The 44,276-nt window shown below is 71.1% G+C and carries 45 protein-coding genes, 1 other RNA gene and 1 pseudogene; 21 read left to right on the forward strand and 26 right to left on the reverse strand.

Features of this window, described 5'->3' with window-relative positions; translation table 11 throughout:
• Window positions 1–95 precede the first annotated feature (95 nt).
• The 4 genes from ACFQ7F_RS25970 to ACFQ7F_RS25985 all read right to left on the reverse strand — a co-directional run bounded on the left by ACFQ7F_RS25970 (window position 96) and on the right by ACFQ7F_RS25985 (window position 3,641).
• Window positions 96–701, reverse strand: a complete 606-nt coding sequence (locus tag ACFQ7F_RS25970) for a response regulator (RefSeq protein WP_383274600.1) — start codon at window positions 699–701, stop codon at window positions 96–98.
• On the reverse strand, window positions 698–1,849 hold the full coding sequence (locus ACFQ7F_RS25975; RefSeq protein WP_383274712.1) for a sensor histidine kinase: 1,152 nt from the start codon (window positions 1,847–1,849) through the stop codon (window positions 698–700). Before ACFQ7F_RS25975 ends, ACFQ7F_RS25970 begins: the two co-directional genes overlap by 4 nt.
• Before the next feature lie 131 nt (window positions 1,850–1,980).
• Window positions 1,981–2,703 (reverse strand): ABC transporter permease, encoded by a 723-nt coding sequence (locus ACFQ7F_RS25980; protein WP_383274603.1) that lies wholly within the window; start codon window positions 2,701–2,703, stop codon window positions 1,981–1,983.
• Window positions 2,703–3,641, reverse strand: a complete 939-nt coding sequence (locus tag ACFQ7F_RS25985; RefSeq protein ID WP_383274606.1) for an ABC transporter ATP-binding protein — start codon at window positions 3,639–3,641, stop codon at window positions 2,703–2,705. Before ACFQ7F_RS25985 ends, ACFQ7F_RS25980 begins: the two co-directional genes overlap by 1 nt.
• 266 nt (window positions 3,642–3,907) lie before the next feature.
• Between ACFQ7F_RS25985 and ACFQ7F_RS25990 the strand changes: the two genes are divergently transcribed.
• From ACFQ7F_RS25990 to ACFQ7F_RS26000, 3 genes are all read left to right on the forward strand, one after another.
• Window positions 3,908–4,762: a MaoC/PaaZ C-terminal domain-containing protein gene (locus tag ACFQ7F_RS25990; RefSeq protein WP_383274609.1), complete on the forward strand. Its 855-nt coding sequence runs from the start codon at window positions 3,908–3,910 to the stop codon at window positions 4,760–4,762.
• Window positions 4,763–4,841: 79 nt separating this feature from the next.
• Entirely contained in the window at window positions 4,842–5,918 is a 1,077-nt protein-coding gene (locus tag ACFQ7F_RS25995) for a Zn-dependent alcohol dehydrogenase (RefSeq protein WP_383274612.1), read from the forward strand.
• Between the two features lie 17 nt (window positions 5,919–5,935).
• The gene (locus ACFQ7F_RS26000) at window positions 5,936–6,889 is read left to right on the forward strand and encodes a 3-oxoacyl-ACP reductase (protein ID WP_383274614.1); all 954 of its coding nucleotides are present in this window, start codon (window positions 5,936–5,938) and stop codon (window positions 6,887–6,889) included.
• 155 nt (window positions 6,890–7,044) lie between these two features.
• Here the strand turns inward: ACFQ7F_RS26000 and ACFQ7F_RS26005 are convergent, their stop codons facing one another.
• Window positions 7,045–7,212 carry a hypothetical protein gene (locus ACFQ7F_RS26005; protein WP_383274617.1) on the reverse strand — a complete coding sequence of 56 codons (168 nt, stop codon included), beginning with the start codon at window positions 7,210–7,212 and terminating at the stop codon, window positions 7,045–7,047.
• Window positions 7,213–7,255: 43 nt separating this feature from the next.
• Window positions 7,256–8,356 carry a hypothetical protein gene (locus tag ACFQ7F_RS26010; RefSeq protein ID WP_383274620.1) on the reverse strand — a complete coding sequence of 367 codons (1,101 nt, stop codon included), beginning with the start codon at window positions 8,354–8,356 and terminating at the stop codon, window positions 7,256–7,258.
• A 269-nt stretch (window positions 8,357–8,625) separates the two neighbouring features.
• Between ACFQ7F_RS26010 and ACFQ7F_RS26015 the strand changes: the two genes are divergently transcribed.
• From ACFQ7F_RS26015 to ACFQ7F_RS26030, 4 genes are all read left to right on the forward strand, one after another.
• Window positions 8,626–9,663 (forward strand): ABC transporter substrate-binding protein, encoded by a 1,038-nt coding sequence (locus ACFQ7F_RS26015; protein ID WP_383274714.1) that lies wholly within the window; start codon window positions 8,626–8,628, stop codon window positions 9,661–9,663.
• Window positions 9,664–9,752: 89 nt separating this feature from the next.
• Entirely contained in the window at window positions 9,753–10,604 is an 852-nt protein-coding gene (locus ACFQ7F_RS26020; RefSeq protein WP_383274623.1) for a Nif3-like dinuclear metal center hexameric protein, read from the forward strand.
• Window positions 10,601–11,344, forward strand: a complete 744-nt coding sequence (locus ACFQ7F_RS26025) for a zinc ribbon domain-containing protein (protein ID WP_383274717.1) — start codon at window positions 10,601–10,603, stop codon at window positions 11,342–11,344. Before ACFQ7F_RS26020 ends, ACFQ7F_RS26025 begins: the two co-directional genes overlap by 4 nt.
• Window positions 11,345–11,356: 12 nt before the next feature.
• Window positions 11,357–12,523, forward strand: a complete 1,167-nt coding sequence (locus ACFQ7F_RS26030) for a bifunctional RNase H/acid phosphatase (protein ID WP_383274626.1) — start codon at window positions 11,357–11,359, stop codon at window positions 12,521–12,523.
• A gap of 89 nt (window positions 12,524–12,612) precedes the next feature.
• On the opposite strand, the gene eda is transcribed toward ACFQ7F_RS26030, so the two are convergent.
• On the reverse strand, window positions 12,613–13,257 hold the full coding sequence (gene eda, locus ACFQ7F_RS26035; protein WP_383274629.1) for a bifunctional 4-hydroxy-2-oxoglutarate aldolase/2-dehydro-3-deoxy-phosphogluconate aldolase: 645 nt from the start codon (window positions 13,255–13,257) through the stop codon (window positions 12,613–12,615).
• 73 nt (window positions 13,258–13,330) lie between these two features.
• Entirely contained in the window at window positions 13,331–14,131 is an 801-nt protein-coding gene (yaaA, locus tag ACFQ7F_RS26040; RefSeq protein ID WP_383274632.1) for a peroxide stress protein YaaA, read from the reverse strand.
• Between the two features lie 681 nt (window positions 14,132–14,812).
• Between yaaA and ACFQ7F_RS26045 the strand changes: the two genes are divergently transcribed.
• Entirely contained in the window at window positions 14,813–16,264 is a 1,452-nt protein-coding gene (locus ACFQ7F_RS26045) for an RNB domain-containing ribonuclease (RefSeq protein WP_383274635.1), read from the forward strand.
• Here the strand turns inward: ACFQ7F_RS26045 and ACFQ7F_RS26050 are convergent.
• The gene (locus ACFQ7F_RS26050; RefSeq protein WP_383274638.1) at window positions 16,215–17,075 is read right to left on the reverse strand and encodes a hypothetical protein; all 861 of its coding nucleotides are present in this window, start codon (window positions 17,073–17,075) and stop codon (window positions 16,215–16,217) included. The genes ACFQ7F_RS26045 and ACFQ7F_RS26050 overlap by 50 nt on opposite strands.
• Window positions 17,076–17,083: 8 nt before the next feature.
• Entirely contained in the window at window positions 17,084–17,911 is an 828-nt protein-coding gene (locus ACFQ7F_RS26055; RefSeq protein WP_383274720.1) for a MerR family transcriptional regulator, read from the reverse strand.
• Between the two features lie 130 nt (window positions 17,912–18,041).
• Between ACFQ7F_RS26055 and ACFQ7F_RS26060 the strand changes: the two genes are divergently transcribed.
• Window positions 18,042–18,959, forward strand: a complete 918-nt coding sequence (locus ACFQ7F_RS26060) for a helix-turn-helix domain-containing protein (RefSeq protein WP_383274641.1) — start codon at window positions 18,042–18,044, stop codon at window positions 18,957–18,959.
• Between the two features lie 73 nt (window positions 18,960–19,032).
• Window positions 19,033–19,749, forward strand: a pseudogene (locus ACFQ7F_RS26065) (DMT family transporter); the annotation flags it as partial.
• On the opposite strand, the gene ACFQ7F_RS26070 reads toward ACFQ7F_RS26065, so the two are convergent.
• Window positions 19,698–19,859 carry a hypothetical protein gene (locus tag ACFQ7F_RS26070; protein WP_383274644.1) on the reverse strand — a complete coding sequence of 54 codons (162 nt, stop codon included), beginning with the start codon at window positions 19,857–19,859 and terminating at the stop codon, window positions 19,698–19,700. The pseudogene ACFQ7F_RS26065 and the gene ACFQ7F_RS26070 sit on opposite strands and share 52 nt — an antisense overlap.
• Before the next feature lie 29 nt (window positions 19,860–19,888).
• Between ACFQ7F_RS26070 and rnpB the strand changes: the two genes are divergently transcribed.
• An RNA gene (rnpB, locus tag ACFQ7F_RS26075) (RNase P RNA component class A) lies at window positions 19,889–20,298 on the forward strand.
• A gap of 103 nt (window positions 20,299–20,401) precedes the next feature.
• On the opposite strand, the gene ACFQ7F_RS26080 is transcribed toward rnpB, so the two are convergent.
• Window positions 20,402–21,343, reverse strand: a complete 942-nt coding sequence (locus tag ACFQ7F_RS26080; protein ID WP_383274647.1) for a glutaminase — start codon at window positions 21,341–21,343, stop codon at window positions 20,402–20,404.
• A 445-nt stretch (window positions 21,344–21,788) separates the two neighbouring features.
• On the opposite strand from ACFQ7F_RS26080, the gene ACFQ7F_RS26085 reads away from it, so the two are divergent.
• Window positions 21,789–22,193: a hypothetical protein gene (locus ACFQ7F_RS26085; RefSeq protein ID WP_383274723.1), complete on the forward strand. Its 405-nt coding sequence runs from the start codon at window positions 21,789–21,791 to the stop codon at window positions 22,191–22,193.
• 34 nt (window positions 22,194–22,227) lie between these two features.
• Here the strand turns inward: ACFQ7F_RS26085 and ACFQ7F_RS26090 are convergent, their stop codons facing one another.
• Window positions 22,228–22,980 carry a hypothetical protein gene (locus tag ACFQ7F_RS26090; protein WP_383274650.1) on the reverse strand — a complete coding sequence of 251 codons (753 nt, stop codon included), beginning with the start codon at window positions 22,978–22,980 and terminating at the stop codon, window positions 22,228–22,230.
• Between the two features lie 137 nt (window positions 22,981–23,117).
• On the opposite strand from ACFQ7F_RS26090, the gene ACFQ7F_RS26095 reads away from it, so the two are divergent.
• Window positions 23,118–24,107 carry a phosphotransferase family protein gene (locus ACFQ7F_RS26095; RefSeq protein ID WP_383274653.1) on the forward strand — a complete coding sequence of 330 codons (990 nt, stop codon included), beginning with the start codon at window positions 23,118–23,120 and terminating at the stop codon, window positions 24,105–24,107.
• On the opposite strand, the gene ACFQ7F_RS26100 is transcribed toward ACFQ7F_RS26095, so the two are convergent.
• Genes ACFQ7F_RS26100 through ACFQ7F_RS26110 form a run of 3 tightly spaced genes read right to left on the reverse strand, consistent with a single transcriptional unit; the run spans window position 24,080 to window position 25,994 of the window.
• A complete protein-coding gene (locus tag ACFQ7F_RS26100) occupies window positions 24,080–24,865 on the reverse strand; it encodes an SAM-dependent methyltransferase (RefSeq protein WP_383274656.1) in 786 nt (261 codons plus the stop codon). The genes ACFQ7F_RS26095 and ACFQ7F_RS26100 overlap by 28 nt on opposite strands.
• 19 nt (window positions 24,866–24,884) lie before the next feature.
• Window positions 24,885–25,412: an AAA family ATPase gene (locus tag ACFQ7F_RS26105; RefSeq protein WP_383274659.1), complete on the reverse strand. Its 528-nt coding sequence runs from the start codon at window positions 25,410–25,412 to the stop codon at window positions 24,885–24,887.
• A 36-nt stretch (window positions 25,413–25,448) separates the two neighbouring features.
• Window positions 25,449–25,994 (reverse strand): DoxX family protein, encoded by a 546-nt coding sequence (locus ACFQ7F_RS26110; RefSeq protein ID WP_383274662.1) that lies wholly within the window; start codon window positions 25,992–25,994, stop codon window positions 25,449–25,451.
• Window positions 25,995–26,192: 198 nt separating this feature from the next.
• On the opposite strand from ACFQ7F_RS26110, the gene ACFQ7F_RS26115 reads away from it, so the two are divergent.
• Together ACFQ7F_RS26115 and ACFQ7F_RS26120 are read left to right on the forward strand one after the other, a co-directional pair.
• Window positions 26,193–26,516 carry a nuclear transport factor 2 family protein gene (locus tag ACFQ7F_RS26115; protein WP_383274665.1) on the forward strand — a complete coding sequence of 108 codons (324 nt, stop codon included), beginning with the start codon at window positions 26,193–26,195 and terminating at the stop codon, window positions 26,514–26,516.
• Between the two features lie 115 nt (window positions 26,517–26,631).
• Entirely contained in the window at window positions 26,632–27,645 is a 1,014-nt protein-coding gene (locus ACFQ7F_RS26120) for an aldo/keto reductase (protein WP_383274668.1), read from the forward strand.
• A gap of 203 nt (window positions 27,646–27,848) precedes the next feature.
• Here ACFQ7F_RS26120 and ACFQ7F_RS26125 read toward each other — a convergent pair whose 3' ends face one another.
• Window positions 27,849–28,322, reverse strand: coding sequence for a lamin tail domain-containing protein (locus ACFQ7F_RS26125; protein ID WP_383274671.1), 474 nt, complete (start codon window positions 28,320–28,322; stop codon window positions 27,849–27,851).
• A 173-nt stretch (window positions 28,323–28,495) separates the two neighbouring features.
• Complete coding sequence (locus ACFQ7F_RS26130; protein WP_383274674.1) at window positions 28,496–29,347, reverse strand: SDR family oxidoreductase; 852 nt, start codon at window positions 29,345–29,347, stop codon at window positions 28,496–28,498.
• 133 nt (window positions 29,348–29,480) lie between these two features.
• Between ACFQ7F_RS26130 and ACFQ7F_RS26135 the strand changes: the two genes are divergently transcribed.
• A complete protein-coding gene (locus ACFQ7F_RS26135) occupies window positions 29,481–31,115 on the forward strand; it encodes an alkaline phosphatase D family protein (protein ID WP_383274677.1) in 1,635 nt (544 codons plus the stop codon).
• Between the two features lie 40 nt (window positions 31,116–31,155).
• Here ACFQ7F_RS26135 and ACFQ7F_RS26140 read toward each other — a convergent pair whose 3' ends face one another.
• On the reverse strand, window positions 31,156–32,160 hold the full coding sequence (locus tag ACFQ7F_RS26140; RefSeq protein ID WP_383274680.1) for a Gfo/Idh/MocA family protein: 1,005 nt from the start codon (window positions 32,158–32,160) through the stop codon (window positions 31,156–31,158).
• A gap of 93 nt (window positions 32,161–32,253) precedes the next feature.
• Here ACFQ7F_RS26140 and ACFQ7F_RS26145 point away from each other — a divergent pair, with 93 nt between their 5' ends.
• From ACFQ7F_RS26145 to ACFQ7F_RS26155, 3 genes are all read left to right on the forward strand, one after another.
• On the forward strand, window positions 32,254–33,612 hold the full coding sequence (locus ACFQ7F_RS26145; RefSeq protein WP_383274682.1) for a Bcr/CflA family multidrug efflux MFS transporter: 1,359 nt from the start codon (window positions 32,254–32,256) through the stop codon (window positions 33,610–33,612).
• A gap of 59 nt (window positions 33,613–33,671) precedes the next feature.
• Window positions 33,672–34,739, forward strand: a complete 1,068-nt coding sequence (locus tag ACFQ7F_RS26150; protein ID WP_383274726.1) for a serine hydrolase domain-containing protein — start codon at window positions 33,672–33,674, stop codon at window positions 34,737–34,739.
• 125 nt (window positions 34,740–34,864) lie between these two features.
• On the forward strand, window positions 34,865–35,878 hold the full coding sequence (locus ACFQ7F_RS26155) for a small ribosomal subunit Rsm22 family protein (RefSeq protein WP_383274685.1): 1,014 nt from the start codon (window positions 34,865–34,867) through the stop codon (window positions 35,876–35,878).
• A 4-nt stretch (window positions 35,879–35,882) separates the two neighbouring features.
• Here the strand turns inward: ACFQ7F_RS26155 and ddaH are convergent, their stop codons facing one another.
• Window positions 35,883–36,716, reverse strand: coding sequence for a dimethylargininase (gene ddaH / locus ACFQ7F_RS26160; protein WP_383274688.1), 834 nt, complete (start codon window positions 36,714–36,716; stop codon window positions 35,883–35,885).
• 162 nt (window positions 36,717–36,878) lie between these two features.
• A complete protein-coding gene (locus ACFQ7F_RS26165; protein WP_383274691.1) occupies window positions 36,879–37,061 on the reverse strand; it encodes a DUF6243 family protein in 183 nt (60 codons plus the stop codon).
• A 145-nt stretch (window positions 37,062–37,206) separates the two neighbouring features.
• On the opposite strand from ACFQ7F_RS26165, the gene ACFQ7F_RS26170 reads away from it, so the two are divergent.
• Entirely contained in the window at window positions 37,207–37,836 is a 630-nt protein-coding gene (locus ACFQ7F_RS26170) for a TetR/AcrR family transcriptional regulator (RefSeq protein WP_383274694.1), read from the forward strand.
• On the opposite strand, the gene ACFQ7F_RS26175 is transcribed toward ACFQ7F_RS26170, so the two are convergent.
• Window positions 37,837–38,706, reverse strand: coding sequence for a glycerophosphodiester phosphodiesterase (locus ACFQ7F_RS26175; protein ID WP_383274697.1), 870 nt, complete (start codon window positions 38,704–38,706; stop codon window positions 37,837–37,839).
• A 209-nt stretch (window positions 38,707–38,915) separates the two neighbouring features.
• Here ACFQ7F_RS26175 and ACFQ7F_RS26180 point away from each other — a divergent pair, with 209 nt between their 5' ends.
• Entirely contained in the window at window positions 38,916–39,659 is a 744-nt protein-coding gene (locus ACFQ7F_RS26180; protein WP_383274700.1) for a bifunctional DNA primase/polymerase, read from the forward strand.
• 24 nt (window positions 39,660–39,683) lie between these two features.
• Here ACFQ7F_RS26180 and ACFQ7F_RS26185 read toward each other — a convergent pair whose 3' ends face one another.
• Genes ACFQ7F_RS26185 through efeO form a run of 4 tightly spaced genes read right to left on the reverse strand, consistent with a single transcriptional unit; the run spans window position 39,684 to window position 44,033 of the window.
• Window positions 39,684–40,622: a hypothetical protein gene (locus ACFQ7F_RS26185; protein WP_383274729.1), complete on the reverse strand. Its 939-nt coding sequence runs from the start codon at window positions 40,620–40,622 to the stop codon at window positions 39,684–39,686.
• Window positions 40,525–41,523: an iron uptake transporter permease EfeU gene (gene efeU / locus ACFQ7F_RS26190; RefSeq protein ID WP_383274703.1), complete on the reverse strand. Its 999-nt coding sequence runs from the start codon at window positions 41,521–41,523 to the stop codon at window positions 40,525–40,527. The genes ACFQ7F_RS26185 and efeU overlap by 98 nt, the downstream gene beginning before the upstream one ends.
• Window positions 41,524–41,538: 15 nt before the next feature.
• On the reverse strand, window positions 41,539–42,837 hold the full coding sequence (gene efeB / locus ACFQ7F_RS26195) for an iron uptake transporter deferrochelatase/peroxidase subunit (protein ID WP_383274706.1): 1,299 nt from the start codon (window positions 42,835–42,837) through the stop codon (window positions 41,539–41,541).
• A gap of 32 nt (window positions 42,838–42,869) precedes the next feature.
• The gene (gene efeO / locus ACFQ7F_RS26200) at window positions 42,870–44,033 is read right to left on the reverse strand and encodes an iron uptake system protein EfeO (protein WP_383274709.1); all 1,164 of its coding nucleotides are present in this window, start codon (window positions 44,031–44,033) and stop codon (window positions 42,870–42,872) included.
• Window positions 44,034–44,276 lie beyond the last annotated feature (243 nt).

Consider the following 44,276-nt stretch of genomic DNA (forward strand, 5'->3'; position numbering starts at 1 on the left):
CCCGACAAGATGGCCTCAAACGCCGGCCGGGCTGAAAGTATCCAGCCCGTCCGGCGCTTGAGGACGAACTCGGCGAAGCCGGTGATCGAGCCCGCTCAAAGCCAACCCCGCTGCCGCGCTTCCCGCACCGCCTCCATCCGGTTCCGCGTCCCCGTCTTCCCGATCGCCCCCGAGAGATAGTTCCGCACCGTCGACTCCGACAGATGCAGCCTTTCGGCGATGTCGGAGACCGTCGCCCCGTCCACGGACGCACGCAGGACATCGGCCTCCCTGGCCGTCAGTGGACTGGGCCCCGCGCTCAAGGCGGCCGCCGCCAACGCGGGGTCGATCACCGTCTCGCCCCGCAGCGCCTGGCGGATCGCCTCCGCGAGGTCCTCCACCGGGCCGTCCTTGACCAGGAAGCCCACCGCGCCCGCCTCCATGGCCCGGCGCAGATAGCCGGGCCTGCCGAAGGTCGTGAGGATGAGGACCCGGCACTCGGGGCACTCGTCGCGCAGGTCCGCCGCCGCGTCGAGCCCGCTGCGGCCCGGCAGTTCGATGTCGAGGAGCGCCACGTCGGGGCGGGAGTTCAGCGCCGCGTCCACGATCTCGTCGCCCGCGCCGACCTGCGCGACGACCTCGATGTCCTCCTCCATGCCGAGCAGCAGCGCGAGCGCGCCCCGCATCATGCCCTGATCCTCGGCGAGCAGGACTCTGATCATGGGGTGCGCTCCTCCACAACGGGGCCGGTACTGAGCTCGGTGACCGGCAGCTCCGCCGTGACCCGGAAGCCGCCGCGCGGTGCGGGGCCGGACTCCAGGGAGCCGCCCGCCGCCGCGAGGCGTTCGGCCAGGCCCTTCAGCCCGCTGCCGGGCGCTGTCGAGCCTACGCCGCGGCCGTCGTCGGTGATCAGTAGCCGAGTCCGTTCGGCGGTGCCCGCCACCTCGATCTCGCAGCGGGTGGCCTTGGAGTGGCGTACGACATTCGTGGCGGACTCCCGGACCACCCAGCCGAGCAGCGCCGCCGTCTGCGGGGCGAGGGGCGGCCCCGACTGGCGTACGACCGCCTCGATGCCCGCCGCGTCCAGGAGATCGCGGGCCCGGTCGAGCTCCGTGGCGAGGCTGCCCTCGCGGTAGCCGGTGACCGCCTCGCGGATCTCCGTCAGGGCCTGGCGGCCGACGGACTCGATGTCGGCGACCTGGCCGAGCGCCGCGTCCAGGTCGCGGGGGGCGAGACGGCGCGTGGCCTCCGCCTTGACCACGATCACCGAGAGCGTGTGGCCGAGCAGGTCGTGCAGGTCCCGGGAGAAGCGCAGACGTTCCTTCTCGACGGCGCTGCGGGCCAACTCCTCGCGGGTGGTGCGCAGTTCCTTGACCGTCTCGGAGAGGGCAAGGATCGCGGCCGTCACCATGACGGAGATGAACGTGCCGTACGCGATGCCCGCGGCGTCCCAGCCGTCCTTCATCCCGCCCACCACCGCCGCGGAGATGCTCAGGGCGAAGCCCGCGGGAGCCAGCTGCTTGCCCCGCAGGACCGAGCCGGTGGCCAGGCCGAGGAGCGGGAAGAACATCAGCCAGCTGCCGCCGTAGCCGATGGCGAGGGCGAAGGTGACCGCGGTGAGGCCGAGCAGCGAGTACTTGGTGGCGCGCGCCTCCCTGGCCTGCTTGGTGAAGGCGCGGAACACCACGCTGATGTAGAGGGAGTTGAAGGTCAGCAGGCCGATGCCGGCGAGCCAGGGGTTGCCCGCCTTGCCCTGGAGGAGGTTGGAGAAGGACCCCATGCCCATCAGGAGCCAGGGCAGCATCGCGAAGCCGTTGGGCGGGCCCAGGTCCTCCGGCTTGCTCCGGCCGGACTTCTCGTGCGCCCGCATCTCGGCGAGCTGCGCCTTGCTGCTGTGTTTCCATCCCGCGAGACGTGTGTGCCTCTGCCAGAAGTTCTTCACCGGCACTGCCTCTCCGACATTGCTTCTCCTGTCGCGCCCTTGGTGTGTCGTCGGCGTCGTCATACGGTCCGCGCAGCCCGGCGGTACGAGGTGACAGCGTACGAACCGAAGACGAGCAGCCAGGCGGTAAGGACCGCGACCGTGCCGAGACCGATGCCGCCGCCGTCCGTCACTGACGTGCCGAGCTGTGCGAAGCGGTGCGTGGGTGTGTAGTCGGACAGGGCGCGCAGCCAGCCGGGGAACAGGTCGACGGGGAACCAGAGGCCGCCGAGCACTGCGAGCCCCAGATTGCAGGCCGTGTTCACCACGCCTGTGGTCTGCGCGGTCAGGCGGTAGCCGTTGCCGAGCCCCAGCATCGTGAAGGGCAGCGAGCCGAGCCAGAGCAGCACCGCGGCCGCCGCCCACTGCCAGGCATCCAGGCGTACGCCGTTGACCAGGGCGCCCGCGGCGAACACCGCCACGATCGCCGGGAGCACGGTCACCGTACCGGTAAGGGCCCGGCCGGCCACGACCTCGCGCGGCGTCATCGGTGTGACCCGCAGCTGCCGCAGCCAGCCGATCGTCTTGTCCTCGGCGACACCGGTACCGGTGTTCAGGGCGGCGATCATGGACCCGTAAGCGGCCATGCCGATCATCGACGTCGTCTTCCACCCGTCGTGGTCCGAGCCGCCGCCGATGTTGGTGAACAGCAGATACATGAGGACCGGGAGCCCGATGCCGCCGATCATGAAGCCGGGGTCGCGGAGCGTCCTGCGCACTTCGAGCCTGAGGTAGGCGAACATCACACGGCCTTAGGGGTGAGAGAAACGGGAGCGGTCAGGGTCAGGAACGCCTCGTCGAGCGAGGCCGCCGCGACCTCGAGGCCACGGATCGCGCCGAGCTCCGCGAGTGCGATCACGGTCGCGTCGGAGTCCGTCGTACGCAGCCGGGCCCGGTCCCCGTGCACCTCGACGGAGACCACGCCGGGCAGCAGCGTCAGGCCCTCACTGCCGCGCCCGGCCAGGTCGAAGGAGACGGTGCTGCCGCCCGCGGACCGCTTGACCTGCTCCCCGCTGCCGTCGGCGACGATCCGGCCGTGGTCCATGACGACGATCCGGTCGGCGTGCCGGTCCGCCTCCTCCAGGTAGTGGGTGGAGAACAGGACGGTGTTGCCGCGGCGCGCGTAGGCCCGCATCGACGCCCAGAACACCTGCCGGGCCTCCACGTCGAGAGCGGCGGTCGGCTCGTCGAGGACGATCAGCGAGGGGTTCCCGGCAAGCGCGACCGCGAACCGCACCCGCTGCGTCTGACCCCCGGACAGCTTGTCGACGCGCCGCCCGGCAAGATCCTCGATCCCGGCGAGCGCGAGGGCCTCGCCGACGGGCAGCGGCGCCGGATAGCGCCCGGCCACGAAGGAGACCAGCTCGCGCACGGTGACACGCGGGACCAGGCGGCCCTCCTGGAGCATGGCGCCCACGTGCCCGGCGCGCACGGCGTCCTCGGGCGGGCCGCCGAAGAGCTCGACGCGGCCCGTGTCGGGGTCGTCGAGGCCGAGCAGGAGGGAGATCGTCGTGGACTTGCCCGCGCCGTTGCGGCCGAGCAGGGCGACGGTCTCGCCGCGGTGGATCTCCAGGTCGACGCCGTCGACGGCGTGGAGCGGGCCGAAGGCCTTGACCACGCCGGTGAACGCCACGGCCCGCTCTGCGGGCTCTGAGAGCTCTGCGGGAACTGTCTTCGTCATGCCCCTGACGTTACGAATCCGGGGTGGTGCGGCGGCAGATGCGGTTGTACGGACTCGGCCGGTACAAATGTCACACGCTTGATCAGCGGCGTATCTGACGTGACGTCAGGAGGCTTCACAACTACCGGACGCTCAGCTATACATGGGATCGCCGGACTGGAACGCGTTCTAGAACGGGCTCCTCCGGCCCTGTTGCGACCTCGGTGCGACCGACGGTGCGGACGGTCGCACCGAGGTCTTCAGACCGGCCAAGGAGCTGCCACCACATGCCCATCGATGCCGCGAAAGCACTGGCCGCGGAGCCCAGGTCGGCCGAGATCACCTGGGATCACAAGGACATCCAGCTCTACCACCTGGGCCTGGGAGCGGGCGTCCCCGCCACCGACCCCGACGAACTGCGCTACACCCTGGAGTCGAAGCTGCACGTCCTGCCCAGCTTCGCGACCGTCGCGGGCGCGGGCATGGGTGTCGTCGGCGGGCTCTCGTCACCCGGCATCGAGGTGAACCTGGCCGCGGTCCTGCACGGCGGCCAGAGCATCACGCTGCACCGCCCGATCCCGGTCAAGGGCAAGGCCACCACCACGTCCAAGGTGGCCGCCGTGTACGACAAGGGCAAGGCCGCGATCCTCGTCCTGCGCACCGAAGTGGCCGACGCCGAAGGTCCGTTGTGGACGAGCGACGCCCAGATCTTCGTACGCGGCGAAGGCGGATTCGGCGGCGAACGCGGCCCCTCCACCCGCCTCCCGGCCCCCGACGGAGAGCCCGACAAGGTCGTCGAGCGCGCCGTCCGCCAGGAGCAGGCGCTGCTCTACCGCCTCTCAGGGGACTGGAACCCTCTGCACGCCGACCCCGAGTTCGCCGAGCTCGCGGGCTTCGACCGGCCGATCCTGCACGGCCTGTGCACCTACGGGATGACGCTCAAGGCCGTCGTCGACACGGTCCTGGGCGGCGATGTGTCGAGGGTGCGCGGCTACAGCACGCGCTTCACCGGGATCGTCTTCCCCGGCGAGACCCTGCGGATCCGGATGTGGCGCTCCGAGGGCCGCGTCCAAGTGGCGGTGACGGCGGTCGAGCGGGACGACGCGCCGGTCCTCGCCGACACGATCGTCGAACACGTCTGAAACGACGGACACATCTGAAGCTACGGACACGCCTGAAGCCACGGACACGCCTGAATCTTCGTACGAGAGGAGCCGCACCATGCGCGCAGCCGTACTGCACGAGATAGGCCAGGACAAGCTCGAGGTCCTCGACGACGTCGAGACGGTGGGTTTCGGCCCCGGCAAGGTGAAGATCCGGGTGCGGGCCACCGGCCTGTGCCACTCCGACGTCTCCGCGATGAACGGCGTACTGCCGCAGCCAGGGCCGTTCATCCCCGGCCACGAGGGCGCCGGCGAGATCCTCGACGTCGGTGACGGGGTCAGCGGGATCAGCCAGGGGGACAGGGTCCTGGTGTGCTGGCTGCCCGCCTGCGGCCAGTGTCCGGCGTGCAAGCGCGGCCAGAGCCAGCTGTGTCTTGCCGGGTTCATGAACGCGGGCACGCCCAACTTCAAGCGCCCGAGCGGTGACGTCTTCGGCTTCGCGGGCACGGGGACCTTCACCGAGGAGGTCGTGGTCGACGCGGGCTGCGCCGTGCCGATCCCGGACGACGTGCCCTTCGACATCGCGGCCCTCATCGGCTGCGGAGTGACGACGGGGCTCGGCGCCGCCATCAACACCGCTGATGTGAAAGCCGGTTCGTCGGTCGCCGTCATCGGCTGCGGCGGCGTCGGCATCTCCGCCATCCAGGGCGCGCGGCTCAAGGGCGCGGCGCAGATCATCGCCGTCGACCCCGTCCAGTCGCGGCGCGAGGCGGCGCTGCGGTTCGGCGCGACGGAGGCGGTCGCACCGGACGCGTTTGAGGACGCCAAGCAGCGGGTGACCGGGGGCGAGGGCTTCGACTACGTCTTCGAGGTCGTGGGCAAGTCCGCCACCGCCCGCACCGCGTACGAGAAGACGCGTCGCGGCGGCACGCTCGTCATCGTCGGCGCGGGCGCCATGGACGACAACCTTCAGCTGAACATGTTCGAGCTGTTCTTCGACGAGAAGAAGATCCTGCCGTCCATGTACGGCGGCGGCGACGTCCTGCAGTCCTACGAGCGGGCCATCGCGCTGTGGCGCGCGGGCCGGATCGACCTGGAGAGCATGATCACCCACCGGGTGCCGCTCTCCGAGATCAACGAAGCGCTTGACCAGATGCGTACGGGCGTCGCGCTGCGTACGTGCATCGAGATCTGAGAGGACTTCGATCCCTGATGGCACAGCCATTGCCACGGCCACTCGAGGGTTTGGCCGCGATCGTGACAGGAGCGGGCCGGGGCCTCGGTCGTGCGGAGGCCCTGGAGCTCGCCCGGCTCGGCGCGAGCGTCGTCGTCAACGACTTCGGGAAGACCGGCCGCGACGGTTCGGGCGAGGCGTCGGCGACGCCCGCCGAGGAGGTCGCGGCCGAGATCCGGGCGGCGGGCGGGCAGGCGGTCGCGCACCTGGGCGATGTCGCGGATTACGAACAGGCGCGCGGGCTCGTCCAGTTGGCGATCGACACGTACGGCAAGCTCGACATCCTGGTCAACAACGCCGGGATCCTGCGGGACCGGATGATCTTCTCGATGAGCGAGAGCGAGTGGGACTCGGTCATCCACGTCCACCTCAAGGGCCACTTCAACACGACGCACTTCGCGTCCGTGCACTGGCGCGAGCGCTCCAAGGCGGCGGGGGAGCCGGTGTACGGCCGGATCGTCAACACGTCGTCGGAGGCGTTCCTCGCGGGTTCGGCGGGCCAGCCGAACTACGCGGCGGCGAAGGGCGGCATCGTCGGCCTGACGACGTCGAGCGCGCTGGCGCTCGGCAAGTACGGCGTGACGGCGAACGTCATCTGCCCACGCGCGCGCACGCGGATGACGGAGGACGTCTTCGCGGGCTTCCAGGAGCCCGGCGCCGACGAGCTCGACGCGCTCGCTCCCGAGCATGTGGCGCCGCTGGTCGGCTACTTGGCGTCGCCCGCGGCCGGCGGGGTCAACGGGCAGTTGCTCGTGGTCCACGGCGGAATGGTCGCCGTGGTCGAGCGGCCCAAGGTGGCGGCGAAGTTCGACACGGCGAAGGACGCCTTCTCGTACGAGGAGCTGGACGAGGTCCTGTCGCCCTACTACGCCGGGCGGCCGGTGGGGGAGACGTTCGCGGCGGCCGAGGTGCTCGGGCTGAAGCGGGGATGATCTGTCCCCCACCCCGCCCCTTCCCGGCTGTATCAATTTGCGGCTCCGCCGCGTGGCGTGCCTGCGCCCCGGACCTACCTGGGGCTCCGCCCCAGACCCCGGTCCTCAAACGCCGGACGGCTGAATCTTTCAGCCGTCCGGCGTTGGGGAAAGAATCAGTTCTCGTTGCCCTGGCGGCGATGCCGCCCCCGCGGCGCCCCCGCCTCGTCACGCTCGGCCACAGGCCCCCGGTGCCTACCGGCGCCGGAACTGCCCGCCGCCTCCCGCGGCTCGGGATTCCGCTCGGATTCCGTACTGATCTCGGCCATCATCAACACACTCACCCCGTAAAACGGTAAAGAAGATCGTTCGTGCAGCCGGGCGAGTCTAACGAACGCCCGTACGCCCCGTGAGGGGCGCCTGCTGCAACGGAACGGGCCGCGCGGCGACCGGCGCGGGCGCCGCCGCCGGAGGGGCCGGTTCCGCCTCCGCGACCCCGCACGGCACCGCCTCCGTCGCATACGGAAGGCGCAGCGCTCCCTCTCGTGTCCACCACCCCGCACCGGCCAACCACCCTGCCGGTGCCGCCAGTTGGTGCAGGCGTCGATCGGCGGGGCGCCATATGCCGAGCCAGCTGCCCGCCGCCCCGTCGATCCGCAGCGCCACCGCACAGCCCTCCGGCATCAGCGTCTGACCGGGCTGGATGGCGAACGGCGTCACCGCGAGGTCGGGCAGCCGCAGGCACTCGGGGAAGCGCACCGGGCGCGTACCGCCGAGGATTCCCCAGCCGATCCTGTCGTGACCCGGCGCGTCCGAGCGGATCAGGAGCAGCCCGCTCTCGGCGTCCGCGAGCAGCACCCGGTCATTGCTCTCGTCGGCGATCTGGAGGAGGGGCGACACCTCGCCGCCCCGCCCCAGGTCCACCGCCACCGCCTTGACCCGGCCGCCCAACTCCCGGTCAAGGGCGAGCATCCGGCCCTCTCCGTCAAGCCAGGCCCCGCCCGAACAGCGCCCCGGGATCTCGGCGACGTGCTCGGGCCCGAAAGCGCCGCCCGCCACCAGCCACAGGGCCGTCGATCCCGCGCCCACCGCGAGAGCGTAGGCGTGGCCGCCGACCGGTGACGGCGGCAGCAGCGTGAGCCGGGACTCGCCGCACTCCACGGCGCCGAGCGGTACCTCGCCGGTCTCCGGGCCCGTCGGGTACAGGAGCGCGAAGGTGTGCCGTCCGTCGATGACGCGGTGGATCAGGACCCGCCCGTCCGTCATCGGGAGCACCTCCGTGCCGGGCTCCTCCGGTTGGCTGCCGGGCAGCGGCACCGCGTACGGCTCGGGGGAGTCCAGGGTCCAGCGCTCGGGGAACCAGGAGCCGCCTTCATGGGTGAGGCGAGCGGCGTACGTGCCGTCGGTGGTGATGACTGGGGGTGTCGCGGGCGCTGGGCGGGACGTCGGCACGGTCATGGGCTCGGGCTCAAGAGTGGGCGCTGTCATGGGGGGTACCTCCGGGCCACGAAGCTAGTTTTCGCACGCACTGCCGTGGCACCTGTGGTCGCCCGCTTCACACAGAAGGGTGGCGATGTGCCGATTCGCCTGAGGGGGCGGGGGTGGTTGTGCTGGGCGGGGAGGGCGCGCTTAAAGTAAGGCGAACCTAAGTGGTTGAAGGGTGGTCCAAGCAGCACTTCGGCTCGGGCGGCAGATCAACCAGCACACCCCCTGGAGCACCGATGTCCCCGTCTGTACGGTCCCTGCCCGCACGGTCCATGCGACCGCGCCGCCACCGCGCCACCGCCGCCATCGCCCTCGCCGTGGCCGGCGCGCTCTCCCTCGCGGCCTGCGGGTCCGGTGACAGCTCCGGCAAGTCCGACGACGGCAGCGGCAGCAAGGCCGTCGCCCAGGGCGGTGACGACTTCTCCAAGGCCGCCGAGCAGACCGCGAAGATGGGCACCACGGCGAAGCCGGGCAAGTTCCCGCGCACCATCACGCACGCACGCGGCAAGACCGAGCTCAAGGCGCAGCCGAAGCGGGTCGTGGTCCTGGACGTCGGCGAGCTCGACAACGTCGTATCGCTCGGCATCAAGCCCGTCGGCTACGCCCCCACCGAGGGCGACGACGGCATCCCCGGCTACCTGAAGAAGGACGCGGGCAACCCCAAGGACGTCGGCACGATCAACGCCCTCAACCTCGAAGCGATCGCGAACCTCGAGCCGGACCTGATCATCGGCAGCGAACTGCGCGCGGCCAAGCTCTACCCGCAGCTCTCCAAGATCGCCCCGACCGTCTTCTCCATCCGCCCCGGCTTCACGTGGAAGGAGAACTACCTCCTGAACGCGGCCGCGCTCGACAAGACGGCCAAGGCGAAGGAGGAGCTCGGCGCGTACGAGAAGAAGGCCACGGCCCTGGGCAAGGAGATCGGCGACGGCGGAAAGAAGCCGACGATCACGATGCTCCGCTACATGCCGGACCGCGTCCGCCTCTACGCGAAGGCGTCCTTCATCGGCACGATCCTCGACGACACAGGCCTGCCCCGCCCCAAGAACCAGCAGGTCAACGACCTCGCCACGGAGATCAGCACGGAGAAGATCGACGACGCCGACGCGGACTGGATCTTCACCGGCGTCTACGGCGACGCGAAGAAGACGGGCCGCACCGAGGCCGAGAAGAACCCGCTGTGGAAGAAGCTCGACGCGGTCAAGGCCGGTCAGGCCAAGGACGTCCCGGACGAGACCTGGTACCTGGGTCTTGGCGTGACGGCGGCGAACGAGGTCCTCGGCGACCTCAAGGGCTTCCTCGTCAAGTAGTACGCGGCTGAGCCACGCCACCGGTACGCGGCCGGTAGCAGTACGTAAGCCATGGCCAGTGGGGCACGGAGGGAAGGTAGCCTTTCCCCGTGCCCCGTCTGTCTGAAGTCATCGCCGCCCTCGACGCCCTGTGGCCCGCCGAACTGGCCGAGAGCTGGGACGCGGTCGGCACGGTCTGCGGCGACCCCGACGCGGAGGTCTCCCGGGTCCTCTTCGCCGTCGACCCCGTCCAGGACATCGTCGACGAAGCGGTGAAGCTGGGCGCCCAGCTCCTCATCACGCACCACCCGCTCTATCTGCGCGGCACGACCACGGTCTCGGCCTCCACCTTCAAGGGCCGCGTCGTCCACGACCTGATCAAGAACGACGTCGCGCTGCACGTCGCGCACACCAACGCGGACCGCGCTGATCCGGGCGTCTCCGACGCCCTCGCGGGCGCGCTCGACCTGCGGATCGTGCGTCCCCTCGTACCGGACCCCGCCGACGCGCAAGGGCGCCGCGGCCTCGGCCGGATCTGCGAGCTCGAACACCCCCTGACGCTCCGAGAGCTCGCCGCCCGCGCGGCCGAGCGGCTGCCCGCCACCGCGCAGGGCATCCGGGTCGCGGGCGACCCGGAGCAGCTCATCCGCACCCTCGCGGTCAGCGGCGGCTCCGGCGACAGCCTCTTCGACGACGTACGCGCGTCCGGCGTGGACGCCTTCCTCACCGCGGACCTGCGCCACCACCCGGTGTCGGAGGCCCGCGCACAGACTCCGCTCGCGCTGCTCGACGCCGCGCACTGGGCCACCGAGTGGCCGTGGTGCGAACTGGCGGCGGCGCAGCTCGATCAGATCTCCGACCGTCACGGATGGGGACTTCGCGTCCACGTCTCCAAGACGGTCACCGACCCCTGGACCGCCCACGCGGCCTCGAATACCCACACCACAGGAGCCCCCAACTGAACGCCGCGCCCGCCGACCAGATCCGACTCCTCGACATCCAGGCATTCGACGTACGCCTCCAGCAGCTGGCGCACAAGAAGAAGTCCCTGCCCGAGCACGCCGAGATCGAGTCGCTCAACAAGGACCTCACGCAGCTGCGCGACCTGCTCGTCGCCTCGACGACCGAGGAGAGCGACTGCTCCCGCGAGCAGACCAAGGCGGAGCAGGACGTCGACCAGGTACGCCAGCGCGCGAACCGGGACCAGCAGCGCCTCGACTCGGGCGCCGTGACGTCCCCCAAGGACCTGGAGAACCTCCAGCGCGAGATCGCCTCGCTCGCCAAGCGCCAGGGTGACCTGGAGGACGTGGTCCTCGAGGTCATGGAGCGCCGCGAGGCCGCCCAGGAGCGGGTCGCCGAGCTGACGGAACGTGTCTCCTCGGTCCAGTCGAAGATCGACGACGCGACGGCACGGCGTGACGCGGCGTCCGAGGGGATCGACGGCGAGGCCGCCACCGCATCCAAGGAGCGCGAGGTCGTGGCGGGTTCGATCCCGGCCGACCTCCTCAAGCTCTACGACAAGCTCCGCGTCAAGGAGGGCGGCGTCGGCGCGGCCAAGCTCTACCAGCGGCGCTGCGAGGGCTGCCGTATCGAGCTGGACATCACCGGGGTCAACGAGGTGAAGGCGGCGTCCCCCGACACGGTCGTGCGGTGCGAGAACTGCAGCCGCATCCTGGTCCGCACGTCCGAGTCGGGTCTGTAAGCCACTGTGGCCGTGCGGGAGTTCATCGTCGAGGCCGACGGCGGGTCACGGGGCAACCCGGGGCCCGCGGGCTACGGCTCGGTCGTCATCGACGCGACCACGGGGGAGACCCTGCGGGAAGTCGCCGAGTACATCGGCGTCGCGACGAACAACGTGGCCGAGTACAAGGGGCTCGTGGCCGGTCTGAAGGTGGCACACGACCTCGACCCGACCGCCTCGGTCCACGTCCGCATGGACTCCAAGCTCGTCGTCGAGCAGATGTCGGGCCGCTGGAAGATCAAGCACCCGGACATGAAGCCGCTCGCCGCAGAGGCCGCGCGGATCTACCCGGCGTCCCAGGTGACGTACGAGTGGATCCCGCGCGAGAAGAACAAGCACGCCGACCGCCTTGCCAACGAGGCGATGGACGCGGGCAAGCGGGGCGAGCAGTGGGAGCCGTCGGATTCGACGGCGGAGCTCGACGCGAGGGCCGTTTCCGGCCCAGGGGCGGACGTCCGTGCCGCGGGCAACGTGGCCGCGCAGGCCCCGCCCGTCGGCTGGGCCGCCCCCGCCGACCTCGGCGCCCCCGCGACCTTCGTGCTGCTGCGGCACGGCGAGACCGCGCTGACCCCTCAGAAGCGGTTCTCCGGCAGCGGCGGTACCGACCCGTCCCTTTCCGACGTGGGCCGTGAGCAGGCCGAGCGCGCGGCGGCGGCGTTCGCCGCGCGGGGCACGATCCAGGCGATCGTCTCCTCGCCGCTGAAGCGCTGCCAGGAGACCGCGCAGGCCGTCGCCGCCCGCATCGGTCTCGACGTACGCGTCGAGGACGGACTGCGCGAAACGGACTTCGGGGCCTGGGAGGGCCTCACCTTCGGCGAGGTGCGTGAGCGTCAGCCCGAGGAGCTGAACGCGTGGCTGGCCTCGCCCGACGCGGCGCCGCCCGGCGGCGAGTCCTTCGCCGCGGTGGCCCACCGGGTGTCGGAGGCGCGGGACCGTCTGGCCGCCGAGTACGCGGGCCGCACGGTCCTCCTGGTCACGCACGTCACGCCGATCAAGACGCTGGTGCGCCTTGCGCTGGGCGCGCCGCCGGAGTCCCTGTTCCGGATGGAGCTCTCGGCGGCGTCCGTCTCGGCGGTGGCGTACTACGGCGACGGAAACGCGTCGGTACGGCTGCTCAACGACACGTCTCACCTGCGGTAGGGCTTGCTTGTCCGCGGGTCGGTGGGGGCTGGCCGCGCAGCCACGACGTACCCGCGGATACGCACTCGCGCCCGGCCGTTACGGCGGTTTCAGCGAAGGGCAGCGGCCTCGCGGGCCAGGGCCTCGACGCGGCCCCAGTCCTTCGCCGAGACCGCGTCAGCAGGCAGCATCCAACTGCCGCCCACGCAGCCGACGTTCGGCAGGGCGAGGTACGACGGCGCGGACGCGAGGCCGATGCCGCCCGTCGGGCAGAAGCGGGCCTGCGGGAGCGGTCCGCCGAGCGACTTGAGGTAGGCGGTCCCGCCTGCGGCCTCCGCCGGGAAGAACTTCATCTCGTGCACGCCGCGCTCGATCAGCGCCACGACCTCGGACGTCGTCGAGACGCCCGGCAGGAACGGCACCCCGGACGCCTTCATCGCGGCGAGCAGCGTGTCCGTCCAGCCCGGGCTGACCAGGAAGCGGGCCCCGGCGTCGACGGAGTCCGCGACGTTCCGGGGCGAGATGAGGGTGCCCGCGCCGACCACCGCGTCCGGCACCTCCGCGGCGATGGCCCGGATCGAGTCGAGCGCGGCGGGCGTCCGCAGCGTCACCTCGATCGCGGGAAGGCCGCCCGCGACCAGAGCGCGGGCCAGCGGCACGGCGTCGGCGACGTCCTCCACGACGACAACGGGGACGACGGGGGCCAGATCGAGCACAGAGGCGGAGGCGGAGGCCGCGGCGGAGGGGGAAGTCATGGGTGCATCCTGCCCCGGTGCATGCAGCATGCGCAAAGGGCGTTGCGCATGCTGCAACCGAAGGCCGGGCGGGTCAGTGGATCTCCCGGACCACCACGTCCAGGGCCCACGCCTTGCCCGCCTTCGTGGGTGCCTCGCCCTCCACCACGTGCCCGAGGTCCCGCAGCGCCTCGACCAGTTCGGCCGGGTCCTTCGGCTGGGTGCCGGTCTCGAGCAGGGAGCGGACGATCCGGCCCTTCGTCGCCTTGTTGAAGTGCGAGACGACGGAACGCTTCTCGACCCCGTCGACCATCTGCGCGTGCAGCACCCGCACCGTCGCCGTCCGGTCAGCGACCTCGCCCTTCGGCTTCCACGCGGCCGTGTACGCCGATGAACGCAGGTCGAGTACGAGCCCGTCGCCCGCCGCGTCGGGCATCGCCGAGGCCATCGGCGTACGCCAGTAGGCGCCCAGTGCGCCGAGGCCGGGCAGCTTCACGCCCATCGAGCAGCGGTAGGAAGGGATGCGGTCGGTGATGCCGACGGCGCCCCACAGCCCTGAGAAGACAAGCAGCGAGCGGGCCGCGCGGCGCTTGGCGGCGGCATCCAGCGTGGCGAGGTCAAGGGCGTCGTACAGGACGCCGGTGTAGATCTCCCCCGCGGGGCGCGCGCCCGCCGTGCGCAGCTCGGTGTTCTTCGCGACCTCGCCCCGCAGGCCCTCGCTGAGCCCGAGTACGACACGGGCCTTCTCCTCGTCCGCCACGCAGAGGTCGACCAGCTCGTCGAGCACTGCCTGCCTCGCGTCCGCGAGCGCCGGCAGGGAGAGCGACTCCGGCTTCAGGGGGGCACCGCGGCCGGAGGGCGCCTTGCCTTCGGAGGGCGGCAGCAGGACGAGCATGGGTCTCCTTCGGAGGGCAACGGGGTGGGGGTGCGGCCCTGCGCCAGGGTAATCGCCCCGGCAGCCCGAGCCCGCACACAAGCCTCGCGTCCCCGCCCCCCACGCTCCCGCAGCCGCGCGACGCACGTGAGGGGACGTGCCGGTATGTCCGCCCGGAGCACGGCTCGCAGGACTCCGGCGCCGAAGTATCGCTGCGCCCACAGGCGGATGGCGAGGACGGACATACCGGTGCGGCCCCGCCCCGGAACAACGAGGCGCTCCACAGCGGCGAGGCGGCCGGGCCGGAAGCGGCGAGGTGACCGGGCCAGGAGCGGCGAGGTGACCGGGCCAGGACCGGCGAGGTGGCCGGGCCAGAAGTGCCGAAAGAGCCGAGCCAGAAGCGGCACCCCGGCCACGAACCCACGCCCAAGGCCCACAGGAACCCACGCCCAAGGCCAGGAGCGGCGAGGTGACCGGGCCGGAAGCGCCGAAAGGGCCGAGCCAGAAGCGGCGAAGCGACCAAGCCAGAAGCGCCGAAGCGACCAAGCCAGAAGCGCCGAAGCGACCAAGCCAGAAGCGCCGAAGCGACCGAGCCAGACAAGGCACCCTGGCCAGGAACCTACGCCCAAGGCCCGCAGGACCCCACGCCCAAGGCCAGGGGCCCGCCGCGCCGCCCCGCCCCACCGCGCCTACGCTCGTCCCATGCCCCGTCGCCATCTCCGTGTGACCGGCGCAGCCGAGGCTCCGTTGCGGGGCGCGCTGCGTGAGCTGCGTACGAAGCTGGATGTTCCCGAGGGCTTTCCCGCGGACGTCCTCGCCGACGCGGAGCAGGCTGTTTCCGCTCCGCGCCTCCCCGCGCACGACGCGACCGACATCCCCCTCTTCACCATCGATCCGCCCACCTCCGTCGACCTCGACCAGGCGATGCACCTGTCCCGGCGGCAGGCCGGCGGCTTCCGGGTGCGGTACGCCATCGCCGACGTCGCCGCGTACGTCACACCGGGCGCGCCGCTCGACGCAGAGGCCCACCGGCGCGTCACCACCCTCTACTTCCCCGACGAGAAGGTGCCGCTGCACCCCACCTCGCTGAGCGAGGGCGCGGCCAGTCTCCTGCCGGGCCAGGACTGTCCCGCCGTCCTGTGGACGATCGACCTCGACGCGGAGGGGCGCGCCGTATCCACCGAGGTGCGCCGCGCTCTCGTACGCAGCCGCGCCAAGCTCGACTACGAAGGTGTGCAGCGGGCCATCGACGACGGCACCGCGGAGGAGGCACTCGCGCTGCTCGGCGACATCGGGCGGCTCCGCGAGCAGTTGGAGGTCGAGAGGGGAGGCATCTCCCTCAACGTGCCCGAGCAGGAGATCGTCGAGCGGAACGGCGCGTACGAACTCGAATACCGCGCCACGCTCCCCGCCGACGGGTGGAACGCCCAGATCTCCCTCCTCACCGGCATGGCCGCAGCCGAGCTGATGATCCAGTCCGGCGCCGGAGTCCTGCGCACCCTGCCCACCGCCCCGGACGGCGCCGTCGGCCGCCTGCGCCGCACCGCGAAGGCCCTGCGGGTCGACTGGCCGCACCACGTCCCGTACGCCGAGCTCGTCCGCTCCCTCGACCCGCACGAGCCCCACCACGCCGCGTTCCTCCAGGAGTGCACCACGCTCCTGCGCGGCGCCGGCTACACCGTGTTCAGCGGCGGCGACGTCCCCTCCCTCACCACGCACGCCGCCGTCGCCGCCCCCTACGCCCACTGCACGGCCCCGCTCCGCCGTCTCGTCGACCGCTACGCCGCCGAACTGTGCCTGGCGGCGGCCGCCGGGGACGAGCCCCCACAGTGGGTGCTCGCCGCGCTGCCCGACCTGCCCAAGGAGATGGCGGACGGGACGCGGCGCGGCAACACCGTGGAGCGAGAGTGCGTGGACCTCGTCGAGGCCGCCCTGCTCAAGGACCGGGTCGGCGAGCTCTTCGACGCGGTGGTGGTGGACGTACAGGAGCGTGAACCGTCCGTCGGGACCGTCCAGTTGACCGACCCCGCGATCGTCGCCCGCATCGAGGGCGGCGCGGGCGGCACCGACGGTCTTCCGCTGGGGGAGCGACTGCGGGTGCGGCTCACGCAGGCCGACCCCGGTGCGGCGAAGGTGCAGTTCGCGCCTGCGTGAGTCCCACGGCCCGCGTGAGTTCCAGGGCCTGCTTGAGCGCGGCCCGCAGCTCCGCCGGCTCGTCGGAGTGCAGCCTCACCGTCGTCACCGGCTGACGCCCGCCGAGGAACCCCACCGCCGTGACGGGCTCCGTCAGCTCCAGCGTGAGGGAGGTCTGCGCGGCGACGGGAATGTTGAGCACCCCGTCAGCGGCCTCGTGCGTGAAGCGCCGCTCCCCGCTCACGGAGGCGATCCGCTCCAGCGGTATCCGCAGGTCACGGTGGGCGCCATGGCGTACGCGCAGTGCGTCGGCGGACAGCACGTGCGGCCGGGTCACCGAGGCCGCGTGCACGCCGAGCATCAGGACCACGGTGTAGACGTCGACGACGAGCATCACCGCGTGGACCACGGGCCAGCTCCGCAGCAGTACGGCCATCCCGACGGTCTCCACGACGCAGACGAAGACGAGGCCGTACAGCAGCCCGGCCTGATCGCGGGCGTGCCCGAACGCCAGATCCCCCTCGCGCACACCGTGCCGCCGCCGGGCCACCCACAGCCCGAGACTGCAAAGGACCCGCAGCTCGTGCCCGAGGATGCCGCGCACCGGCTCCGGCACGACCTCCCGGACCGCCGCGCGCCCACCCCGCCGGTACAGGACCGCGAGCCCCACGCCCTCCACGACGAGCAGCGCCATGGCGACTGCCTCCACGCCGATGAGTACGTCGGAGGGGAGCGAGGCACCGGTCAGCAGGCAGACGACAAGGACGACTTCGACGGGTACGACGACCCAGGCGAGGCCGCGCACGACCTTCTCCAGACGATGGCCGCGCACCGGGCCCTTCATCGCGCACCCCGTTCCATGAGCAGCCGCATCCCACGGCGTACGGCCTCTGCCTGCGCGGGAGCGAAGTCGGCGTAGAGGGCTTCGAGGAAGGGGCCGCCGCCGTCCCTGCCGAGCCCGTCGGCCACCGTCTGCGCGCCCTCCATGCCCAGCTCCTCCAGGAGAGAGTCGGGCAGCGCGTCGGCGAGCGCCCGCGCGGCCTCGTCCACGGCCGCATCTGTACGGGCGTCGGCGAGGTCGGTGTCCGCGAGCGCGTCGAGCAGCGCGTACACCTCGTGCGCGCGCTCCACCGCCTCCGGAGTGGCAAGGGCGGGGCGCATCGCGGCCAGGAGCCTGTCCCGGTCCTCCGGGGGCGCGGTCGTGTCGATCAGGGCGAGCAGTTCCCTGTCCTTCGCGGCCATCGCGGACTCGGGCCCCGTGCGGCCGACGCTGGAGCGGGCCACCTCGGCGAAGAACTCGCCGAGTTCGGGGGAGACGGGCCCCTCGGCGGAAAGGACCCCGCGTTCCGCGCCGTCAAGCAGGACCCGCAGCCGCTCCCGCCGCTCACGGATAGCGGCTTCCTGCCGGGCGAGATCCGCGTCCAGCTCGCCGAGCACCTCGGCGAGCTCGCGCCCCGCGTCGTCCGCGAGCACGTCCCGCACCTCGGCGAGGCCGAGCCCCAGCTCGGTGAGCCGCCGGATGCGGGCGAGCACGACGGCGTGCCGCAGCCCGTACTCCCGATAGCCGTTGGCCCGCCGCTCGGGCTCGGGGAGCAGCCCGAGGTGGTGATAGTGCCTGATGGCCCGCGTGGTGACGCCGACGATGCCGGCGAGCTCTCCGATCCGCATCCCGCTCTTCCCGTTCATGAGGCCAGTAGAAACGTTGACGTTGCGGCAAGGTCAAGCACCGACAGGGCGGGGCATGGAATGAGGCCGCGCGGGCGTTGCACCCCGTGAGCGGGCGACGAGGGGGAGCGGCATGAACGGTGGGACAGCGCACGAAGCAGTGCCCGGCGCGGTGCACGAAGCAGTGCCCGGCGGCGGCCGCGAGCACGCGGTCTGGACCCGCGCCCGCCTCGAACCGTGCGCGCCGCCCCTCGACCTCCTCACCGCCCGCTTCGACCGGCACCGCTACGCCCCGCACTACCACGAGGAGTTCACCGTCGGCGTCTGCGTCGGCGGCTCCGAGGTCATCGACTACCGGGGCGGCCGCCTCGACGTGGGCCCGGGAACCATCGTCGTACTCGCTCCGGGCGAAGTGCACACAGGAGGCCCCGGCCACCACCAGGGCGGTTACGCGTACCGGGCGATGTACCCGGCCCCGCACCTCCTCGCCGAGGGCATCGTGACCGCACCGCACTTCGGCGACCCGGTCCTGCACGACCCGGAACTGGCCGCGGCGCTGCGCACGGCACACACCGAACTGAGCGCCCACGCCGCCGACCCCCTTGAGACCGAGTCACGCCTCCCCTGGCTGCTCACCGCCCTGGCCCGCAGACACGGCACGGCCCGGCTCCTGTGCGACACGATCCCCGGCGCCGACCACATCGCCCGCGCCGTACGCGACCGTCTGGCGGACGAGCTCCTGGCCCCGCCCTCCCTCGCCGAACTGGCGGCGCCCCTGGGCCTCTCCCGCTACCAACTCCTGCGCGCCTTCCGTACGTCGACGGGGATGCCGCCCTATGCCTGGCTGGCCCAGCACCGCGTGACACGGGCCCGCGCGCTCCTGGAGGCGGGGCTGCGACCGGCGGAGACGGCATCCATGGTGGGCTTCGCAGACCAGGCGCACCTGACACGCTGGTTCCGCCGGGTTCTGGGGGTGACCCCGGCGGCGTATCGCACCAGCGTTCAGAGCAGCCGCAACAGCGTTCAAGACGGCGGACGCACAACACCCTGAAACTGCCCGCATGACTGCACGCGGCTGGTTCCTCTTCTCCCTCATGGGCGTCCTCTGGGGCATTCCGTACCTGATGATCAAGGTGGCGGTCGAAGACCTCTCACCGTCGATGGTGGTCTTCACCCGCTGTGCGCTCGGCGCCGCGCTGCTACTCCCGTTCGCCCTGCGGCAAGGGGGCCTGTCCGGCGTCCTGCGCACCCACTGGAAGCCGATGCTCGCCTTCGCCTGCATCGAGATCCTGGGCCCCTGGTGGACCCTGACGGACGCCGAGCGCCGCCTCTCCAGCTCCACGGCGGGCCTGCTGATCGCCGCCGTCCCGATCATCGGCGCCGTCCTGGCCCGCTTCTTCGGCGACACGGAGCGCCTCGGCGCACGCCGCCTGGCGGGGCTGGGTCTGGGCCTGGGCGGAGTGACAGTCCTGACCCTCCCGCACCTCACGGGCGGCGACGCCTGGTCGCTCACGGAGGTCCTGCTCACGGCGCTCGGCTACGCGACGGCCCCCCTGATCGTGGCCCGCCACCTCAAGGCGGTCCCCACACTCCAACTGATCGCCCCGTGCCTGACCCTGGCGGCGCTCGTCTACGCCATCCCGGCGGCGGCGACCTGGCCGACGACGGTGCCGGGCCCCGCCACGCTGGCCTCCCTCGTGGGACTCGGCGTCATCTGCACGGCCCTGGCTTTCGTGGCCTTCCTCGAACTCATCCGTGAGGCGGGCCCGACCCGGGCGGTCGTCTTCACCTACGTGAACCCGGCGGTGGCGGTGGCGGCAGGCGTCGCGTTCCTCTCCGAACCCCTCACGGCGGGCATGGCGGCGGCCTTCACGCTCATCCTGGCGGGTTCGTTCCTGGCGACGGGGGCGTCGGGGGCATCGGGGGCGTCCGCGGGCCGGAGCTCCGGCACACGGCGGGTAGCATGGTCGACACGGCAGACGAGCCGGGCGGACGGCCGCGTGAAGCTCCCCTCACCAGGGGCTCTTCCCGAGGAACGTCCGGGCTCCACAGGGCAAGGTGGTGGCTAACGGCCACCCGGGGTGACCCGCGGGACAGTGCCACAGAAAACAGACCGCCGGAGGCTTCGGCCTCCGGTAAGGGTGAAACGGTGGTGTAAGAGACCACCAGCGCCTGAGGTGACTCAGGCGGCTAGGTAAACCCCACCTGGAGCAAGGTCAAGAGGGGCCCTGGAAACAGGACCCTGCGCGGATGATCGAGGGCTGCCCGCCCGAGTCCGCGGGTAGACCGCAGGAGGCCCGTAGCAATGCGGGCCCTAGATGGATGGCCGTCTCCCCGGCCGCCGCGAGGCGACCGGGCGACAGAACCCGGCGTACAGCCCGACTCGTCTGCCCCACACTCTCCGCCGGGTCTCTGACCTGCGGCGACAGAGTGACGGTTCGAGCTACTGCATCAGCTGTCCGGCATCGGCGCTCTGGCGGCGTCCGGCCCGCGTCAGAAAACCGAAAGCCCCGTCAGTGTCGTGAACCGGTCGAGTGCCGCGACCCCCGAAACCGAGTTGCCCCGTTCGTCCAGGCCCGGGCTCCAGACGCAGATTGTGCAGTGGCCGGGGACGACGGCGATGATGCCGCCGCCTACGCCGCTCTTGCCCGGTAGGCCCACGCGGTAGGCGAAATCGCCCGCCGCGTCGTACGTTCCGCAGGTGAGCATGATCGCGTTGACCTGCTTGGCCTGGCTGCGGCTGAGCAGGCGGGTGCCGTCGGTGCGGATGCCGTGGCGGGCCAGGAAGCCGGTGGCCAGGGCCAGGTCGGCGCAGGAGGCCTCGACGGAGCACTGGCGGAAGTACTGGTCGAGGAGGACCGGGACCGGGTTGCCGATGTTCCCGTAGGCCGCCATGAAGTGGCCGAGCGCGGCGTTGCGGTCCCCATGGGCGGCCTCGGACGCGGCGACGGCTTCGTTGATGGCGAGCCGGTCGTTGCCGCTCTCCGCGCGGAGGAAGTCGAGGAGGGTGCTCGCCGCGTCGCCCGTCTGGGTCTGGAGGCGGTCGGTGACGACCAGTGCGCCCGCGTTGATGAAGGGATTGCGGGGGATGCCGCTCTCGTACTCCAGCTGCACGAGCGAGTTGAAGGGGTTGCCGGACGGCTCGCGGCCCACGTGTTCCCACAGGGCGTCGCCCTCGCGTGCCAGGTCGAGCGCGAGGGTGAAGACCTTGGTGATGGACTGCGCGGAGAAGGGCTGGCGCCAGTCGCCCACCCCGTACACCCTGCCGTCCGTCTCCGCGACGGCCATGCCGAACCGGCGGGGATCGCAGGCGGCGAGCGCCGGGATGTAGTCGGCGGGCCTGCCGCGCCCCGGCGTCCTCTCGATCTCGGCCGCGATGCGGTCCAGGACCGGCTGGTAGGTCTGGGGCGAGGTCGGGGTCGGAGTCAGGGTCATGATCGCCATTTTGCACCCGTGTGATCGGGGCGGGGAGGGGCGGGGCGTGGCGGTGAGTCATGGGGGCGGGGCGGGGCGGGGCGTGGTGGTGCGTGGCGGTGGGGCGTATTCGTGCGCGCCCGCGGGGGTGTACGGGGGCACCTGGGGGTGTCGGGGAGGGGCTCGTAGGCGCGGCTGAAATTGGCCGTAGCATGTCAAGAATCATGGGAGCGTGCCTTGCCACCTCAAGGGGCCCATGCCTCAATGAGCAGCGGTCCGGGGTGCTGACTGGCCGTCAGGTCCTGGTGCTATTCCCCCCCGCATTCCCCCCACCTGAAGGCAGGTCCTCATGAGGCATGGCAGTTACTCAATCGGCAGGCCGGGCAGATTCGGTGTCGGCAGACTCGGCTTCGGCAGACTCGGTGCCGGGTCGGCGTTGGGCGTCGGTCTGGTTGCCCTGGGCGCGATGGTGATGGCGCCCGCCGCCACCGCGGTGACCCCGGACACCGCGACCATCTCGTTCGACTGCGGTACGTGGGGCTCGGGTTCCGCGACGCTCAAGGCCACCCAGGACGGGACTGCCGCGACCATCAGTGTCTCCACGTCGGCGATCACCGCCCCCATCGACATCGCCGCGAACTCGGTCGCCTCGACGCTCACGCTCACCAAGAACGGCTCGGGCACGACGACCTTCACCGGCAACTCCAACCCGGCCATCCCCGCGGGCGGCGAGGTGTCCACAGGGCCGCTCAACGGGACCGTCGCCACCGGCGACAGCCTGGAGGGCAAGTCGCTGCAGGTCGTGGTCTTCGGGATCAGCGTGACCTGCAACGCCACGTCGGCACAGGCGCCCGGGCCGTTCGTCTTCTGACGGCGACGGCAAGTCCTTCGAGGGGCGGCGGCGCTCAGTCCTGGGCGGCGCCGCCCCTCTCGCCCGCCTCCGCTGCCAGCGGGCGCCAGTGCTGCTTCTTGCCCTCGTCCCGTACGACGTACCCCAGATCCTGCAACGCCTCGCCGAGGTCCCGGACGTCCTCCCCGGCATCGCTCTTCAGCGCCACTTTCCGTGCCGCGAGGACCGCGTGGGCCTCGGTGGGCAGGCCGGGAGCGCCGGGGATCCAGCGGCGGAAGAGGGACGCGTACGGGTCGGCGTCCCGCCAGGGGTAGCCGTGCGAGCGGAACGCCTCGGCCAGGGTCGCCGCTGACGCCTTGTGCGCGCCGCGCGTCACCTCACGTGATGTCTCGTCCAGGACCACCAGGTCCTTGCCGTCCAGGAACACCGCCGAGACGCGGTCGCGCCGGACCGTGCGCGTCACGCTGTCCTTCTCGGTCTCCAGTTCCCCGTCGGTGAGCTTCAGCTTCAACGCCTCGTCGATGTCCGTGACGGCCAGGATCGCCCCGGCCACCAGAGCGACGCCCACCACGACACCTGTCTGCCACGGCTTGTCCAGCGACCCGACGAACGTGATGCCGTCCCGCCAGGGCAGCACCGGCGAGTGACTCAGCCATCGGGCGAGCGGCGGCAGGGCGAGGCCGATCAGCAGGCCGAGGACCGGCATGCCGATGAGCAGGGTCAGCAGGTCCGCGCGCGGGTATCCGAGCACTGTCGTCGTCCGGTCCTTGCGCAGCGGGACGGGGCCGAGGCTCTCTTCGCTGGTCATGTCCTCGACGCTAGGCGGGCGCGGGCCGTGGGGGAGCGGCCGAAAGTCGATGGGCGGCAGACTTCGGTCGGTATCCCCACGGGTGGTGACCCCGAATTACGTTGCCGTCGCCCCGCCCTCCCCCTACCGTGCCGATCATGCTGCCCACCGTGGACACCGACGAGCAATGGGACGCAGTCGTCCCCGACGAGGCCGTCATGCGGCCCGGGGCCGAGGACCTCTGCGACCGGCTCGGCCTCGCGGGAGTGCCGCTCGACCGTTTCACGGAGGGGACGCAGCCCGTCTACGCCGTCGGGGACGACCTCGTACTGAAGCTCTTTCCCGGTGCCGCCGCCGACGACGGCATCGTGGAGGAGCGGGTGTTGAGCCATCTTCAGGGGCGGCTGCCCGTCCCCACACCTCGGGTGCACGCGGCAGGGGCGTACGAGAACGGCTGGCGCTACGTGCTGATGTCCCGGCTGCCCGGCGATGACCTCGCCGCCGCCTGGCCGCGCATCCCGCGCGCCGACCGGGAGCGCCTGGTCACCGAGGCCGGTGAGGCGCTCGCCGCGCTGCACGCCGTGGACCCCGGGCCGCTCGACGATGTGCTCGGGCCCGGCGACTGGGGAGACTTCCTCGGCAGGCAGCGTGCCGGGGCCGTCGCGCGGCAGCGTAAGTGCGGGCTGCCGGAGAGCTGGGTGGAGCAGATCCCCGATTTCCTGGACGCGGCGCCGCTGTGCGCCGACGCGCCGCGCACTCTCTTGCACACCGAGTTCATGCGCCAACACCTGCTGGTCGGCCCCGCCGCCGACGGTCGGCTCGGGCTCACGGGGCTCTTCGACTTCGAGCCCGCCATGATCGGGGACAGGGCGTACGACTTCGTGGGCGTCGGGCTCTTCGTCACGCGCGCGGAGCCGGGTCTCCTGGGCCGCTTCACGCGGGCCTACGGCCGCACCTTCGACCCCCGTGAACTTCTCGCCCACACCCTGCTCCACGTCTACAGCAACCTCCCCTGGTATCTGCGGGAGCTGCCCGCCCCACCGGAGCCGACCCTCGACGCGCTGGCCCAGGCGTGGTTCGACACCGGGGCGGCCGTGCCCGCCGAGTCCGATGGCCGTCCTCAGGCCACCGGCATCAAGGTCAGATAGGCCAGTCCGAGCACCTCGCGATAGCCCCGCAGCCAGGTGTTGCGCTGGCGGTCCGTCTTCTCGCGGGTCTCGGCGGCCAGCGGGTGGTCGGGGTGCGTGGCGAGCCACTCCTCCACGTCCGTGCGGTAGCCGGACTCGAACTCCTCCCACTCCTGCGTGCTCGCCGTCTCCACCCGCAGGGGGCGGAACCCGGCGGCGATCGCCGCGTCCACGAGGTCGCCCAGGAAGAGATGCTCGCCGGCGTGGGCATCCGGCCACATCCCGGCGAGTTCGGCGGGGGTGGGGGTGCGCTGCCAGAAGCCCTCGCCCAGTACGACGCGGCCGCCGGGGCTGACCAGGCGGCGCAGCGCGCGCAGGGCCGCGTCGGTGTGGCCGGGCGGCTCGGCGGAGCTGAGCGCGTGGCTGGAGCCAAGACACAGGACGAGGTCGGCGGGGCCGAGGGTGGTGTCCGTCGCCGACTCCTCGACGAACGAGACCCGCTCGGCCAAGCCGCGCTCCTTGGCGGCGGCGCGGCCCCTGGCCAGGTCCTCGGCCGACAGGTCGACACCCACGCCGGTGGCGTCCGGGGCGGCATCGAGGACACGGAGCAGCAACTCGCCCCAGCCGCAGCCGATATCGAGGACGGAGCCGGAGCCGGTGCCCGGCGCGACGCGCTCGACGAGGCGTGCGGCCCGCGCCTCCGAAAGCGGGCCGTGGAAGGTGAGGCCGGCGAGGCGGGGCGGCAGGTCCGGGGCGTCCGGGGCGGTGGTCTCGGTCATGGATGAGGACGCTATCCCGTCAACTCGAACCGGTGACAGCGACTTTCGCCGCGATGAGCCGTGCTACCTCGTCCGGCGGCGTGTCCGTCGTGTCGATCACCTCGGCCGCGTGCCGCAGCCAGGGCAGGGCGGCCTGATACACGGCCACGTGGTCCAGGCGCCAGCGGACGATCGCCGGGGTGTCCGCCTCGATGCGCCGGGTGAGGGTCTGTGCGTCGGTGTGCAGTACGAAATGCCGTACGGGTACGCCGAGTTGGCCGAGGCCCTCGCTCAACTCCGCCCAGTACTCCTCGACCAGGACCGTCTGCGGAATGACCAGCGTTCCGCCCGTGTACGCGAGCAGCTGCCGCGCCGTCTCGACGACGAGGCTCCGCCACGGCGGCCAGTGCTGGAAGTTGCCCCCCTCCTGGAGCGGGCCGAGGACGTGGTACAGCATGTGGCCGACCTCTTCGGTGTCGAAGACGCGCGATCCGGGGATCAGGCCGACCAGTGCCTTGGACGTGGTCGTCTTGCCCGCGCCGAAACTTCCGTTGATCCAGACAATCATGGGGTGCAGGCAATCACGTACGCCGTGAGGGGGCGGTCAGGCCTCTTCCTGGCCTGCCTGGCTCTGCTGTTCGCGTACGTTCCTCGCCCGTGAGCCCACCGACACGAGCGCCCCGACGGCCGTGCCCGCCAGAGCCGCCGGCACCATCCAGTTGCGGTTGAAGGAGTGGCCGAGCGCGCTGTCGACGGAGTAGGCGCCGGGGCCCGTGACGGCGAGGGCGGCGGCGACGGTGCCGAGGAACGCCGGGTACTCGTAGCCGCCGCCCTGGCTGAAGAAACCGTTGGGGGCATGTACCGCGGTCGCCCCTGCCATGGCTCCCGCCGCCGCGGAACCGGCGGCGGGGGTCGCGAGGCCGAGTGCGAGCAGCGTGCCGCCGCCCGCCTCGGCGAGCCCGGCGATGACGGCGTTCGCCTTGCCGGGCGCGAAGCCGATGGACTCCATGAAGGCACCGGTGCCTTCAATACCGTGGCCGCCGAACCAGCCGAAGAGCTTCTGGGCGCCGTGGGCGGCGAGGACTCCGCCGGTGGTGACGCGGAGCAGGAGAAGGCCCAGGTCGCGTCGGTCGAAGCAGGAACTGGTCATGGCGCTGTCTCCTGGAGTGAGGGGCGAGGGGTACGGGGTGAGGGGTGCGGGGACGGTGAGTGGGGACGGGTGAGTGCGTGTGTGTCGGTGCTCGTCACCCCACCGTCCGTCAGAGCCTCGCCGCGCACCTGGCTCAATCGGCCGTACGGGTGACCCCGTCCGGTGGCGGTGCGGGGCGGCCGATGTGACCGTGGGCGCATGAGCATTCAGGTAAACCGGCTCTCCGACCCGACGGTCCGGGCCTTCGTCACTGCCGTTAACTCCCACGACCAGGCCGCCTTCCAGGAGGTCCTCACGCCCGACGCGGCCATGTCCGACGACGGTTCCGACCGGAACATCGCCGACTGGACCGACCGCGAGATCTTCTCCTCGCACGGCCACATGGACGTGGAGAACGAGTCGGACGGCGGGCGGGCGCTGATCGTCACGTTCCGCAACGACACGTGGGGAGAGATGCGGACGAGGTGGCAGTTCACCGTCGACGGCGGGAAGGTCTCCCGGTTCGAGACGGGCCAGGCCTGAAGCAGTAAGCAGCACCGGGTCCCGAAGCAGTACCGGGTTCTGGAGCAGTACCGAGTGACGTGTTTCGCGCGAGGGCTTGCCTTCGCGTGCGCTTCAACTCCTAGCGTCCGTGGGCATGGAGACGACACGTAGGACATTGGGGCGCAGCGGCATCGAGGTCAGCGCGCTCGGTCTTGGCTGCTGGGCCATCGGCGGCGAGTGGTCGGGGCCCGACGGGCAACCGTTCGGCTGGGGTGCGGTCGACGACGAGGAGTCGGTGCGGGCGATCCGGCGGGCCGTGGATCTCGGCGTGAACTTCTTCGACACCTCGGACAACTACGGGACCGGGCACAGCGAACGTGTCCTGGGGCGTGCTCTCGGCGCGCGGCGTGACGACGTCGTCATCGCCACGAAGTGGGGGCACCTCTTCGACGAGGAGAAGCGGACAGCGGTCGGAGGCGCGGACGACTCGGTCGCGTACGCGCGCCGTGCGCTGACCGCTTCGCTGAAGCGGCTCGGCACGGACCACGTCGACCTCTACCAGCTGCACCTCGGTGACGCGGACCCGGAGCGAGCCGCGCAACTCCGCGACACCTGCGAAGAGTTCGTGCGGGAGGGGCTCGTCCGGGCGTACGGGTGGAGTACGGACGATCCGGCACGGGCGGCGATCTTCGCCGAGGGGCCGAACTGCGCGGCGGTGCAGCATCGCTGCAATGTGCTGCAGGACGCGCCGGAGATGCTGGCCCTCTGCGAGGAGCTCGGCCTGGCGAGCGTGCTGCGGAGTCCGTTGGCGATGGGGCTGCTCACCGGGAAGTTCAGCGCCGGGCGGGTGCCGGAGGCCGGGGACATCCGCAGTGCACCGCCCGCCTGGCTGCCTGGCTTCGGCACGGGTGGGGGCGCCGATCCCGAGTGGCTGGGGCGGGTGGACGCCGTGCGGTCCGTGCTGACCGGCGGCGGACGGAGTCTCACGCAGGGGGCGCTCGCCTGGCTCTGGGCACGGAGCCCGATGGCGGTACCGGTGCCGGGCTTCCGGACCGTGGCGCAGGTCGAGGAGAACGTGGGGGCGATGGAGTACGGGGCTTTGACCGCAGGGGAGTTGGCGGAGGTCGAGCGCATCCTGCGTGAGGTGCGTGGGACGGACCGGGAGTAGCCGGGAGTAGCCGGGAGCAGTCCGTTCGGCACCAGTGCCTGTCGCAGGGCAACCGTTCCGTGGCCCCGGTCATCCCCGCCGCCTCCCAGCGCGGGCCCCCGACCGGCCGTCACGGAGCGGCTGCCCTGCACCCCTCCCCATTCACAGTGGCAAGTGGCCGACCGCAGAAGTCAGTTGCAGTCGGTAGCGGCAGTCAGGTGCCGTCAGTGGCAGTTCTTGTAGCCGGGGTTGCTGTTCGTCCAGGAGCAGGAGTCCTTGAGCGAACCGCTCGGCTTGATGAGGCGGGCCTTGTCGCTGGTGTTGTTCCAGACGTACGAGCCGCGGCCCCAGTAGCGGACGCCGGACGCGTTGGTGCCCTTGCCCGTGCGGACCTTGACGGTCTTGCCGGCGCCGATCTTGTAGCTGCCGAAGGTGTACGTGTAGCCGGTGTTGTCCTTCAGCTTGTAGCCCTTGAGCTGGACCGCCGAGCCGGAGTTGTTGTGGATGTTCACCCACTCCGCGTTCAGCGAGGAGTTGGAGCGGGTGTCCCGGCCCGGGCTGTCGAACTGGATGTACCCGAGGTGCAGCCCGCCCTGGTGGCGCGCGGCCGTGGCCGCGGTCGCGGGGGACGCGGCGAGCAGTGAGGCCGAAAGCGCGGCGGCGGCGAGAACGGCCGGGACGGCGGAACGTATGCGCAAGGTGTGCTCCGTGTGTGCTCTGAATGTGGAGTTCTCGTGGAGGGCACGCTGAGCATACGGGGTGCGATGCGCGTAATTGGCGCGGTTCTTGCTATTCCGTTTGTGAAGATATAGGCCGACCGTGAGGGTGGGGTCACGGTCGGCCACAAAAGTGCGGCGGACGCCGGTGGCGCCTAACCCCGCCCGACGAACGGCATGTTCGTCGCGAGCACCGTCGCGAACTGCACGTTCGCCTCGAGCGGCAGCTCCGCCATATGGCGCACCGTCCGCGCCACGTCCGACACGTCCATCACGGGCTCGGGCGCCAACTCGCCGTTGGCCTGCAGGATTCCGTCCCGCATCCGCTCGGTCATGTCGGTCGCCGCGTTGCCGATGTCGATCTGGCCACAGGCGATCCGGTAGGGACGGCCGTCCAGGGAGAGCGACTTCGTCAGGCCGGTCAGCGCGTGCTTCGTCGCCGTGTACGCGATGGAGTGCGGGCGCGGGACGTGCGCGGAGATGGAGCCGTTGTTGATGATCCGGCCGCCCTGCGGGTCCTGCCCCTTCATCTGCCGGAAGGCCGCCTGCGCGCACAGGAACGCCCCGTGCAGGTTCGTGTCGACGACGTGCCTCCACGCGTCGTACTCCAGCTCGTCGACCGGGACACCGCCGGGCCCGAACGTACCGGCGTTGTTGAAGAGGAGGTCGAGACGGCCGTAGCGGTCGTGCACGGCGGCGAAGAGCGCGGCCACGTCCTCGGGCCGCGAGACGTCGGTGCGTACGCACAGCGCGTCGGTCCTGGCCGGGGCGTTCACCTCGGTGGATCCCTCGGCGTGCGGCACGGGCCGCACCGCGGCGCCCTCCGACACCCCCGCGGCGATCGCCGCCGTCTCCTCCAGTGTCTCCGTGCGGCGCCCCGCGAGCGCCACGGACCATCCGGCCCGCAGCAGCTCCACCGCCACGGATCTGCCGATTCCGGAGCCCGCGCCGGTCACCACGGCGGTCCTTGGTTGCTCGGTCGGATGCCCAGTTAGCTCTGCGTTCATGGCCCCGCAGCGTACGGGAGGGGCGTCCATGCGGACATCATCCGTCCGCCATGCAGGTGTTGTGTACGCGACAGTCGCGCGTCTTCCCCCACCACTTGCATGCAGAAGACACCAATCGTCAGGGGAGGGCCACATGACACCAGCAGGCCAGCAGGACACAGCAGAGCTCCGAGCCGCCGCCGGCCACGTGGGCCGCCGGCGCTTCCTCACCGTCACCGGCGCCGCAGCCGCGCTCGCCTTCGCCACCAACCTGCCGACCGCGGGCGCGGCGAGCGCCGCCGAGATGGACGCGCGGAAGATCGCCGACGATCCGTTCACGCTCGGCATCGCGTCCGGCGACCCGCAGCCCGACTCGGTCCTGCTCTGGACCCGCCTCGCCCCGTCCCCGTACGAACCGGGCAACGGTCTGCCGAACCAGCGCGTCGCCGTCGAGTGGGAGCTCGCCCGCGACGCCCGTTTCCAGCGTGTCGTCAGACGCGGCTACGAGATCGCCCACCCCGAGTTCAACCACACGCTGCACGTCGAGGTGGGCTCCCTGGGCGCGGGGCGGACCTATTACTTCCGGTTCAAGACGGGGAAGTGGATCAGCGAGACGGGCCGGACCCGCACCGCGCCCGCGTCCGGCAGCAAGGTGAGCTCCCTGAAGCTCGCCGCGGTGTCCTGCCAGGCGTACCACGACGGCTATTTCACCGCGTACAAACACCTGGCGCAGGACGACGTCGACGTCGTCTTCCACCTCGGCGACTACCTCTACGAGTACGCGGTCAACTCGGCCGGCGGCGCCCGCAACTACACCGACCGCACGCTGCCCGCCGTCTTCAACCGCGAGACGCAGACGCTTGAGGACTACCGCCTGCGGTACGCCCTCTACAAGACCGATCCCGATCTGCGCGCCGCGCACGCCGCGCACCCCTTCGTCGTCACCTGGGACGACCACGAAACCGAGAACAACTACGCGGACGACCTCGACGAGAACGGCAACCCGCCCGCCGAGTTCCTCGTGCGCCGAGCCGCCGCCTACCGCGCGTACTGGGAGAACCTGCCGCTGCGAAGGCCACAGCAGCCCGTGGGGCCTGACCTGCAGCTCTACCGCCGTTTGCGGTGGGGTCGGCTCGCGCAGTTCGACATCCTGGACACCCGGCAGTACCGCTCCGACCAGGCATACGGCGACGGCGTCGACGTGCCGGGACCGGAGTCCACGGACCCCAGGCGCACCATCACAGGGGCTACCCAGGAGCGCTGGCTCATCGACGGCTGGCGCAGCTCCAAGGCGCTGTGGAACGTCGTGCCGCAGCAGGTCAACTTCTCGCAGCGGAAGCTCGACCTCAACGCGGTGGCGAAGGTCAGCATGGATGCCTGGGACGGCTACCCGGCCTCCCGCGACCGCGTTCTCGCGGGCGCGAAGTCGGCCGGGATCGAGAACCTGATGGTGCTCACGGGCGACGTGCACGTCGGGTACGCCTACGACATCAAGGCCGACTTCGACGACCAGGCGTCCAAGACGGTCGGCACGGAGCTCGTCGCCACGTCCGTCGCGAGCGGCAAGGACGGCGCCGAGAAGCTTCCGACCTGGGACACCTACACCAAGGCCAACCCGCACATGAAGTTCTACAACGGGCGCCGTGGATATGTGACCGTGGACCTGGGCCTGGAGTCCGCGCGCGCCGACTTCAAGACGGTGTCGGCGGTGACGACGCCGGGGGCGGCGATCACGACGGCGGCTTCCTTCGTGACGGAGGCGGGGAACCCGGGCCTGAAGCCCGCGTAACCCCGCGGGGATACCGGGATGCGGGGCCGCGGGGGTGCGCTCACTCGCCCGGGTAGCGCACCCCGATCCGTTCCCGCACCGCGTCCAGGGTCCGCATCACCGCGAGGGTGCTGTCCAGGGGGACGAGGGGGGACTCGGTGTCGCCCGCGCGCAGGCGGTGCATGACCTCGGCGGCCTCGTGCTTGAGGCTGTCGCGGGGGCCGTCCTCGGGGGCGGCGGTGAACTCCTCGGGCTCACGGCCGTCACGGTGCAGGACGAAGCGTTCCGGGAAGAAGAAACCGTCCGGTACGTCGATGCGGCCCCGCGAACCGGTGACGGAGGCGCCGACCGGGGTGCCCGCGTTGATGGAGCAGTGCAACAAAGCGTGAGCACCGCTCTCCCACGAGAGCAGCATCCCTGTCTGGAGATCAACGCCCTCATCCGAGAGCGTTGCTCTCGCGGTCACCTCCGAAGGCTCCCCGAGCAGCAGGTGCGCGAACGACACCGGGTACACCCCGAGATCGAGCAGCGCACCACCGCCCTGCGCCGGGTCCCGGAGACGGTGCGAGGAAGGGAAGGGGCCCGCAAGCCCGAAGTCGGCCTGCACCGTCCGCACCTCACCGATCGCCCCCTCGTCGACCAGCACCTTCAGCCGCCTGACCAGCGGATGGCAGGACATCCACATGGCCTCCATCAGGAAGAGGCCGCGCCGCCGGGCGAGCGTCACCATTTCCTGTGCCTCGCGCGCGTTCAGCGCGAACGCCTTCTCGCAGAGCACCGCGCGGCCCGCGTCCAGGCAGAGACCCGCCGCAGCCCGGTGCGACGCGTGGGGCGTCGCCACGTACACGACGTCGACGTTCTTGTCCTCGGCGAGCGCGTCCCAGTCTCCGTACGCGCGCGGTATCCCGAACCGCTCGGCGAACGCCTTCGCCGAAGCGTCGGTCCGCGACGCCACCGCGACGACCTCCGCGTCCGGCATGTCGAGGAGGTTCGCCGTGAACGACGCGGCGATCCCGCCCGTCGCGAGGATGCCCCAACGCACGGGTTCGAGGTTGTCTTTCACCACTGGGGCCCCTGTCCATACCGCGAAAATGGTCTCAACCAGCACAGCTGAGCTGAGAGCATAGGTAATCGCACGCCTAATCGGGAGGGAATCCGCATGCCGGAGCACGGCAGCCGCACCACGAGTGGGTCCAAAGGCCCCCTCATACGGCAGTCCCGGACAGCGGAGCCCGGCCCCGCCCCGGCTGTCCCCGCCTCCGCTGCCCCCGCCGCTCCGGCCCTCGTGGCCCAGCGCCGCACCGGCCTGCTCGTCACCCTCGCCCTGGGCGGCCTCACCGCGGTCCCGCCGCTCTCCATGGACATGTACCTGCCGGCGCTCCCGGAGGTCACCCGCACCCTGCACACCTCCGCCGCGACCGCGCAGCTGACCCTCACCGCCTGCCTCACCGGCATGGCGCTCGGGCAGCTCGTCGTCGGGCCGATGAGCGACAAGTGGGGGCGGCGCAGACCGCTGCTCATCGGGCTCTTCGTCTACATCTTCGCCACCGCGATCTGCGCGTTCGCGCCCACCGTCGAACTCCTCATCGGCTTCCGCCTGTTGCAGGGCCTCGCGGGCGCCGCAGGCATAGTCATCGCCCGTGCCGTCGTACGCGATCTCTACGACGGCGTGGAGATGGCCCGCTTCTTCTCCACCCTCATGCTGATCTCCGGAGTCGCCCCGGTGGTCGCGCCCCTCATCGGCGGCCAGGTCCTGCGCTTCACCGACTGGCACGGCATCTTCGTCGTGCTCACCGTGATCGGCATCGCCCTCACAGCGCTTGTCTGGCGGTGTCTCCCCGAGACGCTCGCCCCCGAGGACCGGCACAGCGGCGGCACCGTCGAGGCGCTGCGCACCATGAAGTCGCTCCTCGCCGACCGCGTCTTCGCCGGGTACATGATCGCGGGCGGCTTCGCGTTCGCCACGCTTTTCGCGTACATCTCCGCTTCGCCGTTCGTCATCCAGGAGATCTACGGGGCGTCCCCGCAGACCTTCAGCCTGCTCTTCGGCGTGAACTCCATCGGCCTGATCGCCGTCGGCCAGATCAACGGCAAGATCCTCGTCGGCCGGGTCAGCCTCGACAAGGCGCTCACCTTCGGCCTCGTCGTGATCACCCTCGCGGCGACCGCGCTGCTCCTCATGACGTCGGGCGTCTTCGGCGACGTCGGCCTGTTCCCCGTCGCGGCCGGGCTCTTCGTCCTGATGTCGGCGATGGGCCTCGCGATGCCCAACACCAACGCCCTCGCCCTGATGCGCACCCCGCACGCCGCGGGCTCCGCGTCGGCGCTGCTCGGCACGTCCTCGTTCCTCATCGGCGCGATCGCGTCGCCCCTCGTGGGCATCGCGGGCGAGGCCACGGCTGTCCCGATGGCCGTCGTCCAGCTCGTCTGCGCCCTGGCGGCCATCGGCTGCTTCATGGGACTGTGCCGCCCCTGGCAGCACTCGGCCAGGCCGAACCGGGAGGGGACGGACCACTGACCGCGCCACGCCTGCTGCGCGCCGGGACGCCGGACCGCGCGGGGCTCGACACGGAAGAGATGGGCCACCTCGTACGCGAGGTGCGCGCCCTTACGCGCGGCGAGAGACCCTGGTGCTCCGGCGCCGTCGTACTCGCCGGACGCGGGCCGGTGATCGCCGTCGAGGAGGCGGTGGGCCGTGCGGTGCGGTACGCCGCGTACGACCCGGAGAAGGACGTGGGCGTCGAACTGCCGCCCGCGCAGCAGGTGTTGACCCGCACCGGCACCCCCTTCGACCTGGCCTCGCTCACCAAGCTGTTCACGACGGTCGCCGCGATGCAGCAGCTGGAGCGGGGCACGCTCGGCATCGACGCGCTGGTCTCGGCGTACGTCCCCGAGTTCAGCGGGGCTGCCGAGCACGGCGTCACGGTGCGCCAGCTGCTCACGCACACCTCGGGGTTGCGGCCCGAACTCCCCCTTTACGACTGCCCCGACGACGCGGCGCGCCTCGCCGCCCTGCGTGCGGAGGCCCCGTCAAGGCCGCCGGGCGAGCACCTCTACTCCGACCTGAACATGCTGCTCCTCCAGCACGTCCTGGAGCGCCTCACGCGCCGCCCGCTCGACGTCCTCGTGCGCGAGGGCATCACCCGGCCGCTCGGCATGGCGGCCACCGGTTTCGGGCCGCGCCCCGACGCGGCGGCCACCGAGGACCAGCGCAGGCCCTGGGCGAAGGCCGACCGGGGGATGCTGCGGGGCGAGGTGCACGACGAGAACGCCTGGGCGCTCGGCGGCGTCGCGGGCCACGCCGGGCTCTTCTCCACCGCCCGTGACCTCGCGGTCTTCTGCCGCGCGCTGCTCTGCGGCGGCTCGTACGGCAAGGCGCGCATCCTCGGCCCCGACTTCGTGGAGCTGATGCTGACGCCGCCGGGGTTCGGCTTCGGGGTCGACCAGGCGTGGTTCATGGGGGATCTCGCGGGGCGCGGTGCGGCGGGCCATACGGGGTTCACGGGGACGTCGCTGGTGATCGACCCCGCGACGGACACGTTCCTGGTTCTGCTGGCGAATACGGTGCATCCGCGGCGCGGGGTTGCCGACAGCGGGCCTCGGGCACGGGCCGCGACCCGGCTGGCCCGGGCGGCGGTGCGGTGAGCGCTCTGCTGGGGTGCGGTGGTTCTTCCGCGGGCCGGTGGGGGCTTGTCGCGCAGTTCCCCGCGCCCCTTACGGGGCCCGGTGGGGGTACGCCTCTCGTTCCCGCGCCCCCGTAGAATCACGGGGTGAACGCCCCGATTTCTTCGGCATCCCCGGCCGAGACCCTGCGCAGTGCCCTCGCGGGGCTTGTCGGCGGGTTGCCGCCCAAGCAGGCCGCGCAAGCCGTTGACCGGCTGATCGCCAACTACCGGGGACGTACGCCTACCGACGCGCCGATCCTGCGTGATCGCGCGGACGTCGCCGCGTATGCCGCGTACCGGATGCCCGCGACCTTCGAGGCGGTGCGTTCCGCGCTCGGGGCGCTCGCCGACGCGGCGCCCGCCGGGTGGGCGCCCGGCAGTCATGTGGACGTCGGCGGCGGGACCGGTGCGGCGACCTGGGCGGTGAGTGCGACCTGGGACGGGGAGCGGCCCGTCACTGTTCTCGACTGGGCCGAGCCCGCTCTCGCCCTGGGGCGTGAACTGGCCGCCGCGAACCCGTGGTTGAAGGCGGCGCAGTGGCAGCGCTCTCGCATCGGATCGGCGCTCAGCATCGAGAGCACTGATCTCGTCACGGTGTCGTACGTGCTCGGGGAGCTGACGGAGAGCGACCGCCGCTCGGTCGTGGACGCGGCGGCGGCAGCCTCCGCTCAGGCCGTCGTCATCATCGAGCCCGGCACCCCCGACGGCTACCTGCGCGTCATCGAGGCACGGGACCGGCTGATCGCCGCCGGCTTCCGTATCGCCGCTCCCTGCCCGCACAGCTCCGCCTGCCCCATCGTGCCCGGCGACGACTGGTGCCACTTCTCCGCCCGCGTCAGCCGCTCGTCCCTGCACCGGAAGGTCAAGGGCGGCTCGTTGGCGTACGAGGACGAGAAGTTCAGCTACGTGGCGGCGGTCCGCTTCGACGCCGATACGGCGCCGAAGCGTGTCGTGCGCAAGCCGCAGATCCGCAAGGGCCAGGTCCTGCTCGACCTGTGCGCGGCGGACGAGACGCTGCACCGGGAGACGGTGACCAAGCGCCACGGACCGCTGTACCGCGCGGCCCGCGACGCGGAGTGGGGCGACGCCTGGCCGCCGCCCCACCAGGACACCCCCTAGGGTCCTAGCCGCGCAGCTCCTGCGTGCAGCACTTCACGCTGCCGCCGCCCTTGAGCAGCTCGCTCAGATCCATGCCGACGGGTTCGTAGCCACGCTCCCGCAGCGGTGCGAAGAGGCCGATCGCGCCCTGCGGGAGCAGCACATGCAGGCCGTCCGAGACCGCGTTGAGCCCGAGGGCCACCGCATCCGGCTCATCGGCGATGAGCGCGTCGGGGAAGAGGCGTCGCAGGACCGCCTGGCTGCCCGCCGAGAACGCGGGCGGGTAGTACATGACGTCGTCCGTCGCGTCCCCCGTGTCGCTGAGCACCGCGAGCGCCGTGTCGAGGTGGTAGTAGCGGGGGTCGACGAGATCGAGCCCGAGCACAGGGCGGCCGAAGAACTCCTGTGCCTCCCCGTGCGACAGGGGGCTGGCCCTGAAGCCGCGTCCTGCCAGGACGTACGAGGACGTGACGGCGAAGTCGCCCTCGCCTTCGTTGACGTGCGTGGGTTCGTGGAGGTCCGTGAAGCCGTGCTCCCGGAACCACTCCAGGTGGGCGAGGGCTTCGGGGCCGCGCTCGGGGTAGGCGAACCGCGCGCCGAGCACGCGGCCCCCGATGACGGTCGCGCCGTTCGCGGCGAAGACCATGTCCGGCAGACCCGGACGCGGGGTGAGCTCCTCGACGGTGTGGCCGAGCGAGCGGTAGCGGTCGCGCAGGTCCTCCCACTGGGCGATGGCCAGGGGGACGTCGACCGGTTTCGAGGGGTCCATCCATGGGTTGATGGAGTACGTGACCTTGAAGTGTGCGGGTGAGCACATCAGATAGCGCCGGGGTGTGGCGCGACGAGGAAATCGACTCAACGAGGGCTCCTCACGTACCGCGGTGGTCAGTTCCTGCCCATAGCGGGTCAGTTGTGCCCATGGTGCGGTCTGAGGAGCCCTCGCGCAGTGATCTGAACGGGTGGTTCGACGAGTGGTCAACCCGGGTCCGCGGATGGTTAAGACGCCATCCACGTCCCCGCCTCATGACTCGTCGCGCGCCGAGCGGCCTTCCTGCAACTTGCGCAGCAGCTCACGCTTCTGCGCCTGCGGGCTGAGCCCGCCGCCGACCTGAGCGCCCCGGCCCCCGCCGCGCAGTGCCTTGCGGGAGAGGTTGGTGCGCGTACCGCCCACGCCCAGCATGTTTCCTGCTCCGCCTCGCGTCATGTGCGTACCTCCGTGTCGAGAGCTGTCAACGACTCCCACGAGACGTCTCGTCTCGCTTCTTGGAGTACTTTGCGCGAGACAGAGCGTCTTGTCAAGCGTTAATGAGACGGTACGTCTCGGCTCGTTCGCTGCTACATTCGACGGCATGGCCACGAAATCCGCCCCTGACTCCAAGCGCCGCAGCGAACGCTCGCGCCGCGCGATCTATGACGCCGCCCTGGAACTCGTCTCCGAGGTCGGCTACGCCAAGCTCACGATCGAGGCCATCGCCTCCCGGGCGGGCGTGGGCAAGCAGACGATCTACCGCTGGTGGCCTTCCAAGGGGGCGGTCCTGCTCGACGCCTTCATCGACCTCGGTACGCAGGCGAGCGTGGAGGCGAGCACCGAAGCGGGCCATGAGCTGGAGTACGAGATTCCGGACTCCGGGGACCTGGAGGCCGACCTCAAATACGTCGTCCGGGCCACCATCGACGAGCTCAAGAACCCCAAGTACGACGCCCCTTACCGGGCGCTCGCCGCCGAGGGCATGCTCAACGACGAGATCGGCGCCGAGTACGTGGAGAAGCTCCTGGAACCCTCGCTCCAGCTCTACGTGAAGCGCCTGCGGATCGCCCAGGAGGCCGGCCAGGTCGCCCCCGAGGTGGACCCCCGCATCGCCCTGGAACTGTGGACGGGCCCGATCGCCCAGCGCTGGCTGCAGCGGACGGGACCGCTCACGCACGAGTACGGCGACAAGCTCGTCGAGTACGCCCTGCACGGGATCGCGCCCCGCTGATCACATGGGGTCGACCGGCCATCTCTCGCTCAGCCCTGCGGCGCCCACGCCCTTCACGCCCTTGGCGGGCGTCCGCGCAAGCAGCCCCGGCGCGTCCGTGATCACACCGTTGCAGCCGAGCCGCAGGGCCCGGTCGCGCTGGCCCGGAGTGGTCACCGTGTGCGCCCACACCCGGGGGACCCCGGAGTTGACCGCGCGCAGGAGATCGATGTCCCGCGCCTTGTGATCCACGTCCAGTACGTCGACGAACCCGGCCCACTGCTCGGGCCGGTCCGAGCGCATCTGCGTCCTGGAGCGCCACACCTGCGCGAGCAGGCCCATCCGGTGCGCGCGCAGGGCGACGTCCGGCTTGTTGGAGTTCACGAACACCGAGCGGGTCAGGCCCCGTGCGCGGATCAGCTTGCCGAGCGAGCGCAGGCCACGCGGATCCTTCGCCTCCAGCATCAGCACGATCCGCCCGCCGAAGCGGTCGAGGACCTCGGCGACCGTCGGCGGCCGCTCGGAGTGCCAGCTGCCCGGCAGGCCCGCGCCAGGGCGCAGCCTGACCTTCTTCCACTGGCGCAGGGTGAGCGAGCGCACCGGACCCGTGGACGTCGTCGTGCGGTCCAGGGTCGCGTCGTGCATGGCCACCAGCGTGCCGTCGCGCAGTATCCGCGTATCGACGTCGATGACCTGGGCCGTGCCTCGCTCGTACGCCGCCACCAGGCCGGACATGCTGTTCTCCGGCACCTCCAGGGCGCCGCCGCGGTGTGCGGTGTAGGTGACGTGGGGGAGTGCCTCCACCGTCAGGGGGCCGCCACCCCATTCGAGCGGGGCGAGGGGTCCGGCGTTCGCCGCGGGTGCGGCGAGGGTCAGTGTGGTGAGGCTCATGAGGCCCGATAGTCCGGTGAGGACAGTCCTGGTGACCATGGCCAACACGGTAGGGGCGTATGTCCCCGGTTAGTACGCAATGACGCGCGATGTCACCCTGCGCCTTGCATCACCCCAGCTACCCCGGATGTGGGCTCTGGCCCCCCGAGGAGCAGGATGGTGCGACCATGGGACATGCTTCTCGGCACACATGCGAGGTGAGGGGATTGATGGGCGCGGAGTTCGGCCGCCGTTCCGGCGGGCAGAGCAGGATTTCCCAGTGGCTTCGCCGACGTCCCCGACCGGAGGACACGGCAGGTGCGGAGGCGGACCGCGAGGCCCTCCTTGTCGCCGCGGCGGCGGCGGGTCTGCCGCTCTCACCGGCCGCGCACCCTTCCGCGTATCGATGTTCCTGTGACCGCATAGGCTGTCCGACCCCCGCCAGGCACCCCATCTCCTTCGCCTGGCAGACGCAGTCCACGACCGACCGCGGGCAGATCGAGCGCTGGGCCAGGCATCAGCCGCAGGCCAACTTCATCACCGCGACGGGCATGGTCCACGACGTCCTCGACGTGCCGGTCGCCGCCGGGCGCGAGGCCCTCGCCAGGCTGCTCGCCGACGGCATCGACGTGGGTCCCGTCGCCGAGTCCGAGGGGCTCATGGACGAGGGGCGGATGCTCTTCTTCACGCTCACGCGTGGCACCCCGGAGGACGAGGACGAGTGGTGGCCCTGTGAGCTGGACTGCCACCCCGAGACGACGAACGAACACCCCGGCCTGCGCTGGCACTGCCGCGGTTCGTACGTCCTCGTGCCGCCCGCGCGGCTGCCCGACGATCTGGCCGTCAGCTGGATCCGCGGCCCCGAGCACGCGCTCCCGGACCCGCTGACCCTCCTGGAGACACTCACCGACGAATGCGCCCGCGTCGCGGGCGAGCCCCAGCACGACGTCGCCGCCTGGCCGTTGAGGGGCTGACGCCCGGCCGCTGCGGGGCCGCGCCTACTCGCCCCGCGCGCCCGTCAGGCCCTGGATGCGGCTCAGGAACGACACCTTGCCCGACCCCGCGGGGTCGATGACGAGCTGGTTGGAGACGCGCTCAAGCGTCATCGACTGCTTGACGTCGCCCTTCAGGAGAGGCTTCACCTCGGGATCCACGGTGAGGTTCACGCCCTTCGCCGCGGTCTGCTTCTCGTAGTGGTGCGTCGAGAAGAAGACCATCGCGCCGCCGTCCCGGGTGCGCAGGCCCACCGGCGCGAACGCTCCGTCGTGCAGCGGCTCGTCGATGTACTGGATGGCGAGGCCGCGGCGCTTGGTGTTCTTGTCCCTGGCCGCCTTCCACAGCGACGTGTGGTCGCCCGGCGCGAACGTGTCGCCGCCCGACTTCAGATACGTCGTGTACTGCTCGCCGAGGTTCTTCGGCGCCACCGCCAGGGCCTTCGAGTTCAGCTCGACCGGCTCCGCCCAGCCGTCCTTGTCCTTCTTCAGCTCGGGCATCTTGTCGGGGGCCACCAGGTTCAGATAGGACGCCTCCCACAGCTGGTCCTTGCTGCCCTTGGTGAAGACGAGGACCCAGCGCAGGTCACCCCTGCGGTTGGACTTCGTGTCCGCGACGAACCACCGGGGCCAGCCGGCCTTCTCGGGGATCGAGAACTTCGCGTCCGTCAGCTCGAGCGGCACCTGCTTGGGATTGCCGCCCGGACTCTGCGCGCCCCGCACCTTCAGGCCCGCCTGGTTGATGGCGCTCAGCGGCCCCGTGACCCGGGCCGCGTCCAGCGCCGGGTCGTACGCCTTCTCGGCCTTGTTGTACGCGGTGAGGAAGTCGTTCAGCGCGCGGTCGGCCTCAGCCTTCGTCGCCGACGGGATGACCTCCCGCTCCCCGTGCACCGTCACGCACCCGCTCGCCGTCACCGTCAGTACGGTCACCGTCGACGCCACCATCGCGTACCGGACCGGCCGCTGCGACCGTCCGCCCCGCATCGGAGTGCGCTGCCTTGGAAGCCTGCTCATGCGTTGCGTTCACCTTCCCCTTCCCGGGCCCGAACCCTACCGGGGCGAAGAAGAACGCGAGCGTCGGGATCAGGTACAGCAGCCACACCGTGACCTGTACAACGGTCGGATCCGGCTGGAAGTTGAAGATGCCCTTCAGGAGCGTGCCGTACCAACTGTCCGGCGGGATCGTCGCGCTGATGTCGAAAGCCTTGTTCCGCAGGCCGCCGATGAACTCCGCCTCCTGCAGATCATGGACGCCGTACGCGAGGACGCCCGCCGCCACGACCACCAGCATGGCGCCGGTCCAGGTGAAGAACTTGGCCAGATTGATGCGGACCGTGCCTTTGTAGAACAGCCAGCCGAGCGCGATCGCGGTGAGCAGGCCGAGGAGCACGCCGATCAGCGGCCCCGGCGTGCCGTCGCCCGATGCCCGCACCGAGGCCCACACGAACAGCGCGGTCTCCAGGCCCTCACGGCCCACGGCGAGGAACGCGGTGGCGACCAGGGCGCCCGTTCCCATCTGCAGCGCCGCGTCCAGCCTGCCGTGCAGCTCCGCCTTGAGATGACGGGCCGTACGCCGCATCCAGAAGACCATCCACGTCACCAGGGCGACGGCGACGATCGACAGCGAACCGCCGAGCGCCTCCTGCGCCTTGAACGTCAGCTCCTGCGAACCGAAGGTGAGCGCGCAGCCGACGCCGAGCGCGAGCGCACACGCGACGCCGATGCCGATCCAGATGGGCCGCAGCGCGTCACGCCGCTCCGTCTTCACCAGATACGCGATGAGGATGCAGACGACGAGGCTGGCCTCGAGCCCCTCGCGCAGGCCGATCAGGTAGTTACCGAACATGTCCGTCAGATCCCCTCAGCTGAACAGTGTCCGGCCCCACCAGTCGTCCTTGTCGCGGACGCCCGGCGGGATCGCGAAGACCGCTGAACCCACGTGCTGGATGTACTCGTTGAGCGCGTCGGAGCGCGCCAGGGTGCGCTGCACCGGAATGAAACCCGTACGGACGTCACGCTGGTACGCGAGGAAGAAGAGCCCCGCGTCGAGACGGCCGAGGCCGTCGGTGCCGTCCGTGAAGGAGTAGCCGCGGCGCAGGATCTGCGCACCGTCGTTGGTGTCCGGGTGCGCGAGCCGGACGTGCGAGTCCGGCTTCATCGCCTTCAGGAACGGCTCGTCGTGCTCCTTGGCCTTGCCGACAGGGGCGCCCTTGCCCTTGTCGCGCCCGAAGATGTCCTCCTGCTCGCCGAGCGACGTACGGTCCCAGGTCTCGACGTTCATACGGATGCGGCGCGCGACGAGATACGAGCCTTCGGCCATCCAGCCGGGCCCGTCCTTCTCGCCGACCCACACATGCTCGTCCAGCGCGGAGCCGTCCTCCCCCGCGATATTGCGAGTCCCGTCCTTGAAGCCGAAAAGATTGCGCGGCGTCTGCGCCCACGGCGTCGTGGAGGACGTCTTCCCGAAGCCGAGCTGCGACCAGCGCACCGCGACCTTGCCGAAGCCGATGCGGGCGAGGTTGCGGATGGCGTGCACGGCGACCTGAGGGTCGTCCGCGCAGGCCTGCACGCACAGATCGCCGCCGCTGCGGGACCTGTCGAGGTTGTCGCCGGGGAACTTGGGCAGATCGACGAGCGCCTCCGGGCGCCGGTCGTCGAGCCCGAACTTCTCGAAGAGACCTGGCCCGAAGCCGATGGTGAGAGTGAGCCGGGACGGCTTGAGGCCCAGCGCCTCGCCGGTGTCGTCCGGCGGCGCCTCGGTGAGCCCGCCGTAGGCGCCCTCACCGACCTCGTGCCCGGCGGTCATGCGCGCGGCGGCCTTCGTCCAGTCCTTCAGAAGCTGCACGAACTGCTCGCGGTCGTCCGTCTTCACGTCGAACGCGGCGAAGTGCAGCCGGTCCTGAACGGCGGACGCGATGCCTGCCTGGTGCCTGCCGTGGAAGGGGACCGCGCCGCCCGCCGAGGCCGCGGGCGCGGCCTCGTCCCCGGACCGGGTCACCGCGACGGCGCCCCCGGTGACGGCGGCACCGAGCGCGAGCCCGGCACCGCCCCAGCCGAGGAGCGAACGCCGTGAAGGAGTGCCGGAGTTGGCGTCGTGGTCCGGCGCGGACGCGCTGCTGCCGCCGCTGCTGCTGTCGGTGTCGCTCGTGGTCTCGGTCATCGTTCCGGTACCCCTGCCGCTACTTGCTGCCGCTACTTGTTCTTGGCGACGGCGGCGGCCAGCTTCGACAGCGGCTCCGCGAGCGCGTTGACGCCGTCCGCCAGCTCCTTGGTGTCCGCCTTGCCGAGCTTTTCGTACGACGTGAACGTGTACGAGTCCTTGCCGCCGCCCTGGCGGTACTCGCCGAGCAGCTTGTCCAGGGCCGCGAACTGCTTGTCGAGCTCCTTGGTGAGCGCCGGGTCGTTCTCCGACGCGACGCCCTTGAGCAGGCCGTACGCCTTCTCGGCGCCCTCGACGTTCGCCTTGAAGTCGACGAGGTCGGTGTGCGAGTAACGCTCCTCCTCGCCGGTGACCTTTCCGGTGGCGACCTCGTCGAGGAGCTCCTTGGCGCCGTTGGCCATGGAGGTCGGAGTGATCTCCGCCTTGCCGACGCGCTTCTGCCAGTCCTTGAGGTCCTTGTCCAGCCGGGTGGCGAGCTCCTTCTCGCGCTCACCGATCTTCTTGTCCTTCCACAGGGCCCGCTCCAGACGGTGCCAGCCCGTCCAGTCCTTCTCCAGGTCCTGGCCCTCCTCCAGGCCGTCCTCGCGGACGTCGACCTTCGGGTCGATGTCACCGAAGGACTCGGCGACCGGCTCGGTGCGCTCCCAGCCGATGCGGGAGGTGGAGTACGTCTTCTTCGCGGCCTCGATGTCGCCCTTGCGGACGGCGTCGGTGAAGAGCTTCACCTTGGGCAGCGTCGCGTCGGCCTGCTCCTGCGCGTAGGCGCGGTAGTCGGCGACGGCCTTGTCCAGGCGCGGGTCGCGCTTGACGGTCTTGCCGCCGCTGACGGTGACCTTCTGACGGATGCCGTCGCCCTTCATGCCGGGCTTGCAGGCGATCTCGTACGACCCGGCCTTCACCTCGGCGGTGAGCTTCTGCTTCGTGCCGGGGCCGATGTTCTCGCGCTCGCTGACGATGCGGTCGTCGGGGAAGAGGAGGTAGACCTCGGTGACCTTGGAGCCCTTGTTCTCGATGGCGAGCTCGACGTGCCCGGCGGGAAGCTTGTTCTTGGAGACCTCGCACTTGTCGTCGGTCGCGGTCACCTCGACGGTGTTGCCGCCGCCCTTGGCATCGCTCTTCTCGGTGCAGCCCGTGACGGCGGTGAGCGCTGCCGCTGCGGCGATGGCAGTGGCGACGGGGAGGCGGACGGGGCGCATAGGGGCTCCAAGACGGTTCACGGATGATGCCGACATGCCGGTGAGGCGGACCTAACTTAACTGAGCCTTACCTTGTCGATACCCAGCCGTTCAGTGATTCACCTCTCACCAGGTGGGGGTGCTTACGGGGGCGTCACGGTGGGGCGATGGGGGGCTCATGGGCTGGTAAAGGGCGGGTCAAGACGGGGGGCGGAGGCCTCGTGCGTGCCGTCATCACCGGCTTCGCCGAGTTCGTCCTCAATC

Source organism: Streptomyces sp. NPDC056486, assembly GCF_042795295.1.
Classification (GTDB): domain Bacteria; phylum Actinomycetota; class Actinomycetes; order Streptomycetales; family Streptomycetaceae; genus Streptomyces.

What these genes read in the sequence shown, in the direction of transcription:
- ACFQ7F_RS26000 (WP_383274614.1), top strand. Translation starts at nt 5,936, where the DNA reads ATGGCACAGCCATTGCCACGGCCACTCGAGGGTTTGGCCGCGATCGTG.
- ACFQ7F_RS26080 (WP_383274647.1), bottom strand. Translation starts at nt 21,343, where the DNA reads ATGACCCTGACTCCGACCCCGACCTCGCCCCAGACCTACCAGCCGGTC.
- ACFQ7F_RS26185 (WP_383274729.1), bottom strand. Translation starts at nt 40,622, where the DNA reads ATGGTGGCGTCGACGGTGACCGTACTGACGGTGACGGCGAGCGGGTGC.
- ACFQ7F_RS26015 (WP_383274714.1), top strand. Translation starts at nt 8,626, where the DNA reads ATGCGACCGCGCCGCCACCGCGCCACCGCCGCCATCGCCCTCGCCGTG.
- ACFQ7F_RS26100 (WP_383274656.1), bottom strand. Translation starts at nt 24,865, where the DNA reads ATGACCGAGACCACCGCCCCGGACGCCCCGGACCTGCCGCCCCGCCTC.
- ACFQ7F_RS26095 (WP_383274653.1), top strand. Translation starts at nt 23,118, where the DNA reads ATGCTGCCCACCGTGGACACCGACGAGCAATGGGACGCAGTCGTCCCC.
- ACFQ7F_RS25970 (WP_383274600.1), bottom strand. Translation starts at nt 701, where the DNA reads ATGATCAGAGTCCTGCTCGCCGAGGATCAGGGCATGATGCGGGGCGCG.
- ACFQ7F_RS25975 (WP_383274712.1), bottom strand. Translation starts at nt 1,849, where the DNA reads ATGCGGGCGCACGAGAAGTCCGGCCGGAGCAAGCCGGAGGACCTGGGC.
- ACFQ7F_RS25995 (WP_383274612.1), top strand. Translation starts at nt 4,842, where the DNA reads ATGCGCGCAGCCGTACTGCACGAGATAGGCCAGGACAAGCTCGAGGTC.
- ACFQ7F_RS25985 (WP_383274606.1), bottom strand. Translation starts at nt 3,641, where the DNA reads ATGACGAAGACAGTTCCCGCAGAGCTCTCAGAGCCCGCAGAGCGGGCC.
- ACFQ7F_RS26170 (WP_383274694.1), top strand. Translation starts at nt 37,207, where the DNA reads ATGGCCACGAAATCCGCCCCTGACTCCAAGCGCCGCAGCGAACGCTCG.
- ACFQ7F_RS26130 (WP_383274674.1), bottom strand. Translation starts at nt 29,347, where the DNA reads ATGAACGCAGAGCTAACTGGGCATCCGACCGAGCAACCAAGGACCGCC.
- ACFQ7F_RS26135 (WP_383274677.1), top strand. Translation starts at nt 29,481, where the DNA reads ATGACACCAGCAGGCCAGCAGGACACAGCAGAGCTCCGAGCCGCCGCC.
- yaaA (WP_383274632.1), bottom strand. Translation starts at nt 14,131, where the DNA reads ATGCTCGTCCTGCTGCCGCCCTCCGAAGGCAAGGCGCCCTCCGGCCGC.
- ACFQ7F_RS26115 (WP_383274665.1), top strand. Translation starts at nt 26,193, where the DNA reads ATGAGCATTCAGGTAAACCGGCTCTCCGACCCGACGGTCCGGGCCTTC.
- efeU (WP_383274703.1), bottom strand. Translation starts at nt 41,523, where the DNA reads ATGTTCGGTAACTACCTGATCGGCCTGCGCGAGGGGCTCGAGGCCAGC.
- ACFQ7F_RS26150 (WP_383274726.1), top strand. Translation starts at nt 33,672, where the DNA reads ATGGGCCACCTCGTACGCGAGGTGCGCGCCCTTACGCGCGGCGAGAGA.
- eda (WP_383274629.1), bottom strand. Translation starts at nt 13,257, where the DNA reads ATGACTTCCCCCTCCGCCGCGGCCTCCGCCTCCGCCTCTGTGCTCGAT.
- ACFQ7F_RS26180 (WP_383274700.1), top strand. Translation starts at nt 38,916, where the DNA reads ATGGGCGCGGAGTTCGGCCGCCGTTCCGGCGGGCAGAGCAGGATTTCC.
- ACFQ7F_RS26045 (WP_383274635.1), top strand. Translation starts at nt 14,813, where the DNA reads ATGCCCCGTCGCCATCTCCGTGTGACCGGCGCAGCCGAGGCTCCGTTG.
- ACFQ7F_RS25980 (WP_383274603.1), bottom strand. Translation starts at nt 2,703, where the DNA reads ATGTTCGCCTACCTCAGGCTCGAAGTGCGCAGGACGCTCCGCGACCCC.
- ACFQ7F_RS26060 (WP_383274641.1), top strand. Translation starts at nt 18,042, where the DNA reads ATGAACGGTGGGACAGCGCACGAAGCAGTGCCCGGCGCGGTGCACGAA.
- ACFQ7F_RS26090 (WP_383274650.1), bottom strand. Translation starts at nt 22,980, where the DNA reads ATGACCAGCGAAGAGAGCCTCGGCCCCGTCCCGCTGCGCAAGGACCGG.
- ACFQ7F_RS26055 (WP_383274720.1), bottom strand. Translation starts at nt 17,911, where the DNA reads ATGCGGATCGGAGAGCTCGCCGGCATCGTCGGCGTCACCACGCGGGCC.
- efeB (WP_383274706.1), bottom strand. Translation starts at nt 42,837, where the DNA reads ATGACCGAGACCACGAGCGACACCGACAGCAGCAGCGGCGGCAGCAGC.
- efeO (WP_383274709.1), bottom strand. Translation starts at nt 44,033, where the DNA reads ATGCGCCCCGTCCGCCTCCCCGTCGCCACTGCCATCGCCGCAGCGGCA.
- ACFQ7F_RS26165 (WP_383274691.1), bottom strand. Translation starts at nt 37,061, where the DNA reads ATGACGCGAGGCGGAGCAGGAAACATGCTGGGCGTGGGCGGTACGCGC.
- ACFQ7F_RS25990 (WP_383274609.1), top strand. Translation starts at nt 3,908, where the DNA reads ATGCCCATCGATGCCGCGAAAGCACTGGCCGCGGAGCCCAGGTCGGCC.
- ACFQ7F_RS26105 (WP_383274659.1), bottom strand. Translation starts at nt 25,412, where the DNA reads ATGATTGTCTGGATCAACGGAAGTTTCGGCGCGGGCAAGACGACCACG.
- ACFQ7F_RS26085 (WP_383274723.1), top strand. Translation starts at nt 21,789, where the DNA reads ATGGTGATGGCGCCCGCCGCCACCGCGGTGACCCCGGACACCGCGACC.
- ACFQ7F_RS26120 (WP_383274668.1), top strand. Translation starts at nt 26,632, where the DNA reads ATGGAGACGACACGTAGGACATTGGGGCGCAGCGGCATCGAGGTCAGC.
- ACFQ7F_RS26145 (WP_383274682.1), top strand. Translation starts at nt 32,254, where the DNA reads ATGCCGGAGCACGGCAGCCGCACCACGAGTGGGTCCAAAGGCCCCCTC.
- ACFQ7F_RS26110 (WP_383274662.1), bottom strand. Translation starts at nt 25,994, where the DNA reads ATGACCAGTTCCTGCTTCGACCGACGCGACCTGGGCCTTCTCCTGCTC.
- ACFQ7F_RS26010 (WP_383274620.1), bottom strand. Translation starts at nt 8,356, where the DNA reads ATGACAGCGCCCACTCTTGAGCCCGAGCCCATGACCGTGCCGACGTCC.
- ACFQ7F_RS26175 (WP_383274697.1), bottom strand. Translation starts at nt 38,706, where the DNA reads ATGAGCCTCACCACACTGACCCTCGCCGCACCCGCGGCGAACGCCGGA.